Origin of the sequence: Promicromonospora sp. NPDC050880 (assembly GCF_044456525.1) — a bacterium.
GTDB lineage: Bacteria > Actinomycetota > Actinomycetes > Actinomycetales > Cellulomonadaceae > Promicromonospora.
Map to the genome: position 1 here is coordinate 163,829 of NZ_JBITFV010000007.1, position 57,671 is coordinate 221,499.

Genomic DNA, 57,671 nt, shown 5'->3' on the forward strand with positions numbered 1-57,671 from the left:
CGAACGCCGGCGCCTCCTCCTGGATGCCGCCCGAGTCGGTCACCACGAGGGTCGCCCGCGACAGGAGGCGCGTGAGCTCGCCGTAGGGCAGGGCGTCGGTGAGGACGACGTTGGGGGCGCCGAAGACGGCCGGCACGATCGCCTCCCGCACGATCGGGTTGCCGTGCAGCGGCACCACGACGAGCACGTCGGGAAAGAGGCGGGCCACCTCGGCGAGCGCCCGCGCGACCCGCTCGATCCCCTCGTCCCAGGACTCACGCCGGTGCGCCGTCACCAGGATCACCCGCCGCCCCTCCTGGACGGCGTTCTCGATGACCGGGTCGCTCATGCGCACCGGCCGCGACGCGGCGTGCATGAGGGCGTCGATCACGGTGTTGCCGGTGACGGTGATGTGGTGCGCGGGTACGTGCTCGTGCCGCAGGTTGCGCGCGGCCAGGTCCGTGGGGGCGCAGTGCCGGGCGGCGACGGTCGTGATGAACCTGCGGTTCCCCTCCTCCGGGAACGGGGAGTAGACGTCGCCGGTGCGCAGGCCGGCCTCGACGTGCACCACCGGGACCTGGCGGTGGTAGGCGGTGAGCGCGCCGGCGAACGCCGTCGTGGTGTCGCCCTGCACCACCACCGCGTCCACCGGGTGTGCGTCGAGGTACTCGCTGAAGCCCCGCACGGCGCCGACGAGGACGTCGTCGAGCGAGTAGCCCCGGCGCAGCAGGCCGAGGTCGTGGTCGGGGACGATGTCGAAGAGCTCGTTGACCTGGTCGAGCATCATGCGGTGCTGTCCGGAGGTCACCACCCTCGGCACGTGGGTGTTCCGCCGCTTGAGCTCGTTGACGACCGGGGCCAGCTTCACGGCCTCCGGCCGGGTCCCGTAGAGCACTGCGACCTCGCGGCGAGCTGTCTGGGGCATGCTGCTTCTCTCTGCTCGGACGAACGGCCCGCGGGTGCGAGCCACCGTGACCGACGCAGGCGGGCGGGGGCGATGACGGCCACCGCTGTGATGTCACCCGCCGGGCAGAACCCCGGTGACCTGGGACGACGCGGGCCCAGCGATCAGGCGTCGCCCGTGGGGCGCGCCACCCCGAGCAGGCCGGCCGGCGTGAACAGCAGCGCGCACAGGCACAGGGTGGAGGCCATCAGGGCCGGACCGCCCACCGTGTGCATCATCCAGGCGAACCCCGTGTCGCCCCAGCGCGCGGTCGCCTCGACGACCAGCACCGTGCGGGCCGTGCCGACGACGCCGAGCACGGCGACCGTCGTCATGCCCGCGACCAGCAGCCCCGCCGCGGGCGCGCGGCGCCACAGGGCCAGCATCAGCGCCACGGCGAGCAGCGCTCCACCCACCCACCACGACGCCGATACGGGCCCGGTCACCAGCACGGCGGCCCAGACGGGCACGCCGCCCGCCGTGGTCTCGTAGGAGAGCAGCGGCCCGGCGGAGGGCACGACCGCCGGGCGGGAGAACACCTGGTCGAGCAGCCGGGCGGCGAGCACGGCCTCGCCGTGCCGGAAGCGGTCGGTACCGAGCAGCGCGGCGATCCCCAGCACCGCCACCGGCACGGCCGCCAGGAGACGCGGGCCGACGGCGGGCGGCGGCGTCCGGGCGCCCACGATCCGGATCTCCACCGACGGGTCCGGCGCCTCGGTCAGGGCGTCGTCCACGGCGCCTCCTCCCGGGACTCCTGCCGAGACTCCTGCCGGGACTGCTGCCGGGACTGCATCGCCTCTCGGGAGCGCGGCTCGCCGGGGCCGTCGCCGTGCCGCGCGGTCTTCACCCACGCGGTCTCGCCGCGGAGCACCCGCGCCAGCGCCTTCCACGCGCACGCGTAGGAGAGGTAGTTCGTCAGCACCAGGTAGTTGCCCATCAGCAGGCCCTGCCAGATGCCGACCCGCCGGTCCCGCCGCCAGTACAGCCACCCCGAGAAGAGCGCCGGGGCGAAGGCGAGGAGGTACCAGACCAGCACCACGGCCACCGCGGTGCCGGGCGTGGTCGCACGGCCGAGCAGGGCGGAGCCGTCCAGGAGCAGGGTGAGCAGGCAGTAGTGGAAGAGCACCGACCACGGGAGCGTCAGCAGCCAGGGCGACAGGCAGTAGAACGACAGCTCCAGGGCCGCGGCGTGCGACAGCCGGGTCGAGCCCCAGATGTCGGGCAGCCGCCTGATCGCCATCAGGTGCCCCTGGTACCAGCGGGTGCGCTGCTGGAGCAGGCGGGGCACGGTCTCCACACCCTGCTGGTCCACGGACGCGGACGGCGTGGTGGTCAGCTCCCAGCCGTGCAGCGCGAGCGTGATCGCCAGGTCGAGGTCCTCGGTGAGCGAGTCCGACCACGGGCGCTCGCCCGCCTGGTCGAGCGCCGTGAGCCGGGTGAACTGCGCGTTGCCACCGAGGCTGACGGTGCCGGTGGCCGCCCGGCCCACCTGCGTCACGCTCGCCACCCCCCAGAACTCGAAGTCCTGGAACCGGGTGAGGAACGAGGTCCGGTTGCGGATGCGCACCTGGAGCTGGACGCCGCCCACCCGCGGCCGCTCGAACAGCGGCAGCACGTGGTCGAGCGCCCGGGGCGACAGCCGGCCGTCGGCATCCATGACGCAGACGACCACCGACGCCGGGTCCTGGCCGCGCCCGGTCACGAGCTCGCGGATGCGGGCGATGCCCGCGTTCAGCGCCGCGCCCTTGCCCTGCCGGGCATGGGGCGGCTCGCGGCGGACCACGTGCACGTCGCTGCCGCGAGCTCCCGCGGCACCGGCGGCGAGGGCGATCGCGCCCGTGGCGTCGTCCGACCCGTCGTCGACGACGACGGTCGTCGTGCCCGGGTTGATGACCAGGCCCGTCACGGTGCGGTGGACCACCTCGGCCTCGTCGAGGCACGGCACCAGGAAGTAGACGTTCCAGCCGTCCTGCGCCGCCGCGGGCACCACGCCGTACTCGGCCCGTCCCTGCACGGCAAGAGGGCTGCCGTGCCGCCGGATCCCGCGGACGCCGGAGGCCATGAGCAGCACGAAGTACGTCGTCGAGCTGACGACGATCATCGCGGCCACCAGGCTGAGCAGACCCACACGTTCCCCCTGTGTCTCACGTCGTGGGGGCGAGCCGGGCGGCCCGCCCCAGGTTGCTCCTCAGGCGTCCTGGTCCGGCTCCGCACGGCGCCGCCGGCTCTCCCTGACCAGGACGAGCCCGCCCACCACCAGCCCGATCGTCACCACGGCGAACCACAGGGACTCGAAGCCCGTCGCCGCGAGGACGCCCGTGCCGACGGCGCCGGTACCGATGCCTGTGGCGATGCCAGGGGTGTTGTACATGTCCCGTTCCTTCCGGTGAGGGGTCGCGCCGGCCGGCGCGACCCGGTACAGGTGCTCAGACGACGCCGCGGGTCTCCCATGACGGGCGGGCACGGGTGCTCATCCGGCCCGCGCGGCCGACCTGACCGCGTCGCCGAGCCACGGGGCGATCCAGGCCGTGCCCGGCCGCGTGAAGTGCACCGTGTCGATGTAGGCGGGTGCTCCGTCGGGTGTCGTCTGCCGGCACGCGTCGTCCGTGCAGACGGCGTCGTGCAGCTCCAGCATCTCGACGGAGTCCCGCTGCGCGGCGACGGCGCGGAGCTGGGCGGTGTGGCACGCCGCCCACTCCGGCGCCGCGACGGGCGTGAACTCGCGCGAGGTGGCCAGCAGCACCGGACGGCCGGGATCGCCCTCCTCGAGGATGTCGAGCGCCGTCGCGAGCTGCCGGGCGTACCGTGCGGCGTACTCGCGCGAGCAGGGGTTCATCCACCGCCCGCCGACCCGCTGCTCGGCGCCGTCCCAGGCCAGGTTGACGACCACGACGTCGGGCGCGGACTCACGGACCGCATCGCGCCAGCGCCGCTCCCACGGCAGGCAGCCGGGCGCAGGGCCCTGCTCGACCGCGGTGGTCCGGCTGGTCTGCGGGCTGAACACGCCGCAGCCGTTGAAGGCCGCGTCCGTCACCACGAACTCCTCGGGGGCGGACGTCGTCAGTGCCGTCGCGAAGTCGTGACCCAGCGAGTCCCCGAGGACCAGCACCCGGATGTCACCCGCACCCGACTCCTGCCGGACCAGGGTGGGCGCGACCACCAGGGCCCCGCAGACGGCGACGCCGAGCACCGCGAAGGAGACCCCGCCCGCCCGGTTCCAGCGCCGGATCCGCACGGGCTCGCCCACGATGTGGTGCACGAAGGCGGCCAGCACGACCGACAGCGGTATCCCCACCAGCGCGACGAGAGCCGGCCGGGGGTCCGGCAGCGTCTTCTGCAGGACCCAGAAGAGCGGCATGTGGACCAGGTAGAGCGCGTAGGAGAGCTTGCCGACCTCGACCAGCGGGGTGGCCGAGAAGAACCGCGCCACGGCGGTGTCCTCGCGCGTCAGGGCGAGGACCAGCCCCGCCCCGAGGACCGCGACGACCGTCATGCCGCCGCCCCGGTACAGCCACGGTTCCGTGTAGGTGCTCGTCCGCACGGACACCGCCACGATCGCCGCCAGCAGGACGCACGTCACCAGCCCTGCCACGCGGCCGGACAGGACGACCCGCGGCGGAACCCCGGCGGCCCGGCGCCGGAGGGTCCCCGCGAGCACGACGGCGGCGATCGCGCCGACCATCAGCCCCACGCCGTGCGTGTGGGTGCCCAGGTACAGCAGGTCCGCATTGCTGCCGTCGTAGGTCAGCACGGCCACGGCGGTCATCGCGACGGCCGTGCCCACCGCCAGCCCCGCGACCACCGCGTGCCGCCACCGGGTGACGACAGCGCAGACGAGTGCCAGCAACGGCGGCCACCCCAGGTAGAACTGCTCCGTGAGCGACAGCGACCACATGTGCGACAGCGGTCCCGGCACGCCCATGGCGTCCCAGTACGAGTCGCCGCGGGCGATCTGCTCCCAGTTGGCGACGTGGAACAGCGCGGCGATGCCCTGCTGCAGCACGCGGTCGGCCTCGTCGGCGCGCCCGAGCCGGGCCACGGCGACCGCCGTGGCGCCCAGCACGACCGACAGCGGGACGAGGAGCCGCTTGGCGCGCCGCCGGTAGAAGGCCGGCAGGCTGATCCGGCCGGTCCGCTCCGCCTCGCGCAGGAGCGTGACGGTGATGAGGAAGCCGGACAGCACCATGAACAGGTCCACGCCGAACAGGCCGTTGTCGTAGAGGCCCGTGTGGTACATCAGCACCGAGAGCACGGCGACGCCGCGCAGGCCGTCGACCGCCCGGTGGTACGTCGGTCGCTGGACTCGTGCCGGTGCGTCGGTGAGGGTGGTCACGGGTTCTACTGACGGGCGGCCCGCCGGTCGGTGACGGACGCCGGCGCGGCGTCCGCGCACGGCGGGAGCCCCGCCGGCAGCCGAGGGAAGCGGCTGCCGGCGGGGCTCCCGGTCCAGGACCTCGCCGTCGCGTCAGCGGGTGTTGCGTCGCTGGTGCGCGATGACGAGGGCCGCCGCCCCGAGCAAGATCAGGAGCGCCGCTCCCGCGATGATCCAGCCGAGGTCCGCACCCGTCATCGCCAGCGGCGGGGGCGTCTTCCCGGGCGGCGTGGCGCCCGGCGGGGGCTCGTGCCCCGGCGGGGTGGCGCATGCCTCCGCGGTGTCGGCCAGGTCGTTGTGCCCGATCCCGGCCGTGTTCGCGAACCCGCCCGGCCGGCCTGATCCGGGCTCGGGGCAGGCGAGCGTTGCGGCGTCGCGCGGGTCGTCGGGGACGACGGCCCGCACCTGCACCCGGTAGGTGTGCCTGCCCCCGGAGGGCAGGTTCACGTCGGCGGCCACCACGTTCGCGGCAGCCCCCTCCGCTCCCCGGCCCGTCCACGTCCGGGCGGCGGTCACGCCCTGCGGCGTGTCCGTCACCTCGGCCGAGGCGACCCGGATCCCCGTACCGAACCGCAGCCGGTCGGTCAGGGTGTACTCCCCCGCCGCGGCGCCGGTGTTGACCGCCGTGATCGCATACGTGACCGTCCACGTCCCGTCCTTGCCCGCGACCGGGTCGCCGATCACGGACTTGGTGATCTCGATCGACGGTACGGGCGCGCAGTCCGTGTCGGTCTGCGTGCCGCCGGTCTCGTCGGTCAGCGTCGCGGCGTTGTTCAGGCCCTGCTCGAGGAGGTTGCGGCCGGGCGGCGCGGTGCAGGCCGGCGAGCCCGTCCCGTCGTCGTCCACGTCGGCCTCCGCGAAGTGCAGCGGGACCTCCGCGAGCACGGTCACCCGGTAGACGTGCGGGGCGTAGCCCTTGTCGTCCAGGCCGGCGATCCGTACGTCGGTGGCGATGCGCTGGTCGCCGTCACCGTCGAACCCCTGGTTCAGGGTCACGCCCTTCGGGCCGGTGACCTTGACGTCCCGCGGGGTGATGACCGAGGCGAAGAGGAGCTCGTCGTCCAGGTCGTACGTGGTCGGCTCGGTGCCGACGTTGCCCACGGTCAGGTCGTAGACCACCTTCCAGGTGCCGTCCCCCACGGGCTTGGCCGAGACCAGGGACTTGTCCAGGGTCGGCTTGCCGGGGCGCACGCACTCGTCGTCCGTGTCCTCGATGCCGTTCCAGGTGACCGCGGCGACGTTGTTCAGCGCCCCGTCGATGGTGCCGCCGTCGAGCGTGCACTCGGCGGTGTCGGGCACGTCGACCGCACCGAGGTCGACCGCGTACCGCACCGTGACCCGGTAGGTGTGCACCACCGGCGCGCGGGGTGCCTCGGCGATGGGCTGGTCGCTGACGATCCGCGGGTCGTCGACACCGTCGAAGCCGGGGTTGATCCCGACCGGGTCGGGCGCGTCGGTGGTCACGTCCTGGACGCCGGCCACCGTCACCCCCGCACCGGGTTCGAGGGTGTCGTCCAGGTCGTACACGCCGGCGCCCGGGCCACGGTTGGTGACCGTGATCTCGTAGCTCGCGTCGTACATCCCGTCCTCGCCGTCGACCGGCGTCACCGCGCCCGCGAGGGACTTGGTGATGTCGATCAGCGGCAGCGGCGCGCACACGTCGTCGTCCTGGGTCTCGCCGTTGTGCGTGAGCTCACCGACGTTCGCCAGGCCACCAGCCTCGCCGGACCCGGGCTCCGGGCACCGGAGCGTGTCCGGCGTGACGACCGCCTCGTCGAGCGAGACGACCACCTCCACCTGGTAGGTGTGGCTGTCCCCGGCCGGCAGGGTGACGTCGGTGGCGACGACGTTCTCGTCGGACCCGTCCGCACCCCGGCCGGTCCAGCCGGCCGACGGCGTGACGCCGTCCGGGGCCTTCGTCACCTCGGCCGACCCGACCTCGATGCCGGCCCCGTACCGCAGCCGGTCGGTCAGGTCGTAGTCGCCCTCGGCCTGGCCGATGTTGGTGGCGACCAGGTCGTACGTGATGGTCCACGTCCCGTCGCCGTTCGGGGTCGGGCCGTCGCTGATCGTCTTGTCGATGGTGATCAGCGGCAGGGTCGGGCAGACCTCGTCCTCGCCCACGATCCCGTTGTGGTCCAGCAGCGTGCCGTTGGCCAGGCCACCGCTCTCCCCCGACCCAGGGGGCGGGCAGACCAGGGTGCCGGGGTCGACCGTCTCCTCGTCGAGCGAGACGACGATCTCGACCTGGTACGTGTGGGTCGCGCCCGCGTCCAGGCTCACCCCGGTGGCGATCAGGTTCTCCGCTGCGTCGGGCGTGTCCCCCAGACCGGTCCAGCCGCTCTCCAGGGACACGCCGGCCGGGCCGGTCACGCCCTTGCGCACCACGTCGACGTCGCCGCCCACGCGGAGCTGGTCGTACACGTCGTACTCACCGGCGGCCGCCCCGACGTTCTCGGCGACGACGTCGTAGACGACCGTCCAGGTCCCGTCGCCGTTGGGCGTCGGGCCCTCGGCCACCGTCTTGTCCACGGTGATGTACGCGACCGTGACGCACGCCGGATCGTCGTCCGTCAGGTCGTTGTGCTCGATCTGCGCGGTGTTCGACAGGCCGCCGTTCTCGCCCGGCTCGGCCGAGCACGGCGTGATCACGACGGCGCCGTCCGCGTCGTCGATCGAGAGCACGACCTCCACCTGGTAGGTGTGGCTCTCCCCGGCGGGCAGGTTCACGCCCGAGGCGATGACGTTCTCCGGCGAGGTCTGGTCGGCCCCCAGGCCGGTCCAGTCGGGCGACGCCGTGACGCCGTCCGGGGTCGTGACGACCCGGCCGGACTCGATGACCAGGTCACCGTCCGCCGTCATCCTGTCGGTCATGTCGTACTCGCCGTCGGCCCTGCCGGAGTTCTTCGCGACGATGTCGTAGGTGACCGTCCAGGTGCCGTCCCCGTTCGGGACCGGACCCTCGCTGACGGACTTCGTGATGTCGATCGAGGGGATCTCGGCGCAGGCCTGGTCCTCCTCGGTCTCGTCCCGGGCGTCCGTCATCTGCGACGTGTTGTTGAACGCAGTGTCCGAGTCGTCACCGTCCGGACCGCACCCGGTCGGGTCGTCCGCGCTGCCCGCACCGGGCACCTGCAGCGGCACGTCCGCGATCACGGTCAGCTCGTACTCGTGCGGCGCGTAGCCGTCGTCGTCGTTGCCCAGGAGCGGGACGCCGGACGCGATGCTCACGTCGCCCTGCCCGTCCCAGGCGGGGTCGGTCAGCGTCACCCCGTCGGGCGACGCCGTCACCTGCGCCGAGACGATGTCCGCCTCGTCGGTGAAGTGCAGCGTGTCCTCCAGGGAGTACGACGTCGCCGCGGGCGAGACGTTGGTGACCTCGATCCCGTACACGACCTCCCACTGACCGCCGCCGATCGGCGTGGCGGAGATCAGGGTCTTCTCGTGCGTCGGCTCACCGTCGATGTCGAACCCGGCCGGGTCGCAGTTGATCTCCGGCGGTGTCTCCGAGTCGTCCGGCTGGTCCGCCTCGGCGCACGCGTTGTTGACCACGGTGTCGCCGCCGGAGGCGTCCGCCGTGATCTCGAACTCGTGCGTCTCGGTGTCACCGGGCGCCAGCTCGTCGACGGTGAACGACCCGAGCTCGGGCTGCTTGTCGTCGGAGACGACGACGTTCGTCAGCGTGCCCTGGCCGGTGTTCTCCACCACGATCCGGTACCGGACGGTCTCGCCCTCCCGGAAGACCGGGTAGTCGGCCGGGTCGTTGGCGTCGTGCCAGGTGCCGTCGGCGGCCTGGACGTACTTCTTGAGCGACGCCGAGTACATCGTGCCCATGGTCAGCGGCTCGGACGTGCGCATGACGAGCCGGGTGTGCTCGGCCCGCGCCTGCGAGCGGTTGACCCAGACGTCACCCGGGTCGGCGCCGTCGGTCTCGATGGTGATCCTGAAGGCGAGCGACGCGCCCGGCGCGAGCTGGCCGCCGATCACGCGGACCGCCGTCGGGTTGGCGGGTCTGGTCGTGGTCCACCCCACCGTGTTGCCCGCGGGGTTGCCGGCGGCGCCGTTCGAGGCGTGCGCCGGGTCGTCCGAGAGCGTCGCCGGGTCCGCGTCCGTGTAGTAGACCGTGGCACCCGCCGGGACGTCGACGCCGGTCACGCGGTAGGTGCCCGCGTAGTCCGTGCCACGGCCGTCCCCGTTGTACGGAAGGATGTCGATCGTGTCCGTGTACCGCTGCGCCAGCGGGTCCTCGGACTTGAGCGTCACCGTCCACGAGCCCGTACCGTCGCCCGAGCCGTCCGGGTTGGCGATGAACCACTGGTCGGTGCTCTTGCCGATCAGGGTCTGACCGTTCGTGGTGATCGTGACCTGGGAGGTCGCCGGCGGTGTGGTCGTTCCCCCGAAGGTGCTGGTGGCCGTGTTGGTGAGCACCTGACCTGGTCGGACCGAGTTGCTGGCCACGGCCTGGTAGGTCAGGGTGTGCTCCTCGTTGGTCGGCACGTCGTTCAGCGTCCACCGCAGGACCTGCTGCCCTGCCGCGTTGGTGGTCACCACGGGCGCCGGGTTCGCGGACCCCGCGACGTAGGTCATGCCGGCCGGGAGCGTGTCGGTGATGACGTAGCCGTCCACCGTGTCGGGGATCGCGCCCGAGCCGTTCGCCGAGTAGGTCAGCGTGAACGTCCCGGGCTCGCCCGGCTTGACGGTCGACTGGCTCGCGGCCTTCCGGATCGCCGGGGTGGCGGTGACGGTCCGCAGGATGTCACGGCGCCCGTTCGTGAACGGGTACCGCGTACCCGGCGTCGCCGTGATGTCCGACGAGTTCCAGGGCTCGCCCGGACCTTCCCAGACGCCGCTGACCGGGTTGTAGACGGAGCCGAACATCCAGATGTCCTGGCCGGGCCGCACGTTGTCCTTGATCGTCGTGTAGCCGACGAACTGGATGCCGTTGAAGCCCTCGGCCGTGAGCAGCGAGTCCGGGTAGAGGATCCGGATGGCCTTCACGGTCGACAGGTCCGCGGGCTCGGTGGTGGTCCAGCCCGCCGGGTTGGAGCCGCAGTTGAACGCGTTCGGGTTGGCGACGTTGCCCACGTAGTACTGGATCGCCGGCGGGTTGTCGAGCTCGCTCGCACCGCCGTCACCCGTGGGGGCGAAGCCGCGGATCGCCGGGAAGGCAGTTCCGGCCGGCGGCGGGGTGTACGTGACGTACGTCGTGTCGAACACCAGGCACTGGCCGTGCTGCGCCGTCGGGGGCGCGTTCAGGCGGGCGGCGGTGTTGTTGAGGTACTGCATCACCGTCGTGCCGGGCGAGACCCGGTAGGTGTCGTCCCAGTTGGTCCCTCCGGCACCCGTGTAGGGCCGGTACCACGCGGCCGCCCAGCGACCGGGCAGCACATAGGTCTTGCTGGTGCTGTTGTTGCCCGGAAGGTCGGTGGACCTCAGCCCCGTGGTCGAGGTGTAGGTCGGGGCGTTCGACTGCAGGGTGAGCGAGCCGGACTGGTTCGTGGCGACGTGGAGCCACAGGCTGCCGCTCGCGATGTAGTTCCAGTCCGTCGGCAGCGGGTTCCGCTCGACCGTCGAGTCGTACCGCGGAACGGTGGCGAGGTCGTAGTTGATCCCGGTCAGCCGCAGGTCGAACACACCCGGCTGGCCCGCGACCGGCGTCAGGGTGCAGCTGTCCACGAAGGACGTCTGCTGGTCGGCCGGGTAGTTCGGCAGCTCCGACCACGGGACTCCGGTGGCCCGGTAGCCGTTGAACGGCGTGCAGCCGGTGTCACCGTTGTACTTCGTGCCGATGGTGACCGGCGCCCCGTTGCTCTCGGTGAAGCGCAGCCGGTAGGTCACGCTGTCCGGGCCGGGGTCCGAGCCCTTGCCGAGCCGCAGCGCCCACTCCAGGTCGAGGTCGACCGACCGGTAGTTCTCGTCCCACCGGTAGTACGTGGTGTTGCCGCCGAACTGCATGTCCATCGCGAAGTCGTTCACGATGTCGACCGGCTCCAGCGGCATCTCCAGCCCGTTGGTCTCTCCGACGGCGGTGAGCTGCTCGCCGGTCTCGCCCTCCACCACGACAGGTGTCTGCACGATCACCGCCGTGCCCTGCTCGACGGTGCCCAGGTTGCAGGTCAGGGTCCGACCGTCGGCGGAGATCGCCGAGACCGGGTCGACGTCGGCCTTGAGGCACAGGTCCGGGATCTCGTTGAACCGGCCCTTGTCGAGGGTGACGGTGAACGTCACGTTCTCCACCGGCTCGTTCGCCGGCGCCTCCTCGTCGTCGTTGACGTTGATCCGCCAGACGGCGTTGACCACGTCACCGCGGCCCACGGTGTCCGGCGTGCTCGCCTCCCACTCCCCGTCGATCTCGTAGACGGTCTCGGCGGACGCGGGCGGCGCGGCCGTGGCGACGAGCCCGCTGCACGCCGTCACGGCGGCCATCGCACCACCGATCAAGCGCCTGAGCAGACTGCGCCGGGAGTCCCGTGCCCCCGGAACCACCTCGACGTGACGACCTCTTCTCCTGCGACCGGTGCGACGGTCTTGTGACGGACTGTGCATGGGTTTCCTTTCCTGTTCACACGCGTCGCTCGCGTGCTTCCCGCTCCCACCACAGACGTCGGCCGGACGGCCCGGCTCCGGGCACGGCGCCGAAGTTCCTCCGGTACTTCATCGGTCTCACCACCCGGATCACCCCGGCCGGCCGAGGCGCGTGCCCGGGCGCCACGGCAGGATCCGAAAGGTGCCGCGACCGTCCGACCTCCCGACCGGGGCGGACGTCCGCGCCGGGCTCGCGTCAGGTGATCCCGACCGCTTCGAGGCGCTCTTCGACGCCCTCTGGTACGACCTGCCGGGCAGGTTCGCACCCGAGGTGCTGCACGCGGTACAAGGCCTGCCCCCGACCACCGTCGAGGCCCGGCCACGGCTGGCGCACGCGGCCCTGCTCGCCCACCACCGCACCGGCCTGGCCGACGGCGACCTCCGGCAGCTGCGCCGGGCACGCCAGCTCTACACCGCCACGGGCCTGCGGTTCGGCAGGCGCCTGGCGTCGGTGACCCGGCCCGGCGACCTCGGCACGGCGGGCACGGTCGCCGTCGTCGCCGAACGCCTGCGGGGCGACCACGAGCGGGCCGAGCGGCTGGGGGCCTGGACCGACGCCCAGACCACGCTGGGCACCGGGCACCAGGCCGCGTCGGGCACCGGGGCCGCCGCGCGGCCGGGGTGGCTGTCGGCGGAGCGCGGGCTCGCGGCGCTGCTGGCCGGGGCGTTCGACCGGGCCACCCGGCTGCTCACGAGGGCGCACGCCGAGGCTGGCGACCCGCCCCACGCCCACTTCGCCGCACCCGGCGCCGCCGCGCACCTCGCGCTGCTCACCGCGTACCGCGGCCATCTCGACCTGTCCCGCTCCTGGCTCACCGCCGCCGAGGAGTCCGGGACGGTGGACGCCTGGATCACGCGTCTGACGGGTGCCGGAGCCGAGATCGCCCGGGCGCTCACGGCCGTGCACGAGGGGGACGCCACGCGCGCCGCACAGCTCCTGCACCGGATCGAGCCCGCGACCGAGCACCTCGACCTCTGGCCCTTCGTGGCCCATGCGGCCGCCACCTACGAGGCGTCCTTCGGCGACCCCCAGCGCGGTCTGCGCCTGCTCGACCGCGCGCGGCACGAGCACGGCGCCCTCCACCCGGACCCCACCACGCTCACCGGCGAGCTCGTGCTCCGCGCCGAGGCCACGCTGCTGCTACGGGCCGGCGCCGGCACCCGCGTGCTCCACCTCGCCGACCGGTACGCGGAGGTCGACTCCCTGGTCCTGCACGCCGCCTGGGCGCACGCCCTGGCCGGCGAGCACCACGAGGCGGCCCGGCTGTCCGCGGAGGCGCTCCAGCACCGCGACCTGCCGGTCGGCGACCTGATGGGCCACCACCTGGTCCAGGCCGTCACCGCCCTGCGGTCGGGGCAGCGGGAGCGGGCCGGGGACTCGTTCCGGACCGCCGTCGGGCTGCGGTCGACCCCGGCGCACGTCCTCCCGTTCCTCACGCTGCCCCGTGACGTGCTCGGCGAGCTGGCGGCGCTCGCCCGGGTCCCGGACCCGCTGCGCACCGGCACCGTGACCGTCCGGCACGTCCCACCGCCCCCGGAGCCGCTGGTGCACCTGACGCCACGAGAACGGGAGGTGCTGCGCGCGCTCGCCACCGGCCTCACCGCCGAGCAGGCCGCCGCACGGTTCGGCGTGGCGGTGACCACCGTGCGCACGCAGATCCGCTCCGTCTACCGCAAGCTCCGGGTCTCGCGACGCAGGGAGGCACTGGCGCGGGCGCAGGAGCTCGGCCTCCTCCGCGTACCCCGGCACACGCACGACGACGCCGCGCGGACACCCGGGCGGCGCTGACCGCCGCCCGGGCCACCGCCTCAGTGGCTCCGCACCACGAGCGCCACGTTGTGCCCACCGAACCCGAACGAGTTCACCAGCGCGAGGTCCGCGTCGGTTCGCCGCGCCTCGGTGACGACGTCGTGCGGGATCTCCGGGTCGACCTTCTCGGTGTTCACGGTGGGCGGGATGACGTGGTCGCGCAGGGCCAGCAGCGCGGCCAGCGCCCCGGCCGCCCCGGAGGCTCCGAGCATGTGCCCCGTCATGGACTTCGTGGCGGTCACCGGTGCCGTGATCCCGGCGCCGGTCAGCGCGTCGGACTCGTTGCGGTCGCCCGCGGGGGTCGAGGTGGCGTGCGCGTGGACCAGGCCGACGTCGGCCGGCCCGGCGTCGGCGTCGCGCAGCGCCGCGGTGATGGTCCGTGCCTGGTTGGCGGGGTCGGCGTTGACGATGTCCCGGCCGTCGGACGTGACGGAGGCGCCGTCGAGGTAGCCGTACACGGTCGCGCCGCGGGCCCGGGCGTGGTCCTCGCGCTCGAGCACCAGCACGACGGCGCCCTCCGCGAGGACGAAACCGTCCCGGTCCTGGTCGAAGGGGCGCGACGCGGCGGCCGGGTCCGGGTTGGTCGACAGCGCCCGCATCTGGGCGAACCCGGTCAGCGACAGCGGGGTGACGCCGGCGTCCGCGCCCCCGGCGACGACGACGTCCGCCCGGCCCGCGCGGATGAGGTCCAGACCGGTCGCGAGCCCCTGGGCACCCGCCGCGCACGCCGTGGTCGGCGCGTGCGCACCGGCTCGGGCCCCGAGCTCGATGGACAGCCAGGCCGCGGGACCGTTCGGCAGCAGCATCGTCACCAGATGGGGCGACACCCGCCGCGGGCCCTCCGTCACCCGCACGTGCTCCTGGATCCCGATCGACCCGATGCCGCCGTACGCGGTGCCGATGGAGGTCGCCAGCCGGTCCGGGTCGACCTCCGGGCGGCCGGCCATCGCCCACGCCTCCCGGCCCGCGAGCAGGGTGTACTGCTCCGCGCGGTCGAGCCTGCGCCGTTCCCGGACCGGCACCGCCTCCACGTAGGCGGGATCGATCGTGCCCGCGATCCGGACGGGGGCGTTGTCCGCGACGTCGACGCCGATGTGCCGGATCCCCGACCGCCCGGCCCGGAGCGCCGACCAGGTCGGCTCGGCCCCGAGGCCGAGCGGGGTCAGAGCGCCGTACCCGGTCACCGCGACCCGGGTCGCCCCCCGCGTCCCGTCGTCGGCTCGATGCCGGTGGTCGTTGCGGTTCGCACTCTCAGATGACACGACTTCCCCCAAGGAAAACGTAGGGAGCTTCGGGCGGACTGCAGCTCGTGCGGGCCGACACCATCCCGCGACATGACTCATTTGACCGGTTTGTAGTTGCATAGTCAATCAATAGTCACGGATGACCATAAGGACATACATCACATAGCACCGCATGCCGCCCGCATGCCACGGCCGCGCGCTGATGCACCTGCCCACCACCCCAGGGGACACTGTGACCGTGCCAGCCCGCCACCCCACGAGCCACGACGTCGCGCGCGCCGCGGGAGTCTCGCAGTCGACGGTCTCCTACGCCCTGTCCGGCAAGGGCACCATCGCACCCCGGACGCGGGAGCACGTGCTGGCGGTGGCGGCCTCGATGGGCTACCGGCCCAACCTCGCGGCGCGGTCGATGCGCACCCAGCGGTCGGGGCGGCTCGCCGTCGTCACCGGCGCCACCGTGGACAACCGGCTGCGCATGTTCACGGGCGCGGCCGAGGTCGCGGCCGAGGCGGGCTACGCCGTGGACACGCACAGCGTGGACGGGACCGCCGAGGACCGCACCGAGCGCGTCGCCGACCTGGCGCGCAGCGGGCAGGTCGAGGGCGTCCTGACCTTCCTGCCCGTCGTCCGGGAGGCCCTCTCCCTCGACGACGACGCCGCGCCCGTCGTCGCCGTCACGGCGTTCGACGAGCAGATGCGCACCACCGGCGAGCTCGCCGACGCCGGCCTGCTCGGCACCGTGATCGGCGCGCTCGTCGAGGCCGGGCACCGGCGGTTCCTGCACGTGGCCGGTCCCGAGCACTTCGCCTCGGCGCGCGCCCGCCGGGACGTCTACCTGGCCGAGGTCGCCCGGCACGGCGTCGAGTCGCTCGGCGTCGTCGGCGGGGCGTGGTCGCCCGCATCAGGCCGTGCGGCGATCCTCGCCCTGCCCGACGACGCGCCGCCGCTCGCGGTGATCGCCGCGAACGACAACGTGGCGCTCGGCGTGCTGCGGGGCGCGACGGACCGTGGGTGGTCGGTGCCGGGCGACCTCGTCGTGACGGGCTGGGACGACGCCGAGTTCAGCGCGTACACCACGCCGTCGCTCACCACGATCCCCGTGGACTTCCGGGAGGCCGGCCGCCGTGCCATGCGCCGGCTGCTCGCGGCGGTGCGGGGCGAGGAGGCCCCCGAGCCGACCGGACCGCTCCAGCACGTGGTCTGGCGGGAGTCGACCGGCCCGATCCGGCCTTGACAACGCACGCACCGGCCCGTGACGATGATGAACCGCTGCATCATACGTATGATGCAGCGGTGATGACGACGTCAACCGGAGGAAGCATGCTGAAGATCGGCATCGTCGGCACCGGGGGTATCGCCGGTGCGCACGCCGAGGGATACCGCCGCTTCGCCCAGGAGTGCGAGGTCGTGGCCGTGTGCGACATCGTCCCCGGCAAGGCCGCCGAGCAGCGCGCACGGCTCCAGGTGCCCGACGCGCGGGCCTACGAGAGCATCGAGGACCTGCTCGCCGCCGAGGACCTCGACCTGGTGAGCATCACGACGCCGCCGTCGACCCACGCCGAGCTGGCCGTCACCGCCCTGCGCGCCGGCGTGGACGTGCTGGTGGAGAAGCCGATGGCACCCTCCCTGGAGGAGTGCGACGCGATGATCGCGGCCGCCGCCGAGCACGACCGCGTGCTGTCCGTCGTGGCGCAGAACCGGTTCCGTGACGACATGGCCACGCTCAAGGAGGTGCTGGACTCGGGGCTGACCGGGCCCGTCTCGCACGTCCAGGTGAGCTCCGCCTGGTGGCGGAGCACCGCGTACTACGACCTGTGGTGGCGCGGCACGTGGGAGTCGGAGGGCGGCGGGTGCACGCTCAACCACGCGATCCACCACCTCGACCTGACCCTGTGGATGCTCGGTGCGCCCCGCGCGGTCACCGCCGTCCTGACCAACGCCGCGCACGAGAACGCCGAGGTCGAGGACCTGTCCGTGGCCGTGCTGCAGTACGACCGCGCCCTGGCCGAGGTGACCAGCTCCGTGGTGCACCACGGCGAGGAGCAGACGATCGTCGTCCAGGGCCGGCACGCGAGCGTCGCCCAGCCCTGGAAGGTCGTGGCCTCCGCGGCCCAGCCGAACGGTTTCCCCGCTCCCGGAGGCGACCCCGACCGGGTGGCGCAGATCGAGGCGCTGGCCGCGGCCCGAGAGCCGCTGCCCCACCTCGGGCACCCGGGCCAGATCGGCGACACGCTGGCGGCGGTCCGCGAGCGCCGCGCACCCGCGGTGACCGGCGCCGACGGACGCCGGGCCGTCGAGCTGGTCACCGCGATCTACCAGGCGGGCATCGAGCGCCGCACGGTCGACCTGCCGCTGCGCCCCGAGGACCCGTACTACCGCACGGGCACGCTCGTGGAGCGAGCGCCGCACTTCTTCGAGAAGACGGGGTCGGTGGGCGACCTGCCCGGCGCCATCACGGTGGGCAGCAGCAACGCGTGACCCGCCCCCCCGCACCAGGACCAGGACCAGGACCAGGACGACCAGGGCAGCACCAGCAGAACACCACAGGAGCAGACCACATGAGCGCGACCAGCGGCGCGAGCTACGCCCCCGAGCCGATTCCCGACCCCGTGGTGGGTGCGGGCGACTTTCCCTTCGCCGCCGTGCGGCTGGACCACGGGCACATCTACGGCATGTGCGACGGCCTGCGGTCGGCGGGCGGCACCCTGAAGTGGGTCTACGACCCGGACCCGGCGAAGGTGGAGGCGTTCCGCGCCAAGTTCCCCGACGTCCGCGTCGCCCGCAGCGAGCAGGAGGTGTTCGACGACGCCGAGGTGCGCCTGGTGGCCGGCGCCGCCGTGACGTCGGAGCGGGCGGCCCTCGGCCTGCGCGCGATCGAGGCGGGCAAGGACTACTTCACGGACAAGGCCCCGCTGACCACGCTGGAGCAGCTCGACGCCGCCCGGGAGGCGACGGCGCGGACCGGGCGCAAGTACGCCGTGTACTACTCGGAGCGCATCCACGTCGAGGCGGCCGTGCTGGCCGACCAGCTCGTGGAGCGGGGCGCGATCGGCCGGGTGCTCCAGGTCATGGGCCTGGGCCCGCACCGCCTGGGCACGGGCCGCCCCGACTGGTTCTTCGAGAAGGAGCGGTACGGCGGCATCCTGTGCGACATCGGCAGCCACAACTTCGAGCAGATGCTGCACTACGCGGGCGCCGAGGACGCCACCGTCACGCACGCCGCCATCGCCAACTACAACCACCCGGAGCACCCGGAGCTGGACGACTTCGGCGAGGCCAACATCGTCATGGACAACGGTGCGGCGGGTTACTGCCGCGTCGACTGGTTCACGCCCGACGGGCTCAGCACCTGGGGCGACGGCCGCACGTTCATCCTCGGCACCGACGGCTACATCGAGCTGCGCAAGTACGTGAACGTGGGCACGGACGAGGGGCCGGGGCACGTGTTCCTGGCGAACGGCGAGGGCGAGCGCCACCTGGTCGCCAAGGGGAACGTGGGCTACCCGTACTTCGGCCGGCTCATCCTCGACTGCCTGGAGCGCACCGAGACCGCGATGACGCAGGAGCACGCGTTCAAGGCGGCCGAGCTGAGCGTGCGCGCCCAGGCGATGGCGCGCGTCCTCACGCCGAGTGCGGCACCTGCCTCCTGAGGCAGCGGGCGGCGCGCTCCTCACGCCCGGTGCGGTGCGAGGAGCGTGCCGTCCAGCACCGCACCCCGGAAGGTGCGTGCGGCCACGGTCGCCCAGGCGCCGAGGAGCGCCACGTAGAGCGTGACGGCGAGCACCTGGAGCGCCACCGCGCCCGTGTGCAGCGCAAGGGCGCTCGCTCCCGTGACACAGGTGCCGACCGGAAAGGTGAAGGACCACCACGTCAGCCCGAACGGCAGGCCCGCCCGCGCCGTCCGCACCGTGACCGCGAGGGCGACGGCCGCCCAGAGCAGCGCGAACCCGAGCACCGGCAGGCCGTAGAGCACGGCGGCCAGCTCGACCGCGCGTGATCCGTGCGGGCCGAGCACCGTGTACGCGACGCCGCCCAGCAGGTTCGCCGCGGTGACCGACTGCCCGAGCGGGCCCAGCAGGATCCACAGGGTCGGCACGGTCGCGGCGGGTCCGGTCTTGTGCCGTGCGAGGCGTGACCAGACGAGCGTGATGATCACGAGGGACGCGATCAGGCTCGTCCCGAACATGCCGCCGCAGGCCAGCAGCAGGGTGAGCCGCCACTGCCCCGCCGGGACGTGCGGCACGAGCAGTGCGCCGGTCGCCGCGGAGACCATCGGCGGCACGACGGGCATGAGCCACCCGCCGAACGCGGCGTCGTCGGCCACGTCGTACCGCGTGAAGGTGAGGTAGGGCACGAGCACCGCGGTCACGAGGCCGAGGCACGTGCCCAGCGTCCACAGGACGGCGCTCACGGTCAGGGCGGCGGCCGGGCCGAGCACGTCCGTGCCGACCAGCAAGGTCCCGGCGCCGACGGTGAGCAGGGCCATCGCGGGCGCCCCGTAGAAGTGCCCCGTGACGGGGTGCAGCAGGTGCCCGCGCGCCACCGCGGGGAAGCGGACCCAGTGCCCGACGGTCGCGCCCGCCAGCACCAGGAGCAGCAGGGACGCGGCGCCCCAGACGACGGTCGCGGCCGCGCGCAGGCCCGGCACCTGCACGGGCAGGGTCACGGCGGCGTTCGCGACGATGCCGGTGCCCATCACGGCGGCGAACCAGTTCGGCGTGACGGCGGAGACGGCGTCGGACGGCGACTCCAGGGCCCGGAACAGCACCCGGCGCCGGCGCGGTGGTCCCGGGGTACCGCTTCCGGTGGCAGGCTCCGACGCGCCACCTCCGGTGGTCGGTACCGGCGGGGTGGGAAGCAGTGCGTGGGCCATACCGCCTACGGTCCGCCCGTGGGGCCGCCTCGGGTAGGGGCAATCCCTTCGCAGGGCACAAGCTACGCTTGTGTCCTCGAACGGTGGGGGGAGCCGGGATGGAGCGCGGTCCGGACCTGGAAGCACTGTCGGCGCTCGCCGCCGTGGCCGAGTCCGGCAGCCTCACGGCGGCCGCGGGCCGGCTGGGCGTCACGCAGCAGGCCGTGTCCCTGCGCATCCGGTCCCTGGAGTCGCGGCTCGACGTCGTCCTGCTGAGCCGGTCCCCCCGGGGCTCCACGCTGACCGCCGTCGGCGAGCTCGTGGTCGCCTGGGCGGAACCGCTGCTGGCCGCCGCCCGCGAGTTCACCGACTCGGTCGAGTCCCTGCGCGCGGGCCGCGGCCGGACGCTGCGCGTCGCGGCGAGCCTCACCATCGCCGAGCACCTGCTGCCCGAGTGGATCGCACGGTGGCGCGCGTCGGTGGGCGACGCGAGCCCGGCCGTGCAGCTCAGCACCGCGAACAGCATCGGCGTGGCCGACGCCGTGCGCGGCGGCACCGTGGAGCTCGGCTTCATCGAGGCGCCGACGGTGCCCGCCGACCTCGGGTCCGTCACCATCGCGCAGGACGAGGTGGTGATCGTGGTGCCGGCCGGTCACCCGTGGGCGCGGCGGGGCACCGTCTCGCCGGAGATTCTGGCACGCACGAGCCTCGTGCTCCGCGAACCGGGCAGCGGCACGCGCCAGGCGCTGGAGGATGCCCTGGCGGCGGCGGGCCACCCGCTGGCCGCGGAGCCGGCGGCGGTGCTGTCCACGACGCTCGGCGTACGCAGCACGGTGACGGCGGGGACCGCCCCGGGGGCGCTGAGCTCGCTCGCGGCGCGCGAGGACGTCCGGGCCGGCCGCATGGTGCCGGTGCGGATCGAGGGCGTGCGCGCCGTGCGCCCGCTGACGGCGGTCTGGGCGGGCGCACGCCCGCCGCGCGGCGTGCGCGACCTGCTCGCCACGATCGGCCGCCTGGCCCGCCGGATGCCGGTCGCCGCGAACGTGCCGTAGACTCGTGGTCGCGGGGGGAGTACTTCACCAACATCGTCCGGTCATTACGGCGCACCAGCGACCTCGGGCGGCGGCCTTGGCACCCACCAAGGCGAAGGAGACCTCGGAGCCGACTACTTTGGAGACTCCTTGCTCGCGACAGCATCGAACGCTGCCCCTGCCCTGACGTCGATCGCCGGCCCCACGATGTGGGCCGTGACCATCCTGGCCGTCATCGCCCTGCTGGTCGTCGACTTCCTCATCACCCGGCGCCCGCACGAGGTGTCGATGCGCGAGGCCCTCGGGTGGAGCGCCTTCTACATCGCCCTCCCCCTCGCCTTCGGCGGCTGGATCTGGGCCGCCTTCGGCTCGTCGACCGGCGTGCAGTACCTCACCGGGTACCTGGTCGAGAAGTCGTTGTCGGTCGACAACCTGTTCGTCTTCATGCTGCTGCTCAGCGCCTTCGCGGTACCGCCGGCGTTCCAGCAGCGCGTCCTCCTGCTGGGCATCGTCGGGGCGCTGGTCCTGCGCGGCGTCTTCATCGCGCTCGGCGCGGCCGTCCTGGCGAACCTGAGCTGGGCGTTCCTGCTCTTCGGCGGCATCCTCCTGGCGACGGCGGTCAAGATCCTCCTCGACCAGGTCCGCGGCAACGGGCACGACGTCGACGTCTCGCAGATGCGCTCGGTCCGCCTGATCCGGCGCTTCATGCCCATCACCGACGACTACCGCGGCCCCCGCCTCTCCGTGCGGGAGAACGGCCGCCGCATGCTCACCCCGCTCGCGGTGGTGGTCGTGGCCGTCTTCGCCACCGACATCGTCTTCGCCGTGGACTCGGTCCCCGCCGTGTACGGCATCACGAGCGACCCGTACCTGGTGTTCGCGACGAACGCCTTCGCCCTGCTCGGCCTGCGCGCCCTGTACTTCGTGCTCCAGGGCGCCCTGAGCAAGCTGGTCCACCTCGGCTACGGCCTCGCGACGATCCTCGCGTTCATCGGCGTCAAGCTGGTGCTGCACTGGGCGCACGGCGTCTGGCCCGGCGTCCCGGAGATCCCGACCCTCGCGTCGCTGGGCGTGATCGTCGGTGTGCTCGCCGTCGTCACCATGACGAGCCTCTGGGCCACCCGGAACGCGGACGAGGACTCCGCCCACGCGGACGGCTCCGCCCACGCGGTCGAGCACCGGCCGCAGGACGGCGCCGAGGCCGCGGCCGAGGGCGGCCGCAGCGACGAGGCCCGGGCCGACGAGACGCAGGACGCACCCGCGCGCGACCGGCGGTAGCACCGGCGACAGAGCGGTACCGCACGGCGAACCGGGCGTGGCACGCGACGTGCCACGCCCGGTTCGCCGTTCAGCGGTGCCGTGGCCCCCCGGACGCCGCACGGCTCCGCCGCGACCGGCCGTTCCCCACCTCCGGGCCCGTCGCCCCGGCCCGCCCGGCGTCCCACACCCGCTCGATGCCCAGGCCGCGCAGGTCGACGTCGGTCACGGTGACCCCGTCCGGCCCGATCCAGCGTTCCGGCTGGAAGTGGTCGTCCGTCGCGGCGTCCCAGCGCCGCATGAACGGCGTGCCGCTGGCGGTGATGACGACCGACCCGTACGCCGCCGGGAGCGGCTCCGTGGGCAGGTGGACCAGCGTGTACGTCCCCACCAGGTCCGACGCGCTCACCGAGGCCACGCTGTACCAGTTGCCGTCGGTGTCCCGCTGGACCGCGTACCCGCTGGCGTCGAGGACCACGGCGAGGGGCGGCAGGTCGGCGTCCCGGAGGTCCTGACTGGTCCGGTAGACGGTGCCGACCTGGGCTGCCTGGCTCATCGGGTGCTCTCCTCGTCGCGGTATGGGTTGTTATCACCCCATCCAAGCGGAAAGTGCGCGATTCGGCTGGCCCAAGCGCGCCCAAGCCCGAGGAAGACCGCCGGCTCAGTCGAGCCGGACGGCGAGCGCCGTCCGCGCGTCGGCGAACCCGGCGCGCAGCAGGGCGCGGAGCTCCGCCCGGGTCGCCGTGCGCTCGGCTCCGGGCCGGGACGCCCAGGTGTCGAGGGCGGCCCGGTGGACCGCGATGGCGGCCGCGCAGACGACCCGCGCCACCAGGTCGGCGTCCGGGCGTCCGGCCAGCCGGCCGGTGACGGCGTCGAGCACCTGGCGGGTGAAGCGTTCGCAGGTCAGGTACGCCGCGGCATCGATGGCCGGGGTGGTGGCGCTCAGCCGGGTGCTGAGCACCGCGATCCGCTCCCACCCGTCGGGCATGCGCTCGACGACGTCGCCGAGCGCCTCCCCCACCACGTCGAGGAGGAGCCCACGCCGGTCCAGCACGCCGTCCAGGTCGGCGATCAGGGTGCGCCAGACGTCGTTCAGCGGGGTGAGCGCGAGGTCCTCCTTGCCCGCGAAGTAGCGGAAGAAGGTGCGCTTGGACACCTCGGCCTCGTCGCACAGCCGGTCGACCGTCACGCCGTCGTAGCCCAGCTCCGCGAACGCGGGCAGCGCGACCTCGACGAGGCGCTGCCGGTTGCGCGCGATGCGCCGGGTCCTGAGCGTCCCGCTCACCCGCCTGTCGTCCGACCCTCCGCCATCGACCATGTGGCCATCCTAGCAAACTGGCACTCAGTGGCAGTTGGCATACAGTAGCGCCATGCTCGCATGGACCGTCGATCACTCGTCCCCGTCCCGGCTCACCCTGCGCGAGGTACCGGACCCCGCACCGGGCCCGCACGACGCCGTCGTCCGGGTCCAGGCCTTCGCTCCGAACCACGGTGACGTGGAGGGCCTGGCCGGTCTGCCCGACGGGTTCGTCCCGGGCTGGGACGCCGCGGGCGTCGTCGTGGCGGAGGCGGCCGACGGCACCGGTCCCCGGCTCGGGCAGACCGTCGTCTCGCTGGGCACCCACGGCGCCTGGGCCGAGCGGCGCCTCGTCACCGCCGAGTCGGCCGGGCTTACGCCCGAGGGGTCCGACCCGCACGCCATGAGCGCCGTCCCCGTCGCGGGCACGAGCGCCCTGCGCGGGCTGCGGCGGCTCGGCTCCGTGCTCGGCAAGCGGGTCCTCGTCCTGGGCGGCAGCAGCGCGGTCGGCCTGTTCGCCATCCAGCTCGCGGCCCGCAGCGGCGCGCACGTCGTGGCCACCACCCGCGACCCCGGCGCGGGGGAGCTGCTGCTCCGGCTCGGGGCGCGCGACGTCGTCGGGGCGCCGGACGACCTCGACGGGGAGGTGGCCGGCGTGATCGACCTGCTGGGCGGGTCGCACCTCGTGCGGGCCTTCGCACGCCTGGCGCCGGGCGGGACGCTCGTCGCCCTGGGACACGCCGCGGGCGAGGAGGAGCGGTTCGGGTACGGCGCACTGTTCGGCGACAGCAACCAGCACGACCGCACGCTGACGACGTTCTTCCTCGGCGCCGAGACCGGCATCGGCCCGGACATGTCCTGGCTGGCCACCGAGATCCACGAGGGACGGCTCGATCCCGTCGTGTCAGCGGTACGGCCGTGGCGCGAGCTGACCGAGGCGTTCGCGCCGGGGTCCCGACGCGGACCAGGCAAGACGGTGCTGTCGGTCGGCTGAGCGGGCGACGGAGCGGTGGCCGGGCCGGCTCCGACGGGGCGTGCGAACCGGGGCTCGTCCGGCTCACGACGGCCCGCTCAGCATGACCCGCTCACCGTGACCCGCTCACAGTGAACCGCTCACTGTGAACCGCTCATGAGGCCCGGCTCACGTCCCGCTCGTGTCGAGGTCGGTGCCGTGGCCCGGCACGAGCAGCGGTATCCCGTCGTACCCGCGCGCGTCGTGCGCAGGGACGATCCGCATGTGACGCGAGAGCGCGGTCACCCGCGCGAGGTCCCGGCGGATCTGCGCCGGGTCGCTGTCGGCGAGCAGGCGCATCAGGAGCGGCCGCCGGACGCCACGCGTGATCCCGTCGAGCTGCCAGGCGAGGTCACCGATGAAGGCGTAGCGCTCGTCGGGGCGCACCGTCACGACGATCACCACCGACCCGGTGGTGTGGCCGGGTGCCGGCAGGATGACGACCGAGCCGTCCCCGTGCAGGTCGTGGCTGGCCGGAAACCCCAGGTGCGCGGGACCGTCGAGGTCGTACGTCCGGAGGCGACGGCCTGCGGCGACCCGCCGGAACACGCGGTCGCCGCGCTGACGGTCCGCGTACCGCAGCTCCTCCTCGGTCACGAGCACCGGCACGTCGAGCGAGTCCAGGCCGCTGACATGGTCCCAGTGGGAGTGGGTCAGGATCACCCCGATCAGCCGGGCGCGGTCGTAGCCGGCGGCGTCCAGCTGCTCGCTCACCGTCGGGCCGAGGCTGTGCGGCGAACGCCGGAACGCGGGCAGCATCCGGATGTGCTCCTCGGCCTGCGCGCCGAACCCGGCATCGATGAGCACGTCGCCCGCGGGGTGCTGCACCAGCACCGCCGTGGCGGCGAACTGACGCCGGTCCCGGAACGAGCCGCCTTGGAAGGCCAGGGCGGCCGGGGTCTCGTACGTGCCGGTGGGGAGCTGGAAGATCCTCGTGCCCCGCGGCGGGCCTGCGGCCGCGAGGGTGTGCGCACGGTCCGCGCCACTATTGGTCATACAGCACAGTATTGAACTAGCTGTTCAACAGTGTCAACGGAGTTCAGCAACTCGTAGGATCGAGGCCATGCCGAGCGAACCCGCAGAAGTGCTGGACCCTCGCGTCGCGCGGACCCGGCGTGACGTCGTCGGCGCGACCAGCACGTTGCTGCTGGAGGAAGGGTGGGACGCGGTCACGCACGCCGAGGTGGCTCGCCGCGCCGGCTACTCCAAGGCCACGGTCTACGCCCACTGGCCCACGCGGCTCGACCTGATCCGTGCCTCGATCGAGCAGATCTGCGACGTCGCGGACCACCCGGCGGCCACCGGCGACCTACGGGCCGACCTCCGTGCCGCACTCGCGGACTTCGCCGACGACCTCACCCGCGGCCACCTCGACCGGCTCCTGGGGGGTGTCGTCGAGCGGGCGCACGGCAACGAGGTGGTCCGGGGCCTGCGCACACGCCTGTACGAGACGGGGACCAGCGGGATGCGCGCGGTCCTGGCGGCCCACGTCGCACCACGTGACGTCGAGCCCACGCTCGCGCTCCTGACGGGTGCGGTCCTCGTTCTGGTGACGTTCGAGGGCAGGCCCGCGACCACCGCCGTGGTCGACGACCTCGTCGACCGGGCGCTGGCCGCCACCACGCCGCGCAGCGCCTGCTAGCCGGCGTCACCGTCCGGGTCGTAGGCGTCGAGGAGCTCCTGCCCGTGCTCGTCGCTCCACGCGTAGACCGTGGAGAGCAGGTCGAGCAGGCCACGGCCGAGGGAGGTGAGCTCGTAGGTCACCGCACGTCCCGTGGGTGTCCGGCTCACGAACCCGTCGCGCTCCAGGTTGCGCAGCGACCGGGTGAGCTCCTTGGCGGTGGTGCGGTACAGCGGGACACGCAGCTCGGAGAACCGGTGCGGACCGTCCTGCAGACAGCGCAGCACCATCGGCGCCCACTTGTCCTTCATCCGAAGCGGCTGCATCGGCGACGGGCAGATTTCGTCGAACATGTCGACAGCCAACCCTGACATAGCACAAGCGTAGGTTCCCGATCGGGAACCTGGTCGGTTCCTAGGGTGACGAATCACGCGGACGGGCCATGGCGTCGGACGCCGTGGCCCGCCGGCACACCACCTCACATCACCCCAGGGAGCTCTCATGAACTACGACGACCTGTCCGGCCTGCGGGTCGCGATCTCGGACGGCCTCACGACCGTGACGCTGGACCACCCCCCGCTCAACCTGATGGACGGCACCCTGCTGCCGTCACTGCGCGGGTTCGTGCACCGGGCCCGGAGCGACGAGAGCATCCGCGTCATCGTGTTCGACAGCGCCGACCCCGAGTTCTTCAGCGCCCACGGAGACATGGGCTACCTCACCGACCCGGAGGCCCTGCCGGCCGCGACCCGCGCCGCGATCGCCGCAGCGCCGGGCGCACCCGTCCCGGACGGCATGAACATCCTGCAGGTCCTGAGCGAAGAGGTGCGCAGCCTGCCCCAGGTCACCATCGGCAAGCTGTCCGGCTTCGCACGAGGAGCCGGCAACGAGTTCCTCATGTCCCTCGACATGCGGTTCGCCGCGATCGGCAGATCGGGTCAGTCCCAGACCGAGGCCATCATGGGCATCCTTCCCGGGGGCGGCGGGACCGTGCACATGACCCGCCTGACCGGGCGCGCCCGTGCCCTCGAGCTGATCCTGGGCGGTGAGCTCGTCGGTGCCGAGCTGGCGGAGCGCTACGGCCTGGTGAACCGCGCCCTGCCCGCTGCGGAGCTGGACTCCTTCGTCAGCGACCTCGCGGTACGGATCGCGCGACTGCGGCCAGAGGTCATCTCCGCCGTCAAGGCCGCCGTGAACACGGTGGCCGGGGAGATCCCGCGTGCGGCGTACGCGGTCGAGAACGACGGGTTGACGGCAACGATCGGGCCGGAGGTCACACAGCGGGCTCACGCGCTGCTGGCCGCGGGCATCCAGACCCGTGCGGGCGAGCTCCACCACGAGCGGATCGTCAACTCCCTCTGAGCCGGGCTCGTCCGGCCTGACCACGGGCCACCGTCGACCGGCGTCAGCGACGCATGGTCGCGGTGGCCCGCTCGCACAGGACGCTGCGCCGTCGGGCGAAGGCGCCTAGTGCGTCGGGACGAGCGTGCGCAGCTCGTCGAGCATCTCGATCTGGACGTTCACCGGCTCCGACGACGGGAAGGCGAACGTGACGCCGTCGACCCCCCGGCCCCGGAGCTTCTCGATGTCCTCGGCGAGCTGCTTCGGCGCACCACCGAGGAAGGGGCGGTCCCCGCCCATCGGCGCTGCGGTCATCGGGGTGTTCGACTGGGCGATCACCATGAGGGCGGACGGGTCCCGGTCGAGTCGCTCCGCACCCTGCCGGAACCTGGCGGCCTGCGCCGTCACGGCGTCCAGGGACAAGGCCACGGGCGTGATGCCGTCCGCGATACGGGCCGCGCGATCGATCCCGGCGTCGGTGAAGGCTCCGATGATGACGGGGATGCTGCCGCGCACCGGCTTGGGATTGATCTCCGAGGCCTCGATCGAGTAGAAGCGGCCGTCGTACTCGACCGGGTCAGGGCCCCAGACGGCGCGGACCGCCGCCACCATGTCGTCGAGACCGGACCCGCGACGCTTCCAGGGCACGTTGGCCGTCGCGAACTCCTGAGGGATCGAGCCCTGCCCGAACCCGGCGATGACGCGGCCTCCGCTGAACTGGTCGAGCGTCGCCAGGCGGCGGGCCAGCATCACCGGCGTGTGCAGCAGCGCGCTGAGGATGCTGGTCCCCAGGGTGATGCGGCTGGTGAGCGCGGCGACGTGGCTCAGGGTCTGCAGGGGCTCGTAGGTGGTGTGATAGACCTCGGGCGCCCGCTCGAGCGTGCCGTCGGGGCCCGGCCAGATCGGCGCCATCGGGCGCAGCAGACGTTCGTAGGTCCAGAGCGAGTCCCATCCCAGGCGCTCGGCGGCCTGCGCCATGGCGGTGATGGTGGCGGGCGACGCGTACGGCCCCGAGACGGGCAGCATGATTCCTAGCTTCACGAGGTCTTCCTCTTTCTGCTGAGAGGCGTCGATCGTAGGTTTACTTCAAACTTGAAGTCAAGCATGAAGTGTCACGACGCACCTGTGCTCAGACCGGACGACCTCGACGGTTACAGCGTGGCGCGCTCGGCACCGGGCGGCCAGGAGCGCCCGGGTTCCACCTGAGCGGCGACCTGGCGGCCGATGTCGCGCAGCTGGGTCACCTGGTCCGCGCCCAGCGCATCGAACACGCACCGGCGCACGTTCTCGACATGACCGGGGGCAGCCTGCTCCACCACGGCCATCCCGGCCTCCGTGAGCATCGCCTCGGTGATGCGGCCGTTCTCGGGAGCAGGCTCACGGACGAGCAAGCCGCGCTGCTCGAGACGCTTGGCCACGTTGGACAGCCTGGACAGGGACCCGTTGGCGAACTCCGCGAGGGCGGTCATCGTCATGCGCCGCCCCGGCGACATGGACAGGGAGGCAAGGACGACGTATTCGAAGAAGGTGATGCCGCTGTCCCGCTGCAGCTGCGCGTCGATCGCCCCCGGAAGCTTGGTCATCAACCAGCACAGGGACATCCAGGCGTCGTTCTCGTCAGGCGAGAGCCACTGCACTTCGTTCGGGCCGACCACGGCTCACAGGCTACCTGCTGGTCACCTGCCGAGCGGGCGGCGAGCTTCGCAACCACACAGCCGAGGTCCTGCGCCGCGTGGCCGACGGCGACCACGTCGCCACCAGTCGATGCGTTCCACGGCCGCGACGCTTCGACCTTCGCATTGCCGTACGGGTCACCCGTGGACCCGGCCGAGGCCACGGCGCCGGCCTCGGCGAGCCGCTGGGTGTAGCGGATCGCTCGATATTCGGTGAGCAAGAGGTTCGTCGCGACCTCCGCGATGGCAGCACCCTGCGGCCTGGCGTCGCTATCGCTGCGGTTGTGCGCGGAGTCCGTCGAGGATGAGCGCGAGCATGCGGGGTGATCGGTCGCCAGGTCCGGGCGTGGCACGCCAGAGCGCTGCGGTGAGCTGGAGGAAGTCGGCGGGGTCGGCGTCGGGGCGGATGCTCCCGTCGCCCCTGCCCGCGTCGAGCATCTCCCTGATCGCGGCGACGACCGGGCCGTAGGTCTGTTCGTTGATCGCCTCGTGGGCGTCGGGGCTGAGCGCGTCGCCGAGGCCGTGCTTCTTGCGCATGGCCTCGACAAGTCCGGTCGTCCACTGGCGCAGAGCTTCCAGCGGGGACAGCTCGGCCAGCAGGTCAGGCACGGTGCCGATGATGCGTTCGACCTCGTCCTGGTACACGGCCAGGACCAGCGCCTCCCGCGTGGGGAAGTTGCGGTACAGGGTTCCCGCGCCGACGCCGGCGCGCTGGGCGACCTGGTTCATCGACGTGGCGCCGTCGGCGGCGAACGCCTCGCGCGCGGCCGCGAGGATACGTGCCCGGTTCTCCCGGGCGTCTGAACGGACCACTGAGACCTCACCTTGCTATGTGGAGAACTCTCCACTACGGTAGTGGAGAACTCTCCACATACCTTAGAGGTGCATCATGCAATACACAAAGCTAGGCACGACAGGTCTGGACGTGTCACCGATCGCGATCGGCGCGATGACCTACGGCGAACCCGATCGGGGCCATCCGGTGTGGTCGAAGGGCGAGGACGACGCGCGGCCGCTGATCAAGCACGCGCTGGAGTCGGGGATCAACTTCTTCGACACCGCGAACCTCTACTCCAACGGCTCCAGCGAGGAGATCCTCGGCCGGGCCCTGGCCGACTTCGCCGACCGCGACGAAGTGGTGATCGCCACCAAGCTGCGCCACCCGATGCGCCTCGGCCCGAACGGCCGAGGCCTGTCCCGCAAGGCGATCATGACCGAGGTCGACCACTCGCTACGCCGCCTCGGGACCGACTACATCGACCTCTACCAGATCCACCGCAATGACCACGCCACACCGTGGGAAGAGACCCTCGAAGCCCTCAGCGACCTCGTGAAGGCCGGCAAGGTGCGGTACCTGGGTGCGTCCTCCATGCATGCGTGGGAGTTCGCCAAGGCACTGCACCTGCAGAAGCAGAACGGCTGGGCCCGCTTCGTCTCGATGCAGGACCACTACAACTTGCTCGCCCGTGAGGAGGAGCGCGAGATGATCCCGCTGTGCCTCGACGAAGGCGTCGGCACGGTCATCTGGTCGCCGCTGGCCCGCGGTCGCCTCGCCCGCGCCTGGGACGACGCACGCTCGACGGTGCGCTCGGAGACCGACGGCGCCTACGCCGACACGCTCTACTCACCCGAGCAGGAGGCCTCCAACCACGCAGTCATCGACGCCGTCGGCCACGTCGCGGAAGCACACGGCGTGGCTCGCGCCCAGGTCGCCCTGGCCTGGCTGCACCGCCAGCCGGTCGTCACGGCTCCGCTGGTCGGCGCCGCCTCGATCCAGCAGATCGACGAGGCCGTCGCCTCGCTCGACGTCCGGCTCACCGACAACGACGTGCGCGCGCTGGAGGCCCCCTACACGCCGCGGCACGACTGGCAGGGCATCTCCGACGAGGCCGAGCTGGAAGCCATCCGTCGGCGGGTGCCGGGAATGGCACTGTCATGAACCAGATCATCCGTTCCGGTACGACCGCCCGCATCGGCACGCTCTTCCTGCTGCTGGGCCCGCTCGTGTCGTGGGTCGCCGAGCTCGTCACCGCCGCTGCATGGCAGGACCCGACGTACTCCCCCTTGTACAACTGGGTCAGTCACCTCGGCCTGACCGGGCCGGCACAGACCGCGTTCGGGCAGGTCGGGAACTCCCCTCTGGGTGCGGTCATGGACGTCGGCTGGGTGATCTACGGCATCCTGCTGATCGTCGGCGCAGCCCTCCTGTTCGACGTCCGCAAGGGCGTGCGCCCGATCGCCGTGGTGGTCCTCGCGGTAGTCGCCGGCGTGGGCGTCTCCTTGGTGGGCATCTTCCAGGGATCGAACGCCAATGTCACGAACGGCCTGATCACGTTCCACACCCTCGGTGCACAGAGCGTCATGGTCGCCGGCAACATCATGGCGATCGCCGTCGGCGCCAACGGCAGCCGCATCGGACTGAGCCGAGCACGATCGGTCGCGAGCATCGCGCTCGGCATCCTCGGGCTGGTCGCGCTTCCTGTCTTCATGACCAATGTCCTCACCGGCTGGATGTGGAACATCGGCATGTTCGAGCGCGCCGTGATCTACCCGATCATGATCGGCCACGTCCTGCTCGGCACCGGCGTGCTGGCTGTCCGACGGCGACGCACGACACCCGCGCTGCCGACCCTCCGAATCCAGACCGCGAGCTGAGGAACACACCCATGTCACAGGTACTTGTCACCGGCGGGTCAGGCTTCATCGGGAGCTGGTGCATCCAGGCGCTGCTGGAGGCCGGGCACGACGTGCGCACCACAGTTCGCGACCTTGGGCGCGAGCCCGCCCTGCGTTCCCGGCTCCAGGCCGCGGCGCGATTCGACGAGACGCGCCTGACCGTCGTACGCGCCGACCTGGTCAGCGACGACGGCTGGGCAGAAGCGGTCAGCGGGTGCGACCACGTGCTGCACGTCGCCTCGCCGACGCTGCGCAACACTCCCGAGAGCGAAGCGGCGATGGTCACCGCCGCGCGCGACGGGGTCCTGCGGGTCCTTCGAGCGGCCCGCGACGCCCGCGTGCGCCGCGTCGTCCTGACCAGCGCGCTCGGGGCCATCGGTTACGGGCACCCGCCCCGGGCCGCACCGTTCACCGAGCAGGACTGGACCGACGTCGATGCCGACATCGCGCCGTACCAGAGGTCGAAGGCCCTCGCCGAGCGAGCGGCCTGGCAGTTCGTCGAGGAGGAGGGCGACGGGCTCGAGCTGGCCGCGGTGCACCCCGCCGCCGTGATCGGTCCGGTCCTCGGGCCGGACGACCCGCCGTCGCTGCGGTTGATCCGCAGCATGCTCGACGGCGACGTCCCCGCCTGCCCGCCCTTCGGCACCAGCTGGGTCGACGTCCGGGACGTCGCCGACCTGCACCTGCGCGTCATGACCGACCCTGCCGCCGCCGGCGAACGGTGGCTCGCTTCGGCCGGCCCGAGCCTGCGCATCGTCAAGGTCGCAGCGATCCTCCGCCACCGGCTGGGTGATCGAGCCGCGAAAGTCCCGACCCGCGAACTGCCACTGCTGCTCGCCCGCGTCCTCAGCCGGTTCAACCCCGGGCTGAACGCGATTCGCCCGCAGCTCGGACGCGACTTCGACGCCAGCAGCGCCAAGGCGCAGCGGCTCCTCGGATGGTCGCCCCGTCCCATCGACGACACCATCACCGACACCGCGGAAAGTCTCCTTGCCCACACGACCACGAGCAGGTAGGAGGACCACGACCCCGCACCGGGGGCTCTCGAGAACAACGGGAATCACACTGCGACCCTCGCGCACTGGGCGGTACACCGGGGCGTCACCACTGCAGTGTGCACGGGTTGAACCTCGTGAACTCGGGGTCGGCCGCGCCGGACCCGTGCGCACTTCTGTGCGTACACGCCTGTGCGGAAGAAGCGAAGAGCCCCTCCCCGGTCTGTGACCAGGTGAGGGGCCCTTCTTTTGTAGCGGGGGCAGGATTTGAACCTGCGACCTCTGGGTTATGAGCCCAGCGAGCTACCGAGCTGCTCCACCCCGCGTCGGTGATCCCTACTCTACGCACCCCGAGCGCCGGTATGCAAACCGGACCGGGTCGTCGAGACGCAGGTCACAGGGGATCGAACCGTTCCGGTCGTGGAACGATCGACCCCATGACGACGGAGCTGAGCGACACCACCCAGACCGCCGACCGCATCGCCCACCTCACGGACCAGCTCGCCGCCCTCCCGCACCTGCGACCGGACCCGCGCACGGACGCCTTGTTCAGCGACCTCGTGCACACGGTGCTCGCCGCGCCCGAGGGCCAGGCCCGCGACATCCTGGCGCACGAGGAGATCAGCCGCCGCAGAGCCGCCGTCCGCGACCTGTCCGCACGCGGTGAGACCGCCCTGGAGCACGCGTGGGCGGAACGCATCGTCGCCGCGCCGGACCCTGGAAGCACCTTGACGTCGTTCCCCTACCTCGACAACTACCAGCGGCTCACCGCCCTCGAGGTCGGGCTGCTCACGAGCTCGGGCGGCACCCCGGCGGCCGTGGCCGTCGTCGGCTGCGGCCCCCTCCCCCTCAGCACGCTCGGGTACGCCGGCGCACTCGGTTGCCCTGTCGTCGGCCTGGACCGGGACCTCGCCGCGGTCGTCCTGGCCCGGCAGGTCGGCGACCGGGTGGGCCCGCCGGACGTCCGGTTCGAGCAGGCCGACGCCGCCGACGCCGACCTCACCGGCTACGACGCCGTGGTGCTCGCGGCGCTGGTCGGCGAGACGCCGTCGGCCAAGGCCGGGATCCTGCGGCGGATGGCGGGCGCCATGCGGCCCGGTGCCCTGCTCCTGGCGCGCAGCGCGCGCGGGCTGCGCACCCTCCTGTACCCGCCGGTGGACGTCGGAGCGATGCCGGGCTTCGAGGTGCTGGAGGTCGTGCACCCCACCGACGACGTCATCAACTCCGTGGTGGTGGCCCGGCGGCTCCCGTAAAGCAGTCAGACCTGCAGGTCACCGGAGTGACCTGCAGGTCTGACAGGTTGTGCTGCGAAGGATCAGCCCTGCTGCTGGGCCTCCTCGGCGGCTATCGCGTCCTCCAGGGCCTTCTGCAGGCGGTCCTGCGCCTCGCCGTACGCGGCCCAGTCACCGGCACGCTGCGCGGCGTCCGAGTCCGCCAGGGCGTCGGCAGCCTCCTGCAGGGCGGCGTCCAGGTCACCGGTGGGCGCGGTGCCCGGCTCCTCGGTGGCGCCGTCGGTGGGCTCCGTGGACGGCTCCGTCGAGGGTTCCGTCGTCGGGTCGGTACCCGTCTCGCCGTCCGGCGGCGCGACCGGTGCCTCGTCCTCGGCTGTGCCGGCGTCCCCGGCCTGCGCACCCGAGTCGCCGCCGAACACCTGGTCCAGCGCCTCGTCGAGCGTGTCGGCGAAGCCGATGTCGTCACCGAAGGACACCAGCACCTTGCGCAGCAGCGGGAACTGCGTGCCACCGGTCGACTGGATGTAGACGGGCTGCACGTACAGCAGGCCGCCACCGACCGGCAGCGTGAGCTGGTTGCCGCGCCGCACCGTGGACGCACCGATCTGCAGGATGTTCAGCTGCTCGGAGATCGTCGGGTTCGAGTCGAAGTTGTTCTGCACCTGGCCAGGGCCGGGCACGGTCGTGTCCCGGGGTAGCTCGAGCAGGCGTAGCTTGCCGTAGTCCTCGGACTTGGTGCCCGCCTCGTTCCCGGCGTCGGCATCCACCGCGAGGAACCCGGTGAGCACCTCACGGTCGGTGTTACCGCCCGGGATGAAGGTCGAGGTCAGCGAGAACGTGGACTCGTCCTGGCCCGGCATCTGCAGCGTCAGGTAGTACGGCGGCTGCAGCGGCGCGGGGGTGGTCTCCGACGTCGGGTCGGTCGGGTTGTTCCAGAAGTCCTGGCCCGAGAAGAACTCGGCCGAGTCCGTCACGTGGTACTGGCTGAGCAGCGTGCGCTGCACCTTGAACAGGTCCTCCGGGTACCGCAGGTGGCTCATCAGGTCGCCGGAGATCTCGTCCATCGGCTTGACCGACGCCGGGAAGATGTTGGTCCAGGCCTTGAGGATCGGGTCCTGGTCGTCCCAGGCGTAGAGGTCGACCGAGCCGTCGTAGGCGTCGACGGTCGCCTTCACCGAGTTGCGGATGTAGTTGACCTCCTCGGGCAGCACGACGGCGCCGCCCTGCTGCTGCGTGAGGGTGTCCGCGACGGCCTCGTCCAGCGGCGTGGACGTCGAGTACGGGACGGCGTCGCTGGTGGTGTACGCGTCGACGATCCACTTCACGCGGCCGTCCACGACCGCCGGGTAGACCCGGTTGTCGAGGGTGAGCCACGGCGCGACCTTGCTGACGCGCTGCTGCGGGTCACGGTCGTAGAGGATCTGCGACTCGCTCGTCACGCGGTCCGAGAACAGGATCTGCTCCTCGCCGAACTTCAGCGCGTACAGCAGCTTGCTGCCGAACGAGCCGACGTCCGGTCCGGCGTCGCCGGTGAAGGTCGTGTTGACCTGGCCGCCGTCGTCCGCGTCGTCCGCCTGGTAGTCGAGCTCCCACGGCTCGGTGCCCTCCGGGGCGCCGACGATCGAGTACGTCTGGGTGCTCGGGCTGAAGTAGATGCGCGGCTCGTACTCGCCCTCCATGTCGCTGATCGCGCCCTGCGACGGGATGCCGCCCTCGAAGAACGCCGGGCGGCCGTCCGGTCCCGGCTGGTTGCCGTACGCGGCCACCACGCCGTAACCGTGCGTGTACACGGTGTGGTCGTTGACCCAGTTGCGCTGGTCCTGGCCCAGCCCGTCGAGGTTCAGCTCGCGCACCGCGATCACGGTGTCCCGCGACTCGCCGTCGATCTCGTACTTGTCGACCGACAGGGAGTCGTTGAAGTTGTAGTACTGCTTGTTCTGCTGGAGCTGGCGGAACGACGGCGACACGATCTGCGGGTCGAGCAGGCGGATCGACGCGGCGGTGTCGGCGTCGGCGCGCAGGGCGCCCTCCTCCGCCTGGGTCGTCGCGTCGTACTGTTCCTTCTCGATGTCCTCGATGCCGAACGCCGAGAGCGTCGCGTCGATGTTGCGCTGGATGTACTCGCTCTCCAGCTCCTGCGCGTTCGGGTTCACCTGGAAGCGCTGCACGACGGCGGGGTAGATGCCGCCGATCGCGATGGCGGACACGACCATGAGCCCGACGCCGATCGCCGGCAGGCGCCAGTCACCACGGAACGCCGTGACGACGAACAGCGCGGCCACGAAGATGGCGACGACGGTGAGGATGCCCTTGGCGGGGATCACCGCGTGCACGTCGGAGTACGAGGCGCCGTCGAACCGGTCGCCCGCGTTGGTCAGGATCGAGTACCGGTCGAGCCAGTAGTTGGCGGCGATCAGGAGCAGGAGCACCGCACCGACGACGGCCAGGTGCACGCGCGCCGCGGTGGTGGTGCGGGGACCGCCGGCCGCCGCCGGGCCCACCCGCAGGCCGCCGTACAGGTAGTGCGTGATCACGCCGGCGATGCCCGCGATGACCACCACCGAGATGAGGAACCCGACCGTGAACCGCAGCGCGGGCAGCATGAAGACGAAGAACCCGAGGTCCATGCCGAACTGCGGGTCGTTCTCGCCGAAGGGCTCACCGTTGAACGCAAGGAGCACGGTGCGCCACTGCGCCGACGCCGCGACGCCCGCGAAGAAGCCGACCAGGACCGGCGCGGCGATCATCACGACCCGGCGCAGCGGCTCGACGGCCTCGCGGTACTGGTCGAGCGTCGCCTGCTCGGGCGTGCTCGGGGCGTAGATCGGCCGGGACCGGTACGCCGCGGTGAACGACCAGAACACCGCCCCGCCCATGATCAGGAAGCCCGCGGCGAACAGCGCCGCGCGCATGCCCCACTCGGTCCAGATCACCGAGGAGAACCCGAGCTGCGTGAACCACATCACCTCGGTCCAGAACTGGGCCAGGAGGAGCAGGGCCGCGATCAGGACCGCGACCGCGACGACCGCCACCCCCAGCGGACTGCGTCGTCGGGCTCGAGGGGCGCCGCCGCCGGATGGGCGGCGCGGTGCTGCGGCGAAGGACACGACTGCGTTACCTCACGTCATCAATGGTTGGGCCGTACCCAGGTGGAACGGCCGGGCGGTGCTCAAGGTTCCCAGCACAAGGTTCCCACATCCTCCAGATGTACAACACACGGTCAACAGGTCGGCATACGCGCCGGCGTCAGGGGCACGTCGGCAGGTCGGCGCCGTGACCGCGCCCGATCTGCTCGACGGCGTCGCGCGCCTCGGCCAGCGTCGAGACCTTGACCACGTGCAGCCCGTCGGGCACGTTGCCGACCACCTGGTCGCAGTTGTCCGCGGGGGCGAGGAACCAGTCGGCCCTGTCCCGCACGGCGCCGTACAGCTTCTGCTCGATGCCGCCGATCGGCCCCACAGTGCCCTCGGGACTCATCGTGCCGGTGCCCGCGATGATGTGCCCGTTCGCCTCGTCCTCGGCCGTCAGCCGGTCGATGATGCCGAGCGCGAACATCGTGCCGGCGCTCGGGCCGCCGATGTCCTCGATCTGGATCGAGACGTCGACGGGGAAGTCGTACCGCGGGTCGATGTAGACGCCGAGCACGGCACGCTGGCCGTTGCCCGAGGTCGTGACGTCGACGTCCATGGTGCGCTCGCCGCGCCGCACGCCGAGCGTGACCGTGCTGCCGGCCTCCGTCTCGGCGAGCCCGGTGATGAGGTCCGCGTACGTGCCGACGGGCTCGCCCTGGAACCGGGTGATGACGTCGCCCTCCTGGAGCTTGCCCGCGGCCCCCGAGCCCTCCTCCGTGCCCGCGACGTCCAGCACCGCGGGCACGTCGTAGCCCAGCTCGGTCAGGGCCGCCGCCGTCGCGGACTCCTGCGACGAGACCATCTCCGCCTGGCTGACCTCCCGCTGCTCCTCCTTGGTGGTCGCCTCGGGGAAGATCGCCTCCACGGGCAGCACCGAGCGCCGCGGGTCGAGCCAGCCCTGGATCACCTGCCCGGACATCACCGGGTAGCCCGGACCGCCCAGCACGGACACGGTCGTCAGGAGCAGCTTGCCCGACGACTCGTAGGTGCGCGCGCCCTCGATCTCGATCAGGCCCTTGGCGAGCGTGTCCTCCGTGGGGCCGGGCGACCGCATGGCGTACGGCGTGGGCAGCACGAGCGCCACCGCGGCCAGGACCGCGGTGGCCAGCAGGGACACGCCCAGCGTGACAGTGCGACGGGTGACCGGCGCGACCTCGGGCGGCAGGTCCTCGAACGGCGCCGGCTCGGGCTGCGGGGTGGGCTGGCGGTCACGCATGTCGGTCACCACCCCATCATTCCGCACTTGGCTGAGGGTTCCATGAACCAGGGCGCGAACCCGGCCCGACGGCGGCCCCCGGCACCTGTTCCCATGACGCCACCACTACGCCTCCGGGCAAAGAATTTCCACTTGAACGGTGTGTTATACCCCACGGGACGCCGATAACACGCTACGGTCGTTCCGTGGCCCACGACGCCCTGACGTCCGTGGAGGTGCGCCGGAGCCGCCGTCGCACCGCCACGGTGAGCGCATATCGCGACGGTGGACGGACCATCGTCGCGATTCCCGCGCGCTTCTCTCGGGCGCAGGAACGGGAGTGGGTGGCCAAGATGGTGGCTCGGCTGGAGGACAAGGAGCGGCGCCGCCGCCCGTCCGACCAGGAGCTCATGGACCGGGCCTGCGAGCTGTCGACCAAGTACCTCGACGGCCGGGCGCGGCCGTCCAGCGTGCGGTGGTCGGCGAACCAGGGCCGGCGCTGGGGGTCGTGCACGCTGCTGGACGGCTCGATCCGCATCTCCACCCGCGTGCAGGGCATGCCGTCGTGGGTGCTCGACTACGTGCTGCTGCACGAGCTGGCGCACCTGCTGCACGCCGGCCACGGCCCGGAGTTCTGGAAGATCCTGGAGGTCTACCCCCGGACCGACCGGGCACGCGGGTTCCTGGAGGGTGCCTCGCACGCACAGGACGAACCGGGGCTACCCACCAGCGACGACGGCGACGACGCCTGAACGCCGGACGGGCCGGGCGGGACTACCTGGTCTCGCCGTCCGCGTCGTCCCGCGGTTCGTCGGCCGGGCCGCCGTCCGCCTGGTCGTCGCGGGCCGCCTGGTCGCCGGCCCTCTGGTCGTCGGCACTGGCCCTCTGGTCGTCGGCAGGGCGGTCGTCGCCGGTGGTGCGGGGCTCGGCCGCCTCCTCGTCGCCGAAGATCTCCCGCAGCGCCGCGTCGACGTCCGCGTGCTCGTTCTCCGCCGCCTCGCGGCGCACCAGGTAACCCGACGGGTCGTCCAGGTCCTGGGTGCCGGGCAGCAGGTCGGGGTGGTCCCAGACCGCGTCACGGCCCGCGCTGCCCTGCGCCCGGGCCACGATCGAGAACAGCGTCGCGGCGTCACGCGACCGGCGCGGCCGCAGCTCCAGGCCGACGAGGGTGGAGAACGTCTGCTCGGCCGGGCCCCCGGCCGCGCGACGACGGCGGATCATCTCGCGCAGCGGCACGGCGTGCGGCAGGTGCGGCAGCGTGGCGACGGCCGTCACCTCGTCCACCCAGCCCTCCACCAGCGCGAGCGTGGTCTCCAGGTGGAGCAGCACGGCCTTCTGCTCGTCCGTGTTCTGCAGGCCGAAGACGCCGCCCGACAGCGCGCTGCGCAGCGCGTCGGAGTCGGCGAGGTCGATGTCGCGCACCTGCGCCTCGAGCGCGTCGAGGTCGATGGTGATGCCGCGCGCGTACCGCTCCACGATGGACAGCAGGTGCGAACGCAGCCACGGGACGTGCGTGAACAGCCGCGCGTGCGCCGCCTCGCGGACCGCCAGGAACTGCCGGACCTCCTCCAGCGGGGCGTCCAGGCCGTCGGCGAACGCCGCCACGTTCGTGGGCAGCAGCACGGTGTCGGGGCTGTCGAGCAGCGGCAGGCCGACGTCGGTGGCGCCGAAGACCTCGCGCGACAGAGTGCCGGCGGCCTGGCCGACCTGCATGCCGAACACCGCGGAGCCCAGCCGGCGCATCATCTGGGTGGGGTCGATCGATCCCCCCAGACCGTGCAGCACGCCGGCGGGCATGCCAGGCACCGCCTCGCCGTCGTCGACCCCCTCCGGGAGCTGGTCGCGCAGCACCGTGGCCAGCGCCTCCGAGACCGACGAGGCCACGGGCGCCGCGAGCTCGTTCCACACCGGGAGCGTGGCCTCGACCCACTCGGACCGGTTCCACGCGCGCCGGGTGCCGCCCGCGGGCGGCAGGTCGGTGACGGCGTCGAGCCAGAGCTCGGCGACCGCGAGCGCGTCGGTCGCGTCCTTGGCCTGCTTGCCCGTCAGCGACGGGTCGCCCTCGCTGACGGCCACCTGCCGCGCGACGTCGTGCGCGACGTCCGCGTTGACGGGTCCTGTGCCCTCCGCGGAGAGCATCTTCTGCACCTGGGCGAGTGCGTACTGCATCATCACGGGGTCGGGCGGGCCACCGAGGGCGGTCGGATCGATGCCCCGCTCCCGCATCTCGGCCATCACTTCGTCTGCGCCGTCGCCGAGCATGGAGCGCAGCATCTCCTCCCACGACTGGGGGGAATCGCCGGGCTGGTGCTGGTCGCTCATAAGGTCACCGTAACCGGGCGGGCAAGTGGTGCGCCGTGCTTTCGGCTCTGGGCGCACTCGGGAACTCCTGGGCCACCTGAGGCGCTGAAGATACCTCTGGACCTGTGGACGGCGGTCCGGGGCGGCTTCCGCCGTCGGGCATGGTTGTCGGCATGAACCGCGCTCCCCTGCTCCGGCTGCGGCCCGGCACGCCCGTGCTCAGCCGTGGCGGCGGGCAGGTCCAGTGCGGTTCCGACCCGCGCTGGTCGTTCGTCCTGTCGGGGCTCACCCCGGCCGAGGAGACGTGGCTCGGCGAGGTCGCCGAGCGGCGGCACGTCACGCTCGAGCAGGCGGCCGCGCGCTGCGGTGTGCCGGTCGAGCGGCGGGACGAGATCATGTCCGTCCTGGTCCGCGCGGGCGTGCTGGTCCCCGTCGCGGGGACGGTGGGCGCGGTGACGGCGCCCGCCGACGGTGCGGCGGACGCGACGGTGCTCGGCATGCTGCGGCCGGACGGCGCGGGCCTGGCCACGCTGGCGGACCGGGCCCGGCGGACGGTCGGCCTGATGGGCCTGGGCCGGCTGGGCACCAGCGTGGCGCAGCACCTCGCGACGGCGGGGACAGGCCGCCTGGTGCTGCACGACCCGCTGCCGGTGCAGGTCACCGACCTCGGGCTGGGCGGGCTGCGGCCGGCCGACGTCGGCCAGGTCCGGCACGACGCCGTCCGCTCGCTCCTGGCCCGGCGCTCCCCGCGCACCCGGGCACACGTGGACGACGGCGGGCTCGACCTCACGGAGCTGGACCTCGTGGTGGTGGTCGAGCCGCACGCCGCGCACCCGGCGCGCTACCAGCGGCTGCTGGGTCTCGGGGTGCCGCACCTGCCCGTGGTGGTGCGGGAGGCCGACGTCGTGGTCGGTCCGCTCGTCCGGCCGGGCCGGTCGGCGTGCGTGACGTGCGTGGACCTCGCACGCGCCGACGCCGACCGGGAGTGGCCGGCGCTGGCCGCCCAGCTCCGTGAGACCACGGAGCCGACGCACGAGGCCACGCTCGCTGCCCTGGCAGCGGCGACGGCCGCCGGCCAGGTGCTCGCCCAGCTGGACGGGCACCGGCCGGCGGCCGTCGGTGCGTGCCTGGAGATCTCTCTCCCGGCAGGACTACCCCGAGCTCACCAGGTGGACCCGCACCCGCGCTGCGGGTGCGTGGTCCTTCCCTCCTGAAGGATCAGGCGGCGACGTTCTCCGACTTGCGGGGCCGGCCACGGCCACGCTTGCGGGCCACGACGACGCCGTCGACGAAGACCTCGCCGCCCCAGACGCCCCAGGGCTCGTTCCGCTCGAGGGCGCCGGCGAGGCAGCCCTCGATGAGGGGGCAGGTGCGGCAGAGGGCCTTGGCCTGCTCCACCTGCGCGCTGTGCTCGGCGAACCACAGCTCCGGGTCGTTGGTACGGCACGGCAGCAGTGTGTCCATGAGCCGGTTGAACTCCGCCGAGTCCGAACCGGTCCCGCTCGTGGCGGGGTGTTGAGGCGGGTCCCAGGGGCCCGAGCCGCCCTGGGGAAGAGTGTCGAGGAGCGCAGTGAGGCGCACGGTTGTCTCCTGTGTCCTGTGTGATGAACGTCGTCGGTGAACGTCGGGTGGTACAGGACCCCGGGCTAGGTCTTTGCCGGTCCGGCCGCTGGTGGGCCGGTCTCCGGGCAAAAATTAAGGCCGCGGGTCCTAGATGGACTCCGCGGCCTGGAACTCTTCGGTCGTCTAGACCGGCGAGTCTCCTGGAGATGCGGAGTCGGGTGCGAGAGCGGACGGCTTGACGCCTCCGCGGTGAGTGCGCGCGCGGAAGGGCAGAGCTGCGCCGTTAGCCGGGACGGGCTCGCTACCGAGCACATACCCGCACACGTGCAGATCCGTCTGCGGAATCATGTTCATCTCCAAGACACCCACCTCCTCACTCGAATCCGGGCCAGACCTCTCGGTCTCGCCCACTGCTGTCAGGGACATCTGAACACTATGCCGGGCCGCCGTGGCGGGCCAACTCTTTTTCGAACTTTTCTCGAGAAGTTTTTCGCGGGTCGCCGGACGCACCACGAAAGACCCCTCAGACTACCGTCAGGAACCCGTCGCACCGGCCACGATCGCAAGGATCGCGGCGCCGTACCGGTCGATCTTCGCCGGACCGATGCCGTTCACGCGAGCGAGTTCGGCTGTGCCCGAAGGTCGGATCTCGGCGATGGCCGCCAGCGTGGCGTCCGTCAGCACGGTGTAGGCGGGCTTGTCGGTCTCGCGTGCCACCTCCAGCCGCCAGTCGCGCAGGGCGTCGAAGAGCGCGGTGTCGTGCTCACCGGTCAGCAGCGCGCGGGGCTGGGTCCTGGCCGTGGCACGGGCACGCGCCGCGCGCGGCTCGTCCGGCCACAGTCCGTCGAGGAACCGCGTGCGCTTCCGCGTGGGGCGCCCACCCGGGTTCCGCGAGCGGGCGAAGGAGACCTCGAGGTGCTCGCGGGCCCGCGTGATGCCCACGTACAGCAGACGGCGCTCCTCGTGGACGGCGGCGTCGGTCTCCGCGAGCGAGATGGGCATGAGGCCCTCGCTCATGCCCGCGAGGAAGACCGCGTCCCACTCCAGGCCCTTGGCCGCGTGCAGCGAGGCGAGGGTGACGCCCTCGACCGTGGGCGCGTGCTGGGCGGAGGCTCGCTCGTCGAGCTCGGCCACGAGGCCGGCGACCGTCGCGGGGTTCTCGGGGGTCGCGGCGGCGGCCAGGTCGTCCGCGAGCGCGACGAGCGCCTGCATGGCGTCCCAGCGCTCACGGGCGGCGCCGCGCGCGGCAGGGGCCTGGTCGGCCCACCCGGCGGTCGCCAGGATGTCGCGCACCTGGTCCGGCATGGGCAGCTCCGGGTCGGCGGCCCGCGCCGCGCCGCGCAGCAGCACGATCGCGTCGCGCACCTCCTTGCGCTGGAAGAACCGCTCGCCGCCGCGCACCAGATACCCCACGCCGGCGTCGGCGAACGCGGCCTCGAAGGCCTCCGACTGGGCGTTGGTGCGGTACAGCACGGCGATCTCGCTGGGACGCACACGGCCCGACCCGATGAGCCGCGCGGCGCGCGCGGCGATGCCCTTGGCCTCGGCCTCGTCGTCGTCGTAGGCGTGGAAGGTGACCGGCGGGCCGGGCTTGCGCTGTGCGACGAGCTCCAGCGCCTGGTGCGCGCCGCCCGCGCGGCCGGCGCGCTGGAGAACGGAGTTGGCCAGGTGCACCACCTGGGGCGTGGAGCGGTAGTCACGGACCAGGCGGATCTCCTGGGCCTGCGGGTAGGTGCGCCGGAAGTCCAGCAGGTGGCGCGGGGTGGCACCCGTGAAGGAGTAGATGGTCTGCGACGGGTCGCCGACCACGCACAGCTCCGTGCGCCCGCCGAGCCACTGGTCGAGCACGAACTGCTGGAGCGGCGAGACGTCCTGGTACTCGTCCACGACGAAGTGCCGGTACTGCGAGCGGACCTCGTCGGCCACGACCTTGTGGCTGTTCAGCATGTCGCCGAGCATGAGGAGCACGTCCTCGAAGTCGATGACACCGCGTTCCGTCTTGACGTCCTCGTATGCGGTGATCAGGCGGGACACCGTCTGCGCGTCGTAGCCGGACGGCGCCTCGCGGCCGGACGCCCGGGCAGCCTTCTCGTAGTCGTCGGCCAGCACGAGCGAGACCTTGGCCCACTCGACCTCGCTGCTCAGGTCGCGCACGGCCACCCGGTCCACGGAGAGGCCGAGCCGGCGTGCCGCCTCCGCGACGAGCTGCGCCTTGTACTCCTGCAGGCGCGGGGGCGCGCCGCCCACGACGCGCGGCCAGAAGTAGCTGAGCTGGCGCAGGGCCGCGGCGTGGAACGTGCGGGCCTGCACGCCCTGGACGCCGAGCTCGCGCAGGCGCGTGCGCATCTCCCCCGCGGCGCGCGCCGTGAAGGTCACGGCCAGCACGCCCGTCGGCTTGTAGGCGCCGATGCGGACGCCGTACGCGATGCGGTGCGTGATGGCGCGCGTCTTGCCGGTGCCCGCACCGGCAAGCACGACGACCGGGCCGTTGAGCGCGAGCGCCACCTCGCGCTGCTCGGGGTCGAGGGCGGTGAGGATCGCGTCGGGGCTCAGCGGTCCCGGATGATTCGGGGTACCGGCGGAGTTGGTCTGGGTGAGCATCGTCTGCGATTCTCGCAGCAACCACTGACATGCCCACCGGCAAGGAGGACCGATGTCCGAGCTGACCGCGCAGGTTCCCGAGAGCGGCACCGTGCTGATGTACTCCACCACCTGGTGCGGGTACTGCCGCCGGCTGCGCACGCAGCTCGACTCGGCGGGCATCGGCTACACCGTCGTGGACATCGAGGAGCACCCCGAGGCGGCCGCCTTCGTGGAGCAGGTCAACGGCGGCAACCAGACCGTCCCGACGGTGGTGTACCCCGACGGTTCGGCCGCGACGAACCCGTCGCTGGTCGACGTGAAGCAGGCCCTGGCCGCCTGAGCCGCTAGCGGTCCGCGTCCCGGCCGAGCCACGCCGAGAACCGCGCGAGGGGCTCGTTGGCGCGCCGGTGCGACCGCACGAGCGTCCGTGTCACCTCCCGCGTGGTGGGGTGGCGGCGTGTCTGCTGCGGGGCGAGCCGCCGCGCCTTCTCCAGGCTCGCGAGCGCGCTGTCGGTCCGTCCCTGCCAGAGCTGCGCCCGGGCGACGTCCATGTGGTGGTGCCCGACCCGGATCGGCAGCCGGCGCAGCACGTCGCCGGAGAAGTGCACCTCGTCCGCGAGCTTGAGCGCCCGCGGGCCGTCCCCCGACTCGACGGCGGTCGCCACCGCATGGATCGCCACGTTGGTGCGCCCGAAGGCGAGGTTGCGCCAGTCGTTGTCGGTGTCCGGCCCGGTGTGCGCCGCGGCCTGCTCCGCCTCGGCGACGTGCGCCGCGGCCTCGTCCGCCCGGTTGGCCCGGGCAGCGAGGATGGCCGACCGCAGGTGGAGGGACCCCACCGCGCGCAGCGCCGCCGGGTCCTCGCGCCGTCCGGGGTCGACGTCGTCGAGCGCCTGCCCGAGGATGCGCAGGCCGACGTCGTACTCGCCCAGGCGCATCAGGGACGTGGTGCGCACCCAGCTCGCGAACGCCTGCGCCACCGGGTCGCCCCAGTCCGCCGCGATCCCGGCGATGCGGTCCTCGACGATGGTGGAGAGGTCCTCGTAGCCGGACTGGTAGGTGACGGCGTGGGTGGCGTAGAACATGCCGAGCAACGCCTCGCACAGCAGGTCGCGCCGTTCCCCCTCGCTGTCCTGCAGTGCGGCGAACGTCTCGGTCAGCAGGGCCGGCAGGCGGTGCGCGACCTCGGAGTTGCGGTCGAGCTGGTAGAGGGTGGCGATCCGGGCGGCGTCGTCCACGAGCGCGGCCGGGTCGCGCGGGGTCACGCCCAGGTCCGTCGGCAGGTCCCAGTACGCCAGCGCGCGGCGCAGGTCGGGCATCGCGGAGTGGATGCGGTCGGGGTCCGGCCCCTCGCGGTCGTAGGGCTGGCCGGTGAGGGTCGTGACATCGACGTGGAGCGCCCGGGCGAGCGCGGCGACCACCGGCTGCGAGGCGATCCGGGAGCCCTGCTCCAGCTTGCGCAGCAGCGACACGCTCACCCCGGCGTCGTGCGCCAGGGCGACCTGGGTGATGCCGCGCGCCTTGCGCTGCTGCGCGATCCGGGGGCCGATCGAGTCGTAGTCGGTCATCGCATCGTCCCTTGCTAGCCGGACAGCGGGCGAAATCACACCATACGGCCAGGTCGGGCGCGTCCGACAGGGCCATACCGCCCTCAGAAAATATGTGACACAAACTGTGTCAACTCGGGCATTCGTCGATCGTCACGCTGGTGCGTGGCGCACGGCAGCCGTCGTGCCACGAGGTGGACCACAGGGCGAAGGGTCGAGGGGCATGGGAACTGAGCGCGACACGAGGACGGTCCCGGCACCGGGCCGGGACGACGTCCGCGTCCTGCCGCACCTGGTGGCGCTCGACGTCGACGGGACCCTGGTCGGCCCGGACGACAGGATCCCGGCCGAGACGGTGGCCGCGCTGGAGCTGGTCCGCGCGAGCGGGCACCACGTGGTGCTCGCGACCGGCAGGTCGCTCGTGGGCATGCTGTCCGTCGCGCGCCGGCTCGGGCTGGCCCGCGGGTGGGCGGTCTGCTCGAACGGCGCGCTGACCGTCCGGCTGGACCCGGCGACGCCGTCGGGCTACGACGTGGTCGAGGTGCGCACGTTCGCCACCGGGCCCGTGATCGGCCGGGCGGTCGCGCTCGCCCCGGACGTCTTCGTCGCCGTCGAGGAGGTCGGCCGCGGCTGGCGGGTCAACCGCCGGTTCGCCCCGGGAGCGCTGAACGGGCCGCAGAGCCTGAGCCCCGGCAGCCAACTCCGCGTCGAGCACGGCGCGCGGGTGGTGCTCCACGCCGACCGGATCGCCGACCACGTCACGCACCTGCGCGAGGCCGGCGTGACCGTGACGCCCGCGGGCGCCGACTGGGTCGACGTGACCGCGCACGGCACCGACAAGGCGTTCGGCCTGGGCCGGGTGCGCGACGCCCTCGGTGTGCCCGCCGAGCGCACCGTGGCGGTCGGCGACGGGGTCAACGACCTGCCCATGCTCGTCTGGGCGGCGCGCGGCGTGGCGATGGGCCACGCGCCCGGCAGCCTCCACGCCGTGGCCGACGAGATCACCGGCACCGTCGAGGAGCAGGGCGTCGTCCCCGTGCTGCACTCGCTCGTCCCGGCAGCGGCACGCCGGCCGGGGCTGTCGCCGCTGGCGGCACAGCTCGCCGCGGCCGTCCGTACCGTCGCGGAAGACGTCCCGCCGGGCAGCGGGCCGGACCCGGCCGCCGTCGTGCGCGTGTGGCACGGCGCGAGCCCGGACCTCGCCGGCTGCGAGGTGCACGCGCGCCCGGCCGACGAGCCGGTCCGGCGGGTGCCGGTCCCGGCGGGCCGCGCGTCCACGATGCGCGACGTCGAACGGGCGGCCCGCGAGGCGGGCCTCTCCTACCCCCGCGGGGACACCGGACGGCGGCGGGCGTACTGGCGCGGCGTCCTGCCGGGCGGTGCCGCCGGGGGCCCGGCGGCGTTCGAGCTGCCGCTGAGGCCGTGCTGACGCTGTGCCGACCCCGTGCTGACCCCGGTGCTGACGGCTGCTGACGGCTCGCGCCGACCACGACCCGGCCTGCGCGAGCCGGCCAACCACGACCCGGCCTGCGCGACCCGGCCGACCACGACCCGGCCGGCCGGACCGGTACCCGGCGCTTCCCCGCGCTCCTCCGGGTACCCGTCCGGTCGCGCCGTTCAGCCCTGGTCGAGGGTCGCCTCGTCCAGGTCCTCCAGCATCGAGGTCGCGTCCTCGACCACCTCGGGCAGCCGGTGCCGCACGCCGTGCAGGAGCCAGCGCGCGAGCGCGAGCTCGCCCACGAGCATCGCCCGCTCCGCGAGCCGGGGGTCGCTCAGCTCCGTACGGCGCAGCTGGTACGCCTCCATGATCGAGTCGACCGCTTCGATCGGCGCAGCCGCGATGAGCCAGGCCAGGTCGTCCGCGGGGTCCGCGACACGCGCCTCCGACCAGCCCGACACGGCCACGACCCGCTGCCGGTCCACGAGGAGCTGGTCCGGTGCGAGGTCGCCGTGCGACACGACCGGCCGGAACTTCCAGAGGGACACGTCCTCCAGCGCCGTCTCCCAGCGCCGTAGCAGCGTGGGCGGGACACGGCCCGTCCGTGCCGCCTCGTCGACCTCGGTCAGCCGCCGTTCCCGGTACTCGGAGGCGGTGTAGCTGGGCAGCCCGCACGTCTCCACGACCGACGTCGGCAGCTCGTGGATCGCGGCGATGGCCCGGCCCAGGTCCGCGGCAAGCCCCGGGCCCGGCTCCAGCGACTCGACGTCGAGGGTGCTGCCGATGATCCGCCGGTGCACCACCGCCCGGCCGCCCTCCGGCAGGAGCGCGTAGCCCGCGACCTGCGGCACGACGAACGGCAGGACCCCGGTGTCGATGTACAGCCGGAGCGCGTCGAGCAGCTCGATCTCCGCCTCCAGCGCTGCGCCGGCCACGGTGGTGCGCGGTGCGCGCACCACCCATTCCTGGTCGTCCTGACCGGTGACGACCGCGACGTCGTAGTCGCCCGTGAGGTCTCCGACACGCACCGACCGGGCGTCGAGGCCGGGCACGGCGGCGGTCGAGAGGGCGGCGAGGGCGAGGGGCGTGCGGGACACGTGCACACCGTATTGCAGTGCCCGCGGTGCCAGGGACCAGGTCGGGGGCGTGTCCCCGGGCTGCGCGGCGGATCCGGTCCGGATCCGCCGCGGATCCGGACCGGGTCCGGTGCGGCTACCCGCGAGCCGAGGGGCGCGCAGCGGAGTGCGCGAGGACATGGCTCAGGCCGAGAGCGAGGAACAGGCCACCGCCCCACCACACACCCAGGAAGAGGAGGCCCGGGCTCAGGGTGGCCCAGACCATCGCCACCACACCGAGCGCGGCCAGCACGGCGCCGGCCCAGACCTTGCCGAGGGCGATCAGCACGCCGAGGGCCAGCATCGCGACCAGCGCCAGCACGGTCCACACATCGGTGTCGAAGCTCCCGGCGACGACACCGCCCAGGGTGAGGAGCGCCGGCAGACCCGCGAGGGCGCCGCCGACGACGCGCCAGCCGACGGCAGGCCGGCCCGTGCGCGCGAGGACCGGAACGACGAGGGCCGCCCACGCGAGCATCGCAGTGGGGACGAAGACCGTCTGGGCGGTACCGGTCAGCACCGTCAGCACGAGGGCGACCACGGCGGTGACCACGGTGCGCGCACGCGCGGGGACGGCGACGGGGACCGCGGCGACCACCGCCGGGAGCAGGTTCCACAGCACGATCCCGAAGCCGTGCTCGTCGTACCGGGCGTCGAGGCCCGGGAGGGAGTCGTCGGGCCACAGGAACGACACGAACATCCCCGTGAACGCCGCCGTCCCCACCGCCGTCCACTGCAGCACGCGGCGGATCCGGTCGGCCCGGCCGTCGTCGTGACCCAGCTCGGCCCGCACGCGCGCGGTGAACGTCGCCGGGTCGCCGAGGCTCTCCACCGCCTGCTCGGGAGACCTGCCGGCGTCCGCGGCGTCCGCGAAGTGGGCGCGGACGTCGTCGAGCACGGCACCGCGCTGCTCCGGGGTGAGCGCGCGCAGGCGTCTGCCCACGTCACGCAGGTAGGCGCCTTCGGTGTTCGCGTTCATCATGGTCCTCTCCGTCATCGTGATCCCTCCAGAAGTGCGTCGACCTGCGCGCCGAGCGACGCCCAGACGCGGGCGAAGGTGGCGAGCTGTTCGGTGCCGTGCTCGGTGATGGCGTAGTAGCGGCGGGGCCGGCCGGTGCCGGACGCGTCCCATCGGGGCTCGACGAGCCCGTTCTCCCGCATGCGGGCGAGCAGCGGGTACAGGCTGCCCTCGCTCGCGATGAGCTCACGTCCGGTGAGGTCGTCGGCCAGCTCGAGGCCGTACTTCTCGCCGTGGGAGAGCAGCGCGAGCACGCAGTACTCGAGCACTCCCTTGCGGAGGTTCGTGGCGATGCGCTCCTCGGTCATGGGCCCACAGTAACCTTGCATAGCAAGACTTGCAATACAAGACTTGCTAGACAAGGTTCGTGGCGGCTCCGTATCGCGTGATGCCCGGCGGGTCACCCCGCCGGGCGGCTACCGTCGTGCAGTGCTCCCTCTCGATCTCCCCTTCCTCCGCGCCGCCCACGACCGCGCCGCCCACCGGCGCGCGGAACCCCGGCTCGTCGACGACCTCCGCAAGGAGCCGGCCACCCGGGTGCTGGTGCTGCGCGGCGACCGGGTGGCCACGACCGGGTCGCGGGTCGCGCTGTTCCCGTCGGCCGACGTCGCGCACCTCACCGCGCACATCCACCTGTTCCTCGGGGAGGCCGACGGCGTCGCCTACCTCGCGGCCGTCCTGGCCGAGCCCGGGACGGACCCGGAGCCGGAGCTCGACGTCGACTGGGCCGGGATGCGCACGCTCGACGTGCCCGACCTGGAACAGGGGCTGGCGGTCGAGGCGTTCGCCCTCGCCCGGTGGCACGCCTCGCACACCCACTGCCCGCTGTGCGGCACGCCCACCGACGTGGCGCAGGCCGGCTGGGTGCGGGTCTGCCCGGCCGACGGGTCGCACCACTTCCCGCGCACCGACCCCGCGGTGATCATGGCGATCACCGACGCCGACGACCGGCTCCTCCTCGCGCGCGGACCCGAGTGGGGCACGGACCGCCGGTCGGTGCTGGCCGGGTTCGTGGAGCCGGGCGAGAGCCTGGAGCAGGCGGTGGTCCGCGAGACCGCGGAGGAGGTCGGCGTCGTCGTGGACCCCGGGTCGATCGAGTACCGCGGCAGCCAGCCCTGGCCGTTCCCCGCGTCGCTGATGCTGGGGTTCCGCGCCCGCGCGACCACCACCGAGCTGGTCCGGCAGGAGGACGAGATCGCCGAGGCCGACTGGTTCACGCGCGCCGAGCTCACCGCGGCGCTCGCCGAGGGCCGGCTGAGCCCGCACGGCCGCAACTCGATCGGCCGTGCCCTCATCGAGGAGTGGCTCGGCGGCCCGATGGGCGGCTGACACCCCCGTGGGCGACGACGCGCGTCAGGCGCCCCGGATCAGCGCCTCCAGCTCGGCCTCGTCGAGCAGCCGGTCCGGACGGACGGTCGCGTCCGACCCCACGTAGTAGAACGCGGCGCTCACCTGGTCCAGCGGCAGCCCGGTCCAGCGGGACCACGCCAGCCGGTAGACGGCGAGCTGCACCTCGCGGGCCGCCCGCGCCGCGGCGTCGAGCGGTTCGCGGCCGGTCTTCCAGTCCACGACGACCACGGCGTCGGGCCCAGCGGCCGGGTCCCGGAAGACGGCGTCCATGCGGCAGCGCAGCATGACGCCGGCCACCGGGGTCTCGACGTCGACCTCGACCGCCACCGGCGTGCGGGCCGCCCACTCCGACCCCAGGAACGTGTCGCGCAGCTTGTCGAGGTCGGTGTCGTCGGGCAGGTCGTCGTCCTCGGCGCTCGGCAGGTCGTCGACGTCGAGCAGGGTCGCGGACGTGAAGAACTGCTCCACCCACTCGTGGAACCGGGTGCCCCGGCGGGCGTGCACCGTGGGCTGCACCGGCACCGGGCGGCGGAGCTGCAGCGCGAACGCGTCGCGGTCCGCGGCGAGCCGGACCAGCCCCGAGGCCGACACGTGCGCGGGGAACGCGACCTCCCGGTCCGCGTGGCGGTCGCGCTCGGCGAGCAGCATGCGGGTGAGGTCGACCAGGTCGTGGCCGGCGGCGTCCGCCAGGGTGCCACGCGGTGCGGTGAGCGCGTCGGGCGGCAGCCCTGCGGCGGCGAGCGCCACCAGGCGGTCCTCCGCCGCATCGTCCACGAGCGCCGCCGTGGCCCGCAGCACGTCGCGGGCCGTCGGCTGCGCCGGAGCGGCGCCGGCGTGCTCCGGGGCCGGCCAGAGCGCAGTGATCTCCTCCGCGTTGCGCGGGTTCTCGGCGTCCGGCTCCGGCATGGGTGCCCACAGGTCGGCAGCGACCTGGCCCGCGTCGACCAGCTCGGCGAGGAACGGGGAGAGGCCGCGCGGCCGACTCGCCGTACCCCACCACGAGGCCGTGAGGAAGAGCTCGCGCCGGGCGCGGGTGAACGCGACGTACGCCAGCCGGCGTTCCTCCGCGATCCGGTGCTCGCCGCACTCAGCCTTGAACTCGTCACGCAACGCGACCAGGTCCTTGGTGTCGGACACGTGCTCCCAGTCGAAGCGCGGCAGGTCGTCGGCGTCGCCGCGCAGGTGGTAGGGCAGCTCCCCGAGGTCGGACAGCCAGCCCGACGACGTCTCCCCGGACCGGGCGCCCCGGTCCCACGTGGGGAAGGCGCCGTCGGCGAGGCCCGCCACGGCGACCGAGTCCCACTCCAGGCCCTTGGCGGCGTGCGCGGTGATCACCTGGACCGCGTCCGGGTCCGGCTCGTGGACCGGCATGTCCAGGCCGCGCTCGCGCTCCCCGGCAACGCCGAGCCACGCGAGGAAGGCGCCGAGCGTCGCGGTGTCCGAGGACTGCGCGAACGACGCGGCGACGTCCCGGAACGCGTCGAGGTGCTCCCGGCCGCGGTCGCTCACCGCTCCCCCGACCCCGGCGCCCGCGAGCGCGAGGGCCGTGGCCGCCTCGACGTCGAGGCCCAGCGCACGTTCGGCCTGGACCACCAGCTCGGGCAGCGACAGGTAGGTGAGGCCACGGAGGTCGCGCAGCAGCCGGGCCAGGGCCGTCAGGCGTCGGTGGGCATCGGCGGACAGCACCCGGCCGTCGCGGGCGGGCGTGCCCTCCGGCGGCAGGTCGTCGAGCGCGTCGACGATCGAGCGATGGTCGGTGACGTCACCCTCGACCACGCGGGGGTCCTCGTCCAGGGCGTCGGTGGCTGCCTCTGCGGGTGTCCCGGCGCTGGTCGCGGTGGCTGTCCCGGCGGTCGCGGCCGGCGGGACGTCTTCCGGCCTGGTCTCCGCGGCCGCCCGGCGCGGGTCGTCCAGGCGGGCCAGGTCGGCCGCCCAGGAGCCCAGGGCATGCAGGTCGGCGGCGCCGAGGTTCAGGCGCGGACCCGTGAGCAGACGCAGCAGCGAGTCACCGCGGGACGGGTCGTGCGCGGCCTGGAGCAGCGCGACGACGTCGACCACCTCGGGCGTGGACAGCAGGCCGCCCAGGCCCACGACCTCCACCGGGAGGCCGCGCCGGCGCAGGGCCACCTCCAGGGCGGGGAACTGGGCCCGTGCCCGGCACAGGACCGCCGCCGTCGAGCGCCCGTCCGGGTGCGCACCGGAGCGCCAGCGTGCGGCGACCCACTCGGCGACCGCGTCGGCCTCCTCCTCGAGCGTGGCGGCCACGTGCGCGGAGACCACGCCGTCGCCCGCACCGGGACGAAGGTCCAGCGGCGGCACCTCGACGTTCCCACCCGCGCCCGTGCGCGAGCGCAGCGGGCCGGACACGACGTTCGCCGCGGCGAGCACCGCGGCGTCGTTCCGCCACGACGTCGAGAGGTAGTGCACGGCGGCGGGTGCGCCGTCGCGGTGCCGGAAACGGTCGGGGAAGCGGGACAGGCCCGCGGCCGAGGCACCGCGCCACCCGTAGATGGACTGGTGCGGGTCGCCGACGGCGGTCACGGGGTGTCCGCCGCCGAACAGCCCGGACAGCAGCTCGACCTGCGCGTAGGAGGTGTCCTGGTACTCGTCGAGCAGCACCACCTCGAACCGGGCCCGCTCCGCGGCGCCCACGAGGGGCACGTCCCGGGCGAGCTCGGCGGCGAACGCGACCTGGTCGCCGAAGTCGAGGGCCTCGGCGATGCGCTTGCGACGCCGGTACTCGACCACGAGGTCCACGAACCGGGCCCGCTCCGCGACCGACGCGATGAGCTTGTCGACGTCCTTGGTGCGCTTCTTCTGCCGCGGGCCGAGCGGGACGGACTCGAGGTGCTCGGCCATCTCGGTGAGCCGGTCGCGCGCGTCGGCCGGGTCCACGAGGTGCTCGCCCAGGGCGCCGGACAGCGCCACGACCGCCGCCGTGACCGTGCTGACGGCCTTGTCGGTGCCGAGGTCCTCGTCCCAGGACTCGACGACCTGGGAGGCGAGCTGCCACTGCTCCGCCTGGCCCAGCAGGCGGGCGCTGGGCTCGACACCGAGGCGGAGGCCGTGGTCGGCCACGAGGGACGCGGCGTAGGCGTTGTAGGTGGCGACGGTGGGCCGGTCGAGGTCCAGGCCGGCGAGGGCTTCGCCCGACTCCTCGCCCAGCGCGCGGTTGAGCTGCGCCAGCCGGGTCTGCACCCGCTGGGTGAGCTCGCCCGCGGCCTTGCGCGTGAACGTCAGGCCGAGCACCTGCTCGGGCTGGACCAGCCTGTTGGCGATGAGCCAGACCACGCGCGCGGCCATGGTCTCGGTCTTGCCCGACCCGGCACCCGCGACGACCAGCGCGGGATCCAGCGGCGACTCGATGACACGGACCTGCTCGTCGGTGGGCTCGTGGCGGCCGAGCAGGCGTGCGATGGCACGCGCCGACAGCCGGATCTCAGGCTCGCTCACTCGACCACGTTCCGTCCCTCGGGCTGCAGCGGGCAGGAGCGTCGCACCACGCACACCTCGCACAGGTCGTTGTTCCGTGCCGCGAACCGCGCGGCGGCCATGGTGTCGGCGGCGCCCTCGACGGTGTCCCGCGCCCAGCTGCCGCCGTCCTCGTCCGGCGCCAGGGCCGGCTGGTTCCGGACGCTCGCCGAGACCGTCTCGGTCCCCACGTAGACGAGGCTCGCGCCCTTGCTGACCGTGCCCTCCGGCAGGTCGAGCGCACCCTCCTCGACCGCGAGCTGGTACGCGCCGAGCTGCGGGTTCTCCGCTGCCTTGTCCTTGCTGGCCGCGGTCTTGCCGGTCTTCAGGTCGGCCACCGTGACGGCGCCGTCGCCCGCATCCTCGACGCGGTCCACCTGACCACGCAGGCGCGCGCGGCCCACCCGCAGGTCGAAGTCCGCCTCGACCAGGAGCGGCTCGCCGGCGTCGGCGAGGTAGTCCGCCAGGCGCTCCACCATGCGCTCGGCCCGCTTGCGGAGCTGGAGCGACGGCCAGCCGTCGGGCAGGGCGAGCTCCGGCCAGCGCCGCTCCAGCTCCTTGCGCAGATCTGTGAGCGACCCCTTCGGGTGGCTCTGGGCGATCGAGTGCAGCAGGGTGCCGAGGGTCTGGTGGGTGGCGTCCGGCCGGGTACCGCCCGCCGCCTCGAACGCCCAGCGCAGGGCGCACGTGGTCACCGTCTCGACCTTCGACGGCGACACCGTCACCGTGTCCCGCTCGCCCCACAACGGCACCTCGCTCGACACCCCGGCCACGCCGTACCAGGTGCTCGGGTCGGCCTCCGCGACGCCCGCCGCGGCGAGGTCCGCGAGGAGCGCCGCAGCGGGGTGCTCGATGGCGGTGCGCCCGACGCGTGCCTGCTCGGGCTCGGCTGGCTCGGGCTCGGGCTCGGGCTCGACTGGCTCGGATGCGGACTCGGCAGGCGACGTCGCCGCGGCGGCAGGCGTGGCGCGTGCCGCCCGTCCCCCGGCCGACCGCACCAGCTCCGAGCGAGCCGCGGCCACCACACCGCGCAGGTCCAGCGGCGGCCCGACCGGTACCCGGCGCGGGTCGGGTCCGTCGCCGCCGTCGTTCCGCGGCGCGACGAGGTCGCAGAAGACGCTGGGTGCCTCCTCCGTGTCCTCCACGGCCGTGACCAGGAGCCGGCGCCGAGCCCGGGACACCGCCACCGCGAAGGCGCGCAGCTCGTCGGTCAGCACCTGCCGCCGGGCCTCCGACCCGACCACCCGGCCGTCCTGCGACCGGCCGGCGACGAGCTCGACCAGGGCCTGCGAGCCGAGGAGGGAGTCCCGCAGGCGCAGGTCCGGCCACACGCCGTCCTGCACACCGGCCACGACCACCACGTCCCACTCACGGCCGGCTGCGCCGGCGGGCGTGAGCGCCTCCACGGCACCCGCTCCCTGGGCCGAGGCCGCCAGCGAGTCCGCCGGAAGGTCCTGGGACGCCAGGTAGTCGACGAACGCGGCGACCGGCGCGCCCGGCATGCGGTCCACGAACGTCTCGGCGGCGCGGAAGAGCGCGAGCACGGCGTCGAGGTCACGGTCGGCCCGCAGTCCCGCCGGCCCGCCCGCGAGCGCCGCGGCACTCCACCGCTCGGCCAGCCCGGACGCGGCCCAGACAGCCCACAGCACCGTCTGCGCGGTGGCGCCGGCCTCGGCGGCGGCCTCGCGGCCGGCCGCCAGCACGCGGGCGACGGCGAGCGGCCCGCGCCGAACCTGCGCGGGCAGCAGCGCGGCCCGGGCCGGGTCCGCGAGCACCTCGACGAGCAGCGCGTCCGACGTCCGCCCGCCGCCCGCCGACAGCTCCTCGGCCCGCAGCGCGCGGCGCAGCCGGCGCAGTGCCACCGCGTCCAGCCCGCCGAGCGGTGAGACCAGCAGCAGCGCGGCCGTCTCCGGGTCGAGCACCTCGTGGGCGGAGCCGTCGAGCTCTTCGGCGATCAGCGCCTCCAGGCTCCCCCGGGGTGCACCGGCGCAGGTCCGCACGGCCGCCAGGAGCGGTGCCACGGCGGGCTCGTCCCGCAGCGGGAGGTCCGACCCGAGAAGCGCGACCGGCACCGACGCCGACACGAGCTCCCGCCGGAGCGCCCCCAGTCGCGTGCCGCTACGGGCGATCACCGCCATCCGGTCCCAGGGGGTGCCGCGCAGCAGGTGCTCGGCCCGCAGCTCGCGCGCGATCCAGGCGGCCTCCTGGGCCGCACCCGCGAGCACGGCCACCTGGACGGGATCAACGGCGCCGGTTGCGTTCTCGTTCTCGGCCTTCGTCTCGCTCTCGGTCTCGGGGCGGCCGCCGGCCCGCCGGTGGAGCGCGCTCGCGGAGACGGGGATCCGGTCGGTCACGGCGCGGGTCACCGCGCGCAGCCCGGCGTCCTGCCGCCAGACCGTGCCGAGCACCGCCGTCTCGGCGTCGAACGCGCCGAAGGCCCGCCCGGGGCCGGCGGGGGCGGCGGCGCGGCCGGTGAGCCCGGGTGCGGCGCCACGGAAGGTCTGGACCGCCGCGTCAGGGTCGGACAGCAGCACGAGACGGGCGCCGTCGTCGCTCAGCACCCGCAGGAGCCGGACCGTCGCGGCCGTGGCCTCCTGGTAGTCGTCCACCACGACGAGGTCCCACGCGGGGCGGGCCACCCCCGGCACGTCCTCCGCCCAGGAGCGCAGGGCCTGCGCGGCCTCGTCGATCACGACCGCCGGGTCGTAGCGCGGCCCCGCGTCGGGCGTCGCGAGCCGCAGCGCCATCGTGTCGAGGTACTCCTCGTAGAGCTGCGCGGCCATGACCCACTCGGGGCGTTCGTTCGCCCGGCCCATCTCGTCGAGCTCGACCGGGCCGAGACCGCGCTCGGCCGCGCGCATGAGCAGGTCGCGCAGCTCCTGGCGCAGGCCCCGCAGGCCGAGCGACTCCTCCGGCAGGCCGGCCGGGAGCGAGAGCGGCCGGCCCTCGCCCGCCACGTGCCCCGCGAGCAGCTCGGCGAGCACCAGGTCCTGCTCAGGACCCGACACCAGCGTGGGGGCGGGCAGCTCCAGCGCCGCTGCC

General features: G+C 73.2%; 44 protein-coding genes and 1 tRNA gene (2 of these 45 running past the window's edge). 18 read left to right on the forward strand and 27 right to left on the reverse strand.

Annotation, left to right across the window (positions count from 1 at the left end; genetic code table 11):
- From wecB to ACIBBF_RS14360, 6 genes are all read right to left on the reverse strand, one after another.
- Window positions 1-904, reverse strand: partial view of a non-hydrolyzing UDP-N-acetylglucosamine 2-epimerase gene (gene wecB / locus ACIBBF_RS14335; protein ID WP_397414286.1) — the 5' portion only. Its footprint begins 278 nt before the window's first position; the window shows 904 of its 1,182 coding nt (coding positions 1-904); the start codon lies at window positions 902-904; its stop codon lies beyond the left edge, outside the window.
- A 143-nt stretch (window positions 905-1,047) separates the two neighbouring features.
- On the reverse strand, window positions 1,048-1,656 hold the full coding sequence (locus ACIBBF_RS14340) for a hypothetical protein (protein ID WP_397414288.1): 609 nt from the start codon (window positions 1,654-1,656) through the stop codon (window positions 1,048-1,050).
- Window positions 1,641-3,050 carry a glycosyltransferase gene (locus tag ACIBBF_RS14345; protein WP_397414291.1) on the reverse strand — a complete coding sequence of 470 codons (1,410 nt, stop codon included), beginning with the start codon at window positions 3,048-3,050 and terminating at the stop codon, window positions 1,641-1,643. The genes ACIBBF_RS14340 and ACIBBF_RS14345 overlap by 16 nt, the downstream gene beginning before the upstream one ends.
- Before the next feature lie 60 nt (window positions 3,051-3,110).
- Window positions 3,111-3,293, reverse strand: coding sequence for a hypothetical protein (locus ACIBBF_RS14350; RefSeq protein ID WP_397414293.1), 183 nt, complete (start codon window positions 3,291-3,293; stop codon window positions 3,111-3,113).
- 99 nt (window positions 3,294-3,392) lie between these two features.
- The gene (locus ACIBBF_RS14355; protein ID WP_397414296.1) at window positions 3,393-5,255 is read right to left on the reverse strand and encodes an acyltransferase family protein; all 1,863 of its coding nucleotides are present in this window, start codon (window positions 5,253-5,255) and stop codon (window positions 3,393-3,395) included.
- 132 nt (window positions 5,256-5,387) lie between these two features.
- Window positions 5,388-11,720, reverse strand: coding sequence for a hypothetical protein (locus ACIBBF_RS14360; protein WP_397414299.1), 6,333 nt, complete (start codon window positions 11,718-11,720; stop codon window positions 5,388-5,390).
- A gap of 301 nt (window positions 11,721-12,021) precedes the next feature.
- Between ACIBBF_RS14360 and ACIBBF_RS14365 the strand changes: the two genes are divergently transcribed.
- Window positions 12,022-13,668 (forward strand): LuxR C-terminal-related transcriptional regulator, encoded by a 1,647-nt coding sequence (locus ACIBBF_RS14365; RefSeq protein WP_397414301.1) that lies wholly within the window; start codon window positions 12,022-12,024, stop codon window positions 13,666-13,668.
- A 20-nt stretch (window positions 13,669-13,688) separates the two neighbouring features.
- Here the strand turns inward: ACIBBF_RS14365 and ACIBBF_RS14370 are convergent, their stop codons facing one another.
- Window positions 13,689-14,951 carry a beta-ketoacyl-[acyl-carrier-protein] synthase family protein gene (locus ACIBBF_RS14370; protein ID WP_397414303.1) on the reverse strand — a complete coding sequence of 421 codons (1,263 nt, stop codon included), beginning with the start codon at window positions 14,949-14,951 and terminating at the stop codon, window positions 13,689-13,691.
- Between the two features lie 220 nt (window positions 14,952-15,171).
- On the opposite strand from ACIBBF_RS14370, the gene ACIBBF_RS14375 reads away from it, so the two are divergent.
- The 3 genes from ACIBBF_RS14375 to ACIBBF_RS14385 all read left to right on the forward strand — a co-directional run bounded on the left by ACIBBF_RS14375 (window position 15,172) and on the right by ACIBBF_RS14385 (window position 18,583).
- Window positions 15,172-16,167 carry a LacI family DNA-binding transcriptional regulator gene (locus tag ACIBBF_RS14375; protein WP_397414305.1) on the forward strand — a complete coding sequence of 332 codons (996 nt, stop codon included), beginning with the start codon at window positions 15,172-15,174 and terminating at the stop codon, window positions 16,165-16,167.
- 62 nt (window positions 16,168-16,229) lie between these two features.
- Entirely contained in the window at window positions 16,230-17,411 is a 1,182-nt protein-coding gene (locus ACIBBF_RS14380) for a Gfo/Idh/MocA family protein (protein WP_397414409.1), read from the forward strand.
- An 80-nt stretch (window positions 17,412-17,491) separates the two neighbouring features.
- Complete coding sequence (locus ACIBBF_RS14385) at window positions 17,492-18,583, forward strand: Gfo/Idh/MocA family protein (RefSeq protein ID WP_397414307.1); 1,092 nt, start codon at window positions 17,492-17,494, stop codon at window positions 18,581-18,583.
- A 20-nt stretch (window positions 18,584-18,603) separates the two neighbouring features.
- Here ACIBBF_RS14385 and ACIBBF_RS14390 read toward each other — a convergent pair whose 3' ends face one another.
- A complete protein-coding gene (locus ACIBBF_RS14390; RefSeq protein WP_397414309.1) occupies window positions 18,604-19,806 on the reverse strand; it encodes a TDT family transporter in 1,203 nt (400 codons plus the stop codon).
- A gap of 98 nt (window positions 19,807-19,904) precedes the next feature.
- Between ACIBBF_RS14390 and ACIBBF_RS14395 the strand changes: the two genes are divergently transcribed.
- Window positions 19,905-20,837, forward strand: coding sequence for a LysR family transcriptional regulator (locus ACIBBF_RS14395; protein ID WP_397414311.1), 933 nt, complete (start codon window positions 19,905-19,907; stop codon window positions 20,835-20,837).
- A 186-nt stretch (window positions 20,838-21,023) separates the two neighbouring features.
- Window positions 21,024-22,094, forward strand: coding sequence for a TerC family protein (locus tag ACIBBF_RS14400; protein WP_397414412.1), 1,071 nt, complete (start codon window positions 21,024-21,026; stop codon window positions 22,092-22,094).
- Between the two features lie 70 nt (window positions 22,095-22,164).
- On the opposite strand, the gene ACIBBF_RS14405 is transcribed toward ACIBBF_RS14400, so the two are convergent.
- Entirely contained in the window at window positions 22,165-22,629 is a 465-nt protein-coding gene (locus ACIBBF_RS14405) for a hypothetical protein (protein ID WP_397414313.1), read from the reverse strand.
- A gap of 105 nt (window positions 22,630-22,734) precedes the next feature.
- Window positions 22,735-23,391, reverse strand: coding sequence for a TetR/AcrR family transcriptional regulator (locus tag ACIBBF_RS14410; protein WP_397414316.1), 657 nt, complete (start codon window positions 23,389-23,391; stop codon window positions 22,735-22,737).
- 52 nt (window positions 23,392-23,443) lie between these two features.
- On the opposite strand from ACIBBF_RS14410, the gene ACIBBF_RS14415 reads away from it, so the two are divergent.
- Window positions 23,444-24,364: a zinc-binding dehydrogenase gene (locus ACIBBF_RS14415; RefSeq protein ID WP_397414318.1), complete on the forward strand. Its 921-nt coding sequence runs from the start codon at window positions 23,444-23,446 to the stop codon at window positions 24,362-24,364.
- A gap of 147 nt (window positions 24,365-24,511) precedes the next feature.
- Here ACIBBF_RS14415 and ACIBBF_RS14420 read toward each other — a convergent pair whose 3' ends face one another.
- Entirely contained in the window at window positions 24,512-25,378 is an 867-nt protein-coding gene (locus ACIBBF_RS14420; protein WP_397414320.1) for an MBL fold metallo-hydrolase, read from the reverse strand.
- 67 nt (window positions 25,379-25,445) lie between these two features.
- On the opposite strand from ACIBBF_RS14420, the gene ACIBBF_RS14425 reads away from it, so the two are divergent.
- Window positions 25,446-26,024 carry a TetR/AcrR family transcriptional regulator gene (locus ACIBBF_RS14425; RefSeq protein ID WP_397414323.1) on the forward strand — a complete coding sequence of 193 codons (579 nt, stop codon included), beginning with the start codon at window positions 25,446-25,448 and terminating at the stop codon, window positions 26,022-26,024.
- Here ACIBBF_RS14425 and ACIBBF_RS14430 read toward each other — a convergent pair.
- Window positions 26,021-26,356, reverse strand: a complete 336-nt coding sequence (locus ACIBBF_RS14430) for a winged helix-turn-helix transcriptional regulator (protein WP_397414326.1) — start codon at window positions 26,354-26,356, stop codon at window positions 26,021-26,023. The two genes, ACIBBF_RS14425 and ACIBBF_RS14430, sit on opposite strands and share 4 nt — an antisense overlap.
- Window positions 26,357-26,504: 148 nt before the next feature.
- Between ACIBBF_RS14430 and ACIBBF_RS14435 the strand changes: the two genes are divergently transcribed.
- Window positions 26,505-27,365 (forward strand): enoyl-CoA hydratase/isomerase family protein, encoded by an 861-nt coding sequence (locus tag ACIBBF_RS14435; protein WP_397414329.1) that lies wholly within the window; start codon window positions 26,505-26,507, stop codon window positions 27,363-27,365.
- 105 nt (window positions 27,366-27,470) lie between these two features.
- Here the strand turns inward: ACIBBF_RS14435 and ACIBBF_RS14440 are convergent, their stop codons facing one another.
- The 3 genes from ACIBBF_RS14440 to ACIBBF_RS14450 form a co-directional block, all read right to left on the reverse strand.
- Entirely contained in the window at window positions 27,471-28,385 is a 915-nt protein-coding gene (locus tag ACIBBF_RS14440; RefSeq protein ID WP_397414331.1) for a TIGR03619 family F420-dependent LLM class oxidoreductase, read from the reverse strand.
- A 110-nt stretch (window positions 28,386-28,495) separates the two neighbouring features.
- Window positions 28,496-28,999: a MarR family winged helix-turn-helix transcriptional regulator gene (locus ACIBBF_RS14445; RefSeq protein WP_397414333.1), complete on the reverse strand. Its 504-nt coding sequence runs from the start codon at window positions 28,997-28,999 to the stop codon at window positions 28,496-28,498.
- 288 nt (window positions 29,000-29,287) lie between these two features.
- On the reverse strand, window positions 29,288-29,830 hold the full coding sequence (locus ACIBBF_RS14450) for a TetR/AcrR family transcriptional regulator (protein ID WP_397414335.1): 543 nt from the start codon (window positions 29,828-29,830) through the stop codon (window positions 29,288-29,290).
- A gap of 76 nt (window positions 29,831-29,906) precedes the next feature.
- On the opposite strand from ACIBBF_RS14450, the gene ACIBBF_RS14455 reads away from it, so the two are divergent.
- Genes ACIBBF_RS14455 through ACIBBF_RS14465 form a run of 3 tightly spaced genes read left to right on the forward strand, consistent with a single transcriptional unit; the run spans window position 29,907 to window position 32,709 of the window.
- The gene (locus tag ACIBBF_RS14455) at window positions 29,907-30,956 is read left to right on the forward strand and encodes an aldo/keto reductase (RefSeq protein WP_397414338.1); all 1,050 of its coding nucleotides are present in this window, start codon (window positions 29,907-29,909) and stop codon (window positions 30,954-30,956) included.
- Entirely contained in the window at window positions 30,953-31,672 is a 720-nt protein-coding gene (locus ACIBBF_RS14460) for a DUF998 domain-containing protein (RefSeq protein WP_397414341.1), read from the forward strand. Before ACIBBF_RS14455 ends, ACIBBF_RS14460 begins: the two co-directional genes overlap by 4 nt.
- A gap of 11 nt (window positions 31,673-31,683) precedes the next feature.
- Entirely contained in the window at window positions 31,684-32,709 is a 1,026-nt protein-coding gene (locus ACIBBF_RS14465; protein WP_397414343.1) for an NAD-dependent epimerase/dehydratase family protein, read from the forward strand.
- Window positions 32,710-32,940: 231 nt separating this feature from the next.
- On the opposite strand, the gene ACIBBF_RS14470 is transcribed toward ACIBBF_RS14465, so the two are convergent.
- A tRNA-Met gene (locus ACIBBF_RS14470) sits at window positions 32,941-33,014 on the reverse strand.
- Between the two features lie 111 nt (window positions 33,015-33,125).
- Here ACIBBF_RS14470 and ACIBBF_RS14475 point away from each other — a divergent pair.
- Complete coding sequence (locus tag ACIBBF_RS14475; RefSeq protein WP_397414346.1) at window positions 33,126-33,941, forward strand: nicotianamine synthase family protein; 816 nt, start codon at window positions 33,126-33,128, stop codon at window positions 33,939-33,941.
- Window positions 33,942-34,003: 62 nt separating this feature from the next.
- On the opposite strand, the gene ACIBBF_RS14480 is transcribed toward ACIBBF_RS14475, so the two are convergent.
- Window positions 34,004-37,027 (reverse strand): UPF0182 family protein, encoded by a 3,024-nt coding sequence (locus ACIBBF_RS14480; RefSeq protein ID WP_397414348.1) that lies wholly within the window; start codon window positions 37,025-37,027, stop codon window positions 34,004-34,006.
- Window positions 37,028-37,166: 139 nt separating this feature from the next.
- Window positions 37,167-38,267 (reverse strand): PDZ domain-containing protein, encoded by a 1,101-nt coding sequence (locus ACIBBF_RS14485; RefSeq protein ID WP_397414414.1) that lies wholly within the window; start codon window positions 38,265-38,267, stop codon window positions 37,167-37,169.
- A 185-nt stretch (window positions 38,268-38,452) separates the two neighbouring features.
- Between ACIBBF_RS14485 and ACIBBF_RS14490 the strand changes: the two genes are divergently transcribed.
- A complete protein-coding gene (locus ACIBBF_RS14490; protein WP_397414350.1) occupies window positions 38,453-38,998 on the forward strand; it encodes a SprT-like domain-containing protein in 546 nt (181 codons plus the stop codon).
- A gap of 22 nt (window positions 38,999-39,020) precedes the next feature.
- On the opposite strand, the gene ACIBBF_RS14495 is transcribed toward ACIBBF_RS14490, so the two are convergent.
- Window positions 39,021-40,568: a zinc-dependent metalloprotease gene (locus tag ACIBBF_RS14495; protein WP_397414352.1), complete on the reverse strand. Its 1,548-nt coding sequence runs from the start codon at window positions 40,566-40,568 to the stop codon at window positions 39,021-39,023.
- Between the two features lie 152 nt (window positions 40,569-40,720).
- On the opposite strand from ACIBBF_RS14495, the gene ACIBBF_RS14500 reads away from it, so the two are divergent.
- Window positions 40,721-41,761 (forward strand): TOMM precursor leader peptide-binding protein, encoded by a 1,041-nt coding sequence (locus ACIBBF_RS14500; protein WP_397414354.1) that lies wholly within the window; start codon window positions 40,721-40,723, stop codon window positions 41,759-41,761.
- A gap of 4 nt (window positions 41,762-41,765) precedes the next feature.
- On the opposite strand, the gene ACIBBF_RS14505 is transcribed toward ACIBBF_RS14500, so the two are convergent.
- Together ACIBBF_RS14505 and ACIBBF_RS14510 are read right to left on the reverse strand one after the other, a co-directional pair.
- Complete coding sequence (locus ACIBBF_RS14505; protein WP_397414356.1) at window positions 41,766-42,128, reverse strand: WhiB family transcriptional regulator; 363 nt, start codon at window positions 42,126-42,128, stop codon at window positions 41,766-41,768.
- A gap of 516 nt (window positions 42,129-42,644) precedes the next feature.
- Window positions 42,645-44,711 carry an ATP-dependent helicase gene (locus ACIBBF_RS14510; protein ID WP_397414358.1) on the reverse strand — a complete coding sequence of 689 codons (2,067 nt, stop codon included), beginning with the start codon at window positions 44,709-44,711 and terminating at the stop codon, window positions 42,645-42,647.
- A gap of 52 nt (window positions 44,712-44,763) precedes the next feature.
- Between ACIBBF_RS14510 and ACIBBF_RS14515 the strand changes: the two genes are divergently transcribed.
- Window positions 44,764-45,033: a mycoredoxin gene (locus tag ACIBBF_RS14515; protein WP_397414360.1), complete on the forward strand. Its 270-nt coding sequence runs from the start codon at window positions 44,764-44,766 to the stop codon at window positions 45,031-45,033.
- 4 nt (window positions 45,034-45,037) lie between these two features.
- Here ACIBBF_RS14515 and ACIBBF_RS14520 read toward each other — a convergent pair whose 3' ends face one another.
- Window positions 45,038-46,258, reverse strand: a complete 1,221-nt coding sequence (locus tag ACIBBF_RS14520) for a helix-turn-helix domain-containing protein (protein WP_397414362.1) — start codon at window positions 46,256-46,258, stop codon at window positions 45,038-45,040.
- Window positions 46,259-46,460: 202 nt separating this feature from the next.
- Between ACIBBF_RS14520 and ACIBBF_RS14525 the strand changes: the two genes are divergently transcribed.
- Complete coding sequence (locus ACIBBF_RS14525; protein WP_397414364.1) at window positions 46,461-47,666, forward strand: HAD family hydrolase; 1,206 nt, start codon at window positions 46,461-46,463, stop codon at window positions 47,664-47,666.
- A gap of 188 nt (window positions 47,667-47,854) precedes the next feature.
- Here ACIBBF_RS14525 and ACIBBF_RS14530 read toward each other — a convergent pair whose 3' ends face one another.
- From ACIBBF_RS14530 to ACIBBF_RS14540, 3 genes are all read right to left on the reverse strand, one after another.
- Window positions 47,855-48,772, reverse strand: a complete 918-nt coding sequence (locus tag ACIBBF_RS14530; protein WP_397414366.1) for a macrolide 2'-phosphotransferase — start codon at window positions 48,770-48,772, stop codon at window positions 47,855-47,857.
- 115 nt (window positions 48,773-48,887) lie between these two features.
- Window positions 48,888-49,787 (reverse strand): HAAS signaling domain-containing protein, encoded by a 900-nt coding sequence (locus tag ACIBBF_RS14535; protein WP_397414369.1) that lies wholly within the window; start codon window positions 49,785-49,787, stop codon window positions 48,888-48,890.
- Window positions 49,784-50,116, reverse strand: coding sequence for a PadR family transcriptional regulator (locus ACIBBF_RS14540; RefSeq protein ID WP_397414372.1), 333 nt, complete (start codon window positions 50,114-50,116; stop codon window positions 49,784-49,786). Before ACIBBF_RS14540 ends, ACIBBF_RS14535 begins: the two co-directional genes overlap by 4 nt.
- Before the next feature lie 121 nt (window positions 50,117-50,237).
- Here ACIBBF_RS14540 and nudC point away from each other — a divergent pair, with 121 nt between their 5' ends.
- Window positions 50,238-51,137: an NAD(+) diphosphatase gene (nudC, locus tag ACIBBF_RS14545; protein ID WP_397414374.1), complete on the forward strand. Its 900-nt coding sequence runs from the start codon at window positions 50,238-50,240 to the stop codon at window positions 51,135-51,137.
- A 24-nt stretch (window positions 51,138-51,161) separates the two neighbouring features.
- On the opposite strand, the gene ACIBBF_RS14550 is transcribed toward nudC, so the two are convergent.
- Window positions 51,162-54,647, reverse strand: a complete 3,486-nt coding sequence (locus ACIBBF_RS14550; protein ID WP_397414416.1) for a UvrD-helicase domain-containing protein — start codon at window positions 54,645-54,647, stop codon at window positions 51,162-51,164.
- Window positions 54,608-57,671 carry the 3' portion of a PD-(D/E)XK nuclease family protein gene (locus tag ACIBBF_RS14555; protein ID WP_397414376.1) on the reverse strand. The gene runs 353 nt beyond the window's last position, so 3,064 of the gene's 3,417 nt are visible here — the last part of the coding sequence; its start codon lies off the right edge, out of view — the gene reads right to left on this strand; the stop codon is at window positions 54,608-54,610. The genes ACIBBF_RS14550 and ACIBBF_RS14555 overlap by 40 nt, the downstream gene beginning before the upstream one ends.

What these genes read in the sequence shown, in the direction of transcription:
- ACIBBF_RS14350 (WP_397414293.1), bottom strand. Translation starts at nt 3,293, where the DNA reads ATGTACAACACCCCTGGCATCGCCACAGGCATCGGTACCGGCGCCGTC.
- ACIBBF_RS14360 (WP_397414299.1), bottom strand. Translation starts at nt 11,720, where the DNA reads ATGGCCGCCGTGACGGCGTGCAGCGGGCTCGTCGCCACGGCCGCGCCG.
- ACIBBF_RS14380 (WP_397414409.1), top strand. Translation starts at nt 16,230, where the DNA reads ATGACGACGTCAACCGGAGGAAGCATGCTGAAGATCGGCATCGTCGGC.
- ACIBBF_RS14385 (WP_397414307.1), top strand. Translation starts at nt 17,492, where the DNA reads ATGAGCGCGACCAGCGGCGCGAGCTACGCCCCCGAGCCGATTCCCGAC.
- ACIBBF_RS14390 (WP_397414309.1), bottom strand. Translation starts at nt 19,806, where the DNA reads ATGGCCCACGCACTGCTTCCCACCCCGCCGGTACCGACCACCGGAGGT.
- ACIBBF_RS14395 (WP_397414311.1), top strand. Translation starts at nt 19,905, where the DNA reads ATGGAGCGCGGTCCGGACCTGGAAGCACTGTCGGCGCTCGCCGCCGTG.
- ACIBBF_RS14400 (WP_397414412.1), top strand. Translation starts at nt 21,024, where the DNA reads ATGTGGGCCGTGACCATCCTGGCCGTCATCGCCCTGCTGGTCGTCGAC.
- ACIBBF_RS14405 (WP_397414313.1), bottom strand. Translation starts at nt 22,629, where the DNA reads ATGAGCCAGGCAGCCCAGGTCGGCACCGTCTACCGGACCAGTCAGGAC.
- ACIBBF_RS14410 (WP_397414316.1), bottom strand. Translation starts at nt 23,391, where the DNA reads ATGGTCGATGGCGGAGGGTCGGACGACAGGCGGGTGAGCGGGACGCTC.
- ACIBBF_RS14415 (WP_397414318.1), top strand. Translation starts at nt 23,444, where the DNA reads ATGCTCGCATGGACCGTCGATCACTCGTCCCCGTCCCGGCTCACCCTG.
- ACIBBF_RS14420 (WP_397414320.1), bottom strand. Translation starts at nt 25,378, where the DNA reads ATGACCAATAGTGGCGCGGACCGTGCGCACACCCTCGCGGCCGCAGGC.
- ACIBBF_RS14425 (WP_397414323.1), top strand. Translation starts at nt 25,446, where the DNA reads ATGCCGAGCGAACCCGCAGAAGTGCTGGACCCTCGCGTCGCGCGGACC.
- ACIBBF_RS14430 (WP_397414326.1), bottom strand. Translation starts at nt 26,356, where the DNA reads ATGTTCGACGAAATCTGCCCGTCGCCGATGCAGCCGCTTCGGATGAAG.
- ACIBBF_RS14435 (WP_397414329.1), top strand. Translation starts at nt 26,505, where the DNA reads ATGAACTACGACGACCTGTCCGGCCTGCGGGTCGCGATCTCGGACGGC.
- ACIBBF_RS14455 (WP_397414338.1), top strand. Translation starts at nt 29,907, where the DNA reads ATGCAATACACAAAGCTAGGCACGACAGGTCTGGACGTGTCACCGATC.
- ACIBBF_RS14460 (WP_397414341.1), top strand. Translation starts at nt 30,953, where the DNA reads ATGAACCAGATCATCCGTTCCGGTACGACCGCCCGCATCGGCACGCTC.
- ACIBBF_RS14465 (WP_397414343.1), top strand. Translation starts at nt 31,684, where the DNA reads ATGTCACAGGTACTTGTCACCGGCGGGTCAGGCTTCATCGGGAGCTGG.
- ACIBBF_RS14475 (WP_397414346.1), top strand. Translation starts at nt 33,126, where the DNA reads ATGACGACGGAGCTGAGCGACACCACCCAGACCGCCGACCGCATCGCC.
- ACIBBF_RS14485 (WP_397414414.1), bottom strand. Translation starts at nt 38,267, where the DNA reads ATGCGTGACCGCCAGCCCACCCCGCAGCCCGAGCCGGCGCCGTTCGAG.
- ACIBBF_RS14495 (WP_397414352.1), bottom strand. Translation starts at nt 40,568, where the DNA reads ATGAGCGACCAGCACCAGCCCGGCGATTCCCCCCAGTCGTGGGAGGAG.
- ACIBBF_RS14500 (WP_397414354.1), top strand. Translation starts at nt 40,721, where the DNA reads ATGAACCGCGCTCCCCTGCTCCGGCTGCGGCCCGGCACGCCCGTGCTC.
- ACIBBF_RS14510 (WP_397414358.1), bottom strand. Translation starts at nt 44,711, where the DNA reads ATGCTCACCCAGACCAACTCCGCCGGTACCCCGAATCATCCGGGACCG.
- ACIBBF_RS14515 (WP_397414360.1), top strand. Translation starts at nt 44,764, where the DNA reads ATGTCCGAGCTGACCGCGCAGGTTCCCGAGAGCGGCACCGTGCTGATG.
- ACIBBF_RS14520 (WP_397414362.1), bottom strand. Translation starts at nt 46,258, where the DNA reads ATGACCGACTACGACTCGATCGGCCCCCGGATCGCGCAGCAGCGCAAG.
- ACIBBF_RS14525 (WP_397414364.1), top strand. Translation starts at nt 46,461, where the DNA reads ATGGGAACTGAGCGCGACACGAGGACGGTCCCGGCACCGGGCCGGGAC.
- ACIBBF_RS14535 (WP_397414369.1), bottom strand. Translation starts at nt 49,787, where the DNA reads ATGACGGAGAGGACCATGATGAACGCGAACACCGAAGGCGCCTACCTG.
- ACIBBF_RS14540 (WP_397414372.1), bottom strand. Translation starts at nt 50,116, where the DNA reads ATGACCGAGGAGCGCATCGCCACGAACCTCCGCAAGGGAGTGCTCGAG.